This window comes from Virgibacillus sp. MG-45 (assembly GCF_036409425.1).
In the GTDB taxonomy this organism is placed as follows: Bacteria; Bacillota; Bacilli; order Bacillales; family Amphibacillaceae; genus LDC-1.
In genome coordinates this window covers 230,687-272,089 of the sequence record NZ_JAXOFU010000003.1, presented here as the reverse complement: position 1 = coordinate 272,089, position 41,403 = coordinate 230,687, and the positions used below count along the sequence as shown (strand labels likewise).

The 41,403-nt window shown below is 38.3% G+C and carries 41 protein-coding genes and 1 tRNA gene; 1 reads left to right on the top strand and 41 read right to left on the bottom strand.

The genetic code is table 11. The annotated features are described in order from the left end of the window. Nucleotides 1-514: 514 nt before the first annotated feature. The 17 genes from lysS to SPK86_RS05345 form a co-directional block, all read right to left on the bottom strand. Entirely contained in the window at nucleotides 515-2,002 is a 1,488-nt protein-coding gene (gene lysS, locus SPK86_RS05425; protein ID WP_330948808.1) for a lysine--tRNA ligase, read from the bottom strand. 233 nt (nucleotides 2,003-2,235) lie between these two features. Further along, entirely contained in the window at nucleotides 2,236-3,225 is a 990-nt protein-coding gene (dusB, locus tag SPK86_RS05420; RefSeq protein ID WP_284140743.1) for a tRNA dihydrouridine synthase DusB, read from the bottom strand. A gap of 2 nt (nucleotides 3,226-3,227) precedes the next feature. Then, on the bottom strand, nucleotides 3,228-3,449 hold the full coding sequence (locus SPK86_RS05415; RefSeq protein ID WP_330948807.1) for a helix-turn-helix transcriptional regulator: 222 nt from the start codon (nucleotides 3,447-3,449) through the stop codon (nucleotides 3,228-3,230). Then, a complete protein-coding gene (gene folK, locus SPK86_RS05410; RefSeq protein WP_284140741.1) occupies nucleotides 3,419-3,925 on the bottom strand; it encodes a 2-amino-4-hydroxy-6-hydroxymethyldihydropteridine diphosphokinase in 507 nt (168 codons plus the stop codon). The genes SPK86_RS05415 and folK overlap by 31 nt, the downstream gene beginning before the upstream one ends. Beyond that, the gene (gene folB / locus SPK86_RS05405) at nucleotides 3,918-4,286 is read right to left on the bottom strand and encodes a dihydroneopterin aldolase (RefSeq protein WP_330948806.1); all 369 of its coding nucleotides are present in this window, start codon (nucleotides 4,284-4,286) and stop codon (nucleotides 3,918-3,920) included. Before folB ends, folK begins: the two co-directional genes overlap by 8 nt. After that, entirely contained in the window at nucleotides 4,279-5,109 is an 831-nt protein-coding gene (gene folP, locus SPK86_RS05400; protein ID WP_284140739.1) for a dihydropteroate synthase, read from the bottom strand. The genes folB and folP overlap by 8 nt, the downstream gene beginning before the upstream one ends. Nucleotides 5,110-5,285: 176 nt before the next feature. Next, the gene (cysK, locus tag SPK86_RS05395; protein ID WP_284140738.1) at nucleotides 5,286-6,212 is read right to left on the bottom strand and encodes a cysteine synthase A; all 927 of its coding nucleotides are present in this window, start codon (nucleotides 6,210-6,212) and stop codon (nucleotides 5,286-5,288) included. 96 nt (nucleotides 6,213-6,308) lie between these two features. After that, nucleotides 6,309-7,220 (bottom strand): peptidylprolyl isomerase, encoded by a 912-nt coding sequence (locus SPK86_RS05390; protein ID WP_284140737.1) that lies wholly within the window; start codon nucleotides 7,218-7,220, stop codon nucleotides 6,309-6,311. A 35-nt stretch (nucleotides 7,221-7,255) separates the two neighbouring features. Then, nucleotides 7,256-8,140 (bottom strand): Hsp33 family molecular chaperone HslO, encoded by an 885-nt coding sequence (gene hslO / locus SPK86_RS05385; protein WP_330948805.1) that lies wholly within the window; start codon nucleotides 8,138-8,140, stop codon nucleotides 7,256-7,258. A 50-nt stretch (nucleotides 8,141-8,190) separates the two neighbouring features. Then, nucleotides 8,191-8,958 carry a type III pantothenate kinase gene (locus SPK86_RS05380; RefSeq protein ID WP_330948814.1) on the bottom strand — a complete coding sequence of 256 codons (768 nt, stop codon included), beginning with the start codon at nucleotides 8,956-8,958 and terminating at the stop codon, nucleotides 8,191-8,193. Between the two features lie 164 nt (nucleotides 8,959-9,122). After that, nucleotides 9,123-11,174, bottom strand: coding sequence for an ATP-dependent zinc metalloprotease FtsH (gene ftsH, locus SPK86_RS05375; RefSeq protein WP_284140735.1), 2,052 nt, complete (start codon nucleotides 11,172-11,174; stop codon nucleotides 9,123-9,125). 131 nt (nucleotides 11,175-11,305) lie between these two features. Further along, nucleotides 11,306-11,854, bottom strand: a complete 549-nt coding sequence (gene hpt, locus SPK86_RS05370; RefSeq protein ID WP_284140756.1) for a hypoxanthine phosphoribosyltransferase — start codon at nucleotides 11,852-11,854, stop codon at nucleotides 11,306-11,308. 2 nt (nucleotides 11,855-11,856) lie between these two features. Beyond that, a complete protein-coding gene (tilS, locus tag SPK86_RS05365) occupies nucleotides 11,857-13,269 on the bottom strand; it encodes a tRNA lysidine(34) synthetase TilS (protein ID WP_330948804.1) in 1,413 nt (470 codons plus the stop codon). Between the two features lie 73 nt (nucleotides 13,270-13,342). Beyond that, nucleotides 13,343-14,260, bottom strand: coding sequence for a protein kinase domain-containing protein (locus tag SPK86_RS05360; RefSeq protein WP_330948803.1), 918 nt, complete (start codon nucleotides 14,258-14,260; stop codon nucleotides 13,343-13,345). Further along, the gene (locus tag SPK86_RS05355; RefSeq protein ID WP_284140754.1) at nucleotides 14,232-14,966 is read right to left on the bottom strand and encodes a VWA domain-containing protein; all 735 of its coding nucleotides are present in this window, start codon (nucleotides 14,964-14,966) and stop codon (nucleotides 14,232-14,234) included. Before SPK86_RS05355 ends, SPK86_RS05360 begins: the two co-directional genes overlap by 29 nt. A 128-nt stretch (nucleotides 14,967-15,094) precedes the next feature. Continuing rightward, entirely contained in the window at nucleotides 15,095-17,545 is a 2,451-nt protein-coding gene (spoIIE, locus tag SPK86_RS05350) for a stage II sporulation protein E (RefSeq protein WP_330948802.1), read from the bottom strand. 287 nt (nucleotides 17,546-17,832) lie between these two features. Then, nucleotides 17,833-18,285, bottom strand: a complete 453-nt coding sequence (locus tag SPK86_RS05345; protein WP_284140732.1) for a DinB family protein — start codon at nucleotides 18,283-18,285, stop codon at nucleotides 17,833-17,835. Nucleotides 18,286-18,432: 147 nt separating this feature from the next. Between SPK86_RS05345 and SPK86_RS05340 the strand changes: the two genes are divergently transcribed. Then, nucleotides 18,433-18,506 (top strand) — tRNA-Met (locus tag SPK86_RS05340). A gap of 164 nt (nucleotides 18,507-18,670) precedes the next feature. On the opposite strand, the gene SPK86_RS05335 is transcribed toward SPK86_RS05340, so the two are convergent. From SPK86_RS05335 to SPK86_RS05220, 24 genes are all read right to left on the bottom strand, one after another. Next, nucleotides 18,671-19,054 carry a S1 domain-containing RNA-binding protein gene (locus SPK86_RS05335; RefSeq protein ID WP_284140731.1) on the bottom strand — a complete coding sequence of 128 codons (384 nt, stop codon included), beginning with the start codon at nucleotides 19,052-19,054 and terminating at the stop codon, nucleotides 18,671-18,673. A 129-nt stretch (nucleotides 19,055-19,183) separates the two neighbouring features. Continuing rightward, the gene (locus SPK86_RS05330; RefSeq protein ID WP_330948801.1) at nucleotides 19,184-19,564 is read right to left on the bottom strand and encodes an FtsB family cell division protein; all 381 of its coding nucleotides are present in this window, start codon (nucleotides 19,562-19,564) and stop codon (nucleotides 19,184-19,186) included. 6 nt (nucleotides 19,565-19,570) lie between these two features. Further along, nucleotides 19,571-20,170, bottom strand: a complete 600-nt coding sequence (yabQ, locus tag SPK86_RS05325; protein ID WP_284140729.1) for a spore cortex biosynthesis protein YabQ — start codon at nucleotides 20,168-20,170, stop codon at nucleotides 19,571-19,573. Next, nucleotides 20,167-20,472 carry a sporulation protein YabP gene (gene yabP / locus SPK86_RS05320; RefSeq protein WP_284140753.1) on the bottom strand — a complete coding sequence of 102 codons (306 nt, stop codon included), beginning with the start codon at nucleotides 20,470-20,472 and terminating at the stop codon, nucleotides 20,167-20,169. Before yabP ends, yabQ begins: the two co-directional genes overlap by 4 nt. A 118-nt stretch (nucleotides 20,473-20,590) precedes the next feature. Beyond that, nucleotides 20,591-20,848 carry an RNA-binding S4 domain-containing protein gene (locus SPK86_RS05315; RefSeq protein ID WP_284140752.1) on the bottom strand — a complete coding sequence of 86 codons (258 nt, stop codon included), beginning with the start codon at nucleotides 20,846-20,848 and terminating at the stop codon, nucleotides 20,591-20,593. Further along, complete coding sequence (gene mazG / locus SPK86_RS05310) at nucleotides 20,848-22,299, bottom strand: nucleoside triphosphate pyrophosphohydrolase (protein ID WP_284140728.1); 1,452 nt, start codon at nucleotides 22,297-22,299, stop codon at nucleotides 20,848-20,850. The genes SPK86_RS05315 and mazG overlap by 1 nt, the downstream gene beginning before the upstream one ends. Beyond that, the gene (locus SPK86_RS05305) at nucleotides 22,292-23,896 is read right to left on the bottom strand and encodes a putative polysaccharide biosynthesis protein (protein ID WP_284140727.1); all 1,605 of its coding nucleotides are present in this window, start codon (nucleotides 23,894-23,896) and stop codon (nucleotides 22,292-22,294) included. The genes mazG and SPK86_RS05305 overlap by 8 nt, the downstream gene beginning before the upstream one ends. 173 nt (nucleotides 23,897-24,069) lie before the next feature. Then, nucleotides 24,070-24,606: a stage V sporulation protein T gene (gene spoVT / locus SPK86_RS05300; protein ID WP_284140726.1), complete on the bottom strand. Its 537-nt coding sequence runs from the start codon at nucleotides 24,604-24,606 to the stop codon at nucleotides 24,070-24,072. 201 nt (nucleotides 24,607-24,807) lie between these two features. Beyond that, complete coding sequence (mfd, locus tag SPK86_RS05295; RefSeq protein WP_284140725.1) at nucleotides 24,808-28,329, bottom strand: transcription-repair coupling factor; 3,522 nt, start codon at nucleotides 28,327-28,329, stop codon at nucleotides 24,808-24,810. A 225-nt stretch (nucleotides 28,330-28,554) separates the two neighbouring features. Beyond that, nucleotides 28,555-28,785: an anti-sigma-F factor Fin family protein gene (locus SPK86_RS05290; protein ID WP_284140724.1), complete on the bottom strand. Its 231-nt coding sequence runs from the start codon at nucleotides 28,783-28,785 to the stop codon at nucleotides 28,555-28,557. A 100-nt stretch (nucleotides 28,786-28,885) separates the two neighbouring features. Further along, nucleotides 28,886-29,446, bottom strand: coding sequence for an aminoacyl-tRNA hydrolase (pth, locus tag SPK86_RS05285; RefSeq protein WP_284140751.1), 561 nt, complete (start codon nucleotides 29,444-29,446; stop codon nucleotides 28,886-28,888). Nucleotides 29,447-29,568: 122 nt separating this feature from the next. Continuing rightward, entirely contained in the window at nucleotides 29,569-30,201 is a 633-nt protein-coding gene (locus SPK86_RS05280; protein ID WP_284140723.1) for a 50S ribosomal protein L25/general stress protein Ctc, read from the bottom strand. Between the two features lie 152 nt (nucleotides 30,202-30,353). Continuing rightward, complete coding sequence (locus tag SPK86_RS05275; protein WP_284140722.1) at nucleotides 30,354-31,307, bottom strand: ribose-phosphate diphosphokinase; 954 nt, start codon at nucleotides 31,305-31,307, stop codon at nucleotides 30,354-30,356. Nucleotides 31,308-31,323: 16 nt separating this feature from the next. Further along, nucleotides 31,324-32,703: a bifunctional UDP-N-acetylglucosamine diphosphorylase/glucosamine-1-phosphate N-acetyltransferase GlmU gene (gene glmU / locus SPK86_RS05270; RefSeq protein ID WP_284140721.1), complete on the bottom strand. Its 1,380-nt coding sequence runs from the start codon at nucleotides 32,701-32,703 to the stop codon at nucleotides 31,324-31,326. A gap of 371 nt (nucleotides 32,704-33,074) precedes the next feature. Then, nucleotides 33,075-33,365: a septation regulator SpoVG gene (gene spoVG, locus SPK86_RS05265; protein WP_284140720.1), complete on the bottom strand. Its 291-nt coding sequence runs from the start codon at nucleotides 33,363-33,365 to the stop codon at nucleotides 33,075-33,077. Nucleotides 33,366-33,704: 339 nt separating this feature from the next. Beyond that, entirely contained in the window at nucleotides 33,705-34,523 is an 819-nt protein-coding gene (gene purR / locus SPK86_RS05260; RefSeq protein ID WP_284140719.1) for a pur operon repressor, read from the bottom strand. Nucleotides 34,524-34,587: 64 nt separating this feature from the next. Then, nucleotides 34,588-35,448 carry a 4-(cytidine 5'-diphospho)-2-C-methyl-D-erythritol kinase gene (gene ispE / locus SPK86_RS05255; RefSeq protein ID WP_284140718.1) on the bottom strand — a complete coding sequence of 287 codons (861 nt, stop codon included), beginning with the start codon at nucleotides 35,446-35,448 and terminating at the stop codon, nucleotides 34,588-34,590. A gap of 135 nt (nucleotides 35,449-35,583) precedes the next feature. Continuing rightward, complete coding sequence (locus tag SPK86_RS05250; protein ID WP_284140717.1) at nucleotides 35,584-35,742, bottom strand: small, acid-soluble spore protein, alpha/beta type; 159 nt, start codon at nucleotides 35,740-35,742, stop codon at nucleotides 35,584-35,586. Between the two features lie 222 nt (nucleotides 35,743-35,964). Beyond that, nucleotides 35,965-36,228, bottom strand: a complete 264-nt coding sequence (gene veg / locus SPK86_RS05245; protein WP_284140716.1) for a biofilm formation stimulator Veg — start codon at nucleotides 36,226-36,228, stop codon at nucleotides 35,965-35,967. A 316-nt stretch (nucleotides 36,229-36,544) separates the two neighbouring features. Beyond that, nucleotides 36,545-37,444: a sporulation peptidase YabG gene (yabG, locus tag SPK86_RS05240; RefSeq protein ID WP_284140715.1), complete on the bottom strand. Its 900-nt coding sequence runs from the start codon at nucleotides 37,442-37,444 to the stop codon at nucleotides 36,545-36,547. A 146-nt stretch (nucleotides 37,445-37,590) separates the two neighbouring features. Next, entirely contained in the window at nucleotides 37,591-38,472 is an 882-nt protein-coding gene (gene rsmA, locus SPK86_RS05235; protein ID WP_284140714.1) for a 16S rRNA (adenine(1518)-N(6)/adenine(1519)-N(6))-dimethyltransferase RsmA, read from the bottom strand. Next, complete coding sequence (gene rnmV / locus SPK86_RS05230; protein ID WP_284140713.1) at nucleotides 38,465-39,037, bottom strand: ribonuclease M5; 573 nt, start codon at nucleotides 39,035-39,037, stop codon at nucleotides 38,465-38,467. The genes rsmA and rnmV overlap by 8 nt, the downstream gene beginning before the upstream one ends. An 84-nt stretch (nucleotides 39,038-39,121) precedes the next feature. Beyond that, complete coding sequence (locus SPK86_RS05225; protein WP_284140712.1) at nucleotides 39,122-40,321, bottom strand: G5 and 3D domain-containing protein; 1,200 nt, start codon at nucleotides 40,319-40,321, stop codon at nucleotides 39,122-39,124. 246 nt (nucleotides 40,322-40,567) lie between these two features. After that, nucleotides 40,568-41,338, bottom strand: a complete 771-nt coding sequence (locus SPK86_RS05220; protein ID WP_284140711.1) for a TatD family hydrolase — start codon at nucleotides 41,336-41,338, stop codon at nucleotides 40,568-40,570. Nucleotides 41,339-41,403: the final 65 nt, after the last annotated feature.

Genomic DNA, 41,403 nt, shown 5'->3' with positions numbered 1-41,403 from the left:
AAAAACGAGGTCCGTTTTTCTTGACATACTGGTCGTTTTGTTCAGTTTTCAAAGAGCAAAAAATAATTCGCCGTTCAAATTGGCGACTTGATTATCATACCATGCACACTCTTTAATGTCAATAACTTTTTTGTTATTTCTTTTTCGTTTTTTATAAAGAATTGCGCTTGTCACCAACCTGTGTTGCTAATTTGGCGACTTTTTAAATATACCATGTTTGCTATGGTGTGTCAACAAAATTTTTAGTTGCATTTCACGGGAAAGATTCTTTCATTCATACTTTCTTCGTGAAGCAACGTTATTAAATTTACCATGATTATTCCCTTAAATCAAGATGAAAAACCAAGAAAAAATGTGGTAAAAAATTCCTTACATTTATTTATCCGAATCAAACCCTTATCAAACACTATTAGTAGTAGTTAAATTCTAATTCTGACCAGGTGTAGTGTAAAGGATAGAAAAAGACACCCTAGCTCAGCCGTGAGCCTGGGTGTCCAATATACTTCAATATTCATTATTTATTACGCATTTGCGGGAACAATAGCACATCGCGAATGGATGGAGAATCTGTTAAGAGCATGACCAGACGGTCTATGCCAATTCCTAATCCACCAGTTGGAGGCATTCCATATTCCAGTGCCTCTAAAAAGTCTTCATCCATTAAATGAGCTTCATCATTTCCTTGTGCTCTTTCGTTCACTTGTGCTTCAAACCGTTCGCGCTGATCAATCGGATCATTCAACTCACTGAATGCATTGGCGTGTTCACGACCAACAATAAACAATTCAAAGCGGTCGGTAAAGCGCTCATCCTCTTTGTTCTTTTTCGCCAACGGAGAAATTTCTACTGGATGGCCGTAAATAAATGTAGGCTGTATTAATTTCTCTTCTACTTTCTGTTCAAAAAATTCGTTTACAATATGGCCGTATGTCATTGCATCCGTTATTTCTACATGGTGCTCTTTCGCTAGCTGTTTCGCTTCTTCATCACTCATATGATTCCAGAAGTCTACACCAGTATGCTCCTTCACAGCTTCAACCATATGCACTCGCTTCCACTTCGGTTCAAGATTAATTTCTTGTCCCTCATACATAATCGTAGTTTTTCCTAATACCTGTTTTGCAATATGAGCAATCATATTTTCTGTTAAAGCCATAATATCACGATAATCAGCAAATGCTTCATATAATTCGATCATCGTAAATTCTGGATTATGACGTGTCGATACACCTTCATTACGAAATACTCTACCAATTTCATAAACCTTTTCCATACCACCCACAATAAGACGCTTTAAATGCAGTTCAATTGCAATGCGCATATATAATGGAATGTCTAATGCATTATGATGCGTTTCAAATGGACGAGCAGCTGCTCCACCTGGGATTCCATGCATCATCGGTGTTTCAACCTCTAAAAAGCCTTGTCCATTTAAATAGCTTCGCATCTCTTGAATAATCTTACTGCGAAGTACGAATGTTGCTTTACTATCCATGTTCGTAATTAGATCAAGATACCGCTGACGATAACGTTGTTCGATATCTTTTAAACCATGATATTTCTCTGGTAATGGGCGTAAAGCCTTCGTTAGTAATTGGAATTCCGTTGCTTTCACAGACAGCTCGCCTACATTTGTTTTAAACATAGCACCCGTAATCCCAACAATATCTCCTAAATCAACGGAATTAAAAATGCCATAGGCTTCTTCGCCAATTGCATCTTTACGAACATAAATTTGAATTTGTCCACTAGCATCCTGAATGTGAGCAAATCCAGCTTTCCCTTTACCACGCTTTGTCATAACCCGCCCAGCGATTGTCACAACAAAATCGGTGCTTTTTTCTTCTAGCTCTTCTTTCGAATATTTATCATAGCGTTGTTTTAAATCTTCCGCTAAATCTGTACGCTCAAATTTTCCGCCAAATGGGTCGATACCTCGGGTGCGGAGATCCTCCATTTTTTCATAGCGAACACGCATATGTTCATTTAATTCTTCCGACATGTATATCACTCCAATTATTCCTTTATATGTATGGTTAACAGTAACGATCCTTATTAACCACTAGTATATATAAGATTGCATTTGTTTTCATCCATTATTATCTATACGGGCATGATTTGCACAATGTTAAAAACAATAAAGTTACCATATTAGATTCTAGTACGACGTTACCAACCAATTTTGCAAAAGGAGAATCCGCCAGATTATCAACCTGACGGATGCTTATTCATTTGTTAAGACGCTTTATGCTCTCCTTCAAGCTTGGCCACATAAGCATACAAGACTTCCACTACTGCTTCTCTAGATTCCGTTTCATTTATTTGTCTGCGAACCTGTCCGTTTCCGTTTAATCCTTTTAAATACCAAGCTGCATGCTTGCGCATTTCCATAACCGCAACTTTTTCTCCCTTTAGTTGAATCAGTCGATCCATATGAAGGATACAAACATCAATTTTCTCCTTTGGTGTCGGATCTTTAATCAATTCACCTGTTTCTAAATACTTCACGGTTTGATAAATAATCCACGGGTTTCCAAGTGCTGCACGACCTATCATGACTGCATCTACACCCGTTTCATCAAGACGTTTTTTAGCAATCTGCGGACTATCAACATCTCCATTCCCAATTACAGGAATAGATACGACTTGCTTTACCTGTTTAATAATCTCCCAATCTGCAACGCCTTCATACAATTGCTTTCTTGTCCGCCCATGAATTGCCAGTGCTTTTGCTCCAGCTGCTTCAATAGCCTTTGCATTATCAACCGCATAGATATGCTCCTCGTCCCAGCCACTACGCATCTTTACGGTTACGGGCTTTTCGACAGAACTGACTACAGCTGAAACCATTTCATAAATTTTATCAGGGTCTAGCAACCAACGCGCACCTGCATCACATTTAGTAATTTTTGGAACAGGGCACCCCATATTTATATCAATAATACTTGCATTCGTATTTTGATCAACAAATTGTGCCGCTTCGACTAATGTCTCTTTTTCACCACCAAAAATTTGCAAGCTCATCGGCATTTCCTGTTCATCAATAAATAGCATGTTCATTGTTTGTTTGTTTTTATTGACTATGCCTTTATCGCTTACCATTTCTGCCGTTACTAGTCCAGCTCCAAACTCCTTCACCGTTAGACGGAAAGCATAATTGGATACGCCAGCCATCGGTGCAAGCACGACACGATTCGGAATCGTTATATTCCCAATCTTAAACAAGATCAGTCCTCCTTCTCACCTTGTTGCATGATCATTTCTTCCTTCTCTATTTCAAGCTTTGCTGCTATTTCATCAAGCAATGATTCAGGAGGCTTGCGAACACCACGTTCTGCAGCACCAAGTACTGTTAATGGTACACCAATTTCTTTGGCAAATTGAGCCTGTGTATATCCTTTTAACTTCCGATATCCTTTTATTCTCCTGCCAACTCGTCTTGTGTCCATTTTTTTACGCCTTTCTTATCGCTTTCTGGAAGCTCCGCCAGCAAAGTCTTTACAAACGTTTCCCCTATTACAAGCTCAGGTACAAGCTCGAGTAATGGGATTAGCACGAATGCTCGCTCCATCATTCTTGGATGAGGAACAATCAATCGCTCCGTTTTTATATTTTCGTTATTATAATACAAAATGTCAAGGTCTATTGTTCTAGGACCAAAGCGAATCTCTCGTTTTCTGCCTAGTTCATTTTCAATTGTTTGACAGACATCCAGTAGTTCTATTGCTGATAAAGTTGTTTCCACAGCAATAACTTTGTTTAAAAAATCTGCTTGTTCCTTATAACCAACCGGTTCCGTTTCATAAATCAAGGACTCTTTACAAACGGATATTTGACGATGTGCTGCTAATCGTTCCATTGCTTCTGATAAATAACGAAAACGTGGTTCAATATTTGTACCTAATGCTATAAATGCTTTATTCATGATCTTTCTCCCGTAATATTTCTACTGATACCGCTTCATAATGACCAGGAATTGGCGGATCAGGCTTTTTCACACGTACAAGACATGCGTCCAATAAATCAAACGTGGCGAGTAATTTAGTCGCTATCAAGTCAGCTACCGCTTCGATTAAATTTTTAGCCTCTCCTTCGACGATCTCTTTTACCAATTCATAAACCTGTCCATAATGAATGGAATCATGCATGTTATCCGTTTTTCCAGCTCTACTTAAATCTGTAAACAATTCCACATCTACCTGAAATCGCTGACCTAGCTTATTTTCTTCTGGAAATAAGCCATGGTATCCGTAAAATTGCATATTTGTTAAAACAATCTTATCCATCAGCCCTTGCTCCTTCTCTTACCATTGCATCCATTACTTTAGCCATCTCCACATTTACTTTTACATTGTGCACGCGAATCATTTGCACGCCTTTAATAATTCCCATACAGGTTGTTGCACCTGTACCTAGATCCCTTTCTTTGGGGTCTGCATTCAATATATTTCCTATAAAAGTTTTGCGAGAGGTACCAAGCAGCACAGGATATCCCATTTCTACAAATTGTTCTAAATGATTCATTACAGTTAAATTATGCTGTGCGGTTTTCGCAAATCCAATACCTGGATCCAGAATAATATGCTCCTCTGGCACTCCTGCTTGTTTAGCAATTTCAATGCTTTCCTTTAAATCCTGTTTCATATCATCAACAAGCGAATGGTATGCTTTATTATTTCTGTTATGCATTAAAATGATGGGTACATCATAATCTGCTGCAACCTTCGCTATCTCAGGCTCTTTTTTAGCTCCCCATACATCATTAATAATTTCTGCACCAGCTTCAACCGCCTGCCTTGCTGTCTCTGCCTTATACGTATCAATTGAAATTGGAATAGACACCTTTTCCTTAATCGCTTTAATAATTGGAACAACACGCGCTATTTCTTCTTCCTCAGACACGGGGGCATGTCCTGGTCTTGTTGATTCACCACCCACATCAATGATATCTGCACCTTCTTTTTCCAAGCGGACTGCTTGGGCTACCGCATCGTCAACAGTTACATACGACCCACCGTCTGAAAAAGAATCCGGTGTAACATTTACAATTCCCATAATATGTGTTCGCTTTGATAAATCAAAGGTTTTTTTCTTTGTTACTAGCTTCATCGTACGCCAACCTTCCTAAACAATTATCTTGCTCTATCGTATCATATGCGAAAATTGATGTCGCCTATTTATTGATTCTACAAAATAAAACCAACACTGATAGCACGCGATTTACAACACACTTCATAGCAAAAAGAACAGCATGGTTTTCCCATGCCGTCCTTTGCCTTTAATTGTTATTTTTCTTCGTCAAATTGATACAATGGTGTTGACAGGTAACGCTCACCATTATCAGGTAAGATAGCAAGAACTTTTTTTCCTTTTCCAAGCTCTTTTGCTACCTTTCTTGCTGCTGCGATGGCCGCTCCAGCAGATATACCACCAAGAATACCATTTGTTTTCGCTACTTCCTTTGAAGTTGCAAATGCTTCCTCATTCGAGACTTTAATGACATGATCATAAACATCTGTATTTAATATTTTGGGAACAAATCCCGCACCAAGTCCTTGTATTTTATGTGGTCCTGCAGTTCCACCAGAAAGTACAGCTGAATCCTCTGGTTCTACTGCATAAATCGAAATGTCTTTAAACGCATCTCGCAATACCTTTCCAGCACCTGTAATGGTACCTCCTGTTCCAATGCCCGCAACAAACGCATCCAGTCCGTCCTTCATTTGTTCAACAATTTCTTTTCCAGTTGTCCGTTCATGTACGGTAGGATTTGCTTTATTATTAAATTGCTGTGGCATAAAATAGCCGTTTGCTTCTTTTAACGCTTCCGCCTTTTTAATGGCACCTTTCATACCTTCTGCACCAGGTGTTAACACAAGCTCTGCCCCATACGCGCGCAATATATTTCTCCGCTCCTGACTCATTGTATCAGGCATAACAACAACTAACTTATAGCCTTTAGCAGCTGCAACCATCGCAAGTCCAATTCCAGTATTTCCGCTTGTAGGTTCAATAATCGTATCTCCATCTGATAATTGACCTTCTTCTTCAGCAGCTTCAATCATCGCTAATGCGATTCGATCCTTTACAGAGCTTCCCGGATTCATGAACTCTAACTTTACAAAAATATCAGCAGCATCATCTTGCTCTTTTTTCAATTGTACAATCGGCGTTTGCCCAATTAATTGACTGATGTTATTCGCAACTCGCATTAATATTCCTCCTTAATTCATAGTAAACTTATAGGATTTATATATAATGTATGTTTTCTTCTACAAAATGTCAACAATACTGCTTTTTTAGGCTTGTTATTTTTCATTATATATCCAGTCTACCTTTAGCTCTTTCCACAACGGATCAGCCGTCAATGATTGCTCCATTTTTTCTAATGCTAATTCTGACTTAATATATGGTTTTAGTTCTTCATAAGAAAATTGGATTTCGGGTATGAAACGATGTAAGTAAATAATAGCTGCTCCATTCCCTACTGCAAAAGGCTCACTATACGTATGCTGTTTCATGTTTAAAGCTTGGTCATAATAACCATCCGGTAAAAATTGACTTGTTTCCGTGAAATAACCGAGGTAACCTCCGTCTTTTTTTGACTCTTCATCTGTCGTATATTCTCTTGCAAGTAAAGCGAATGACGCCCCCTCATCCAACTCTCTTTTTACTTTCTTTGCTGTCTCCATATCGTTAACAACAATATGCGAAAGCTGAATCGATGTACTAAAATCATATTGCTTATGATAGCCATCAAAATACGCTTTTAGTTCTTCCTCTGGTATACGAACATCTTCTGTTAAGAGCGCTTCAAGCTGATACCGATAAACAATATCGCTTTTCCACTTCGTTATTTGCTTTTCCATTTCTTTTTTTGAACGTATTCCTTGCATGGAAGTAAGATAAGCTATTTCTCGTTCAATAACTTTATCATGAACCTTTATATCTTTTTTATGTGCTAGCTGACTGACTACTTCACGATCAATCATGCCCTTTAGCTGTCTTTCCCCATGCGTATTTCGCATTGCCTGCATCCATTCATCAAAGCTTATTTCTTCTTTGCCAATAGTTGCTACCGCTTTTTTTCGGTCAACTTCCTTCTCGCCATCGCCAATATCTACAACTTGCTGTTCTCCATCTCTCGACCATAATAGTAAAGTTGCTACATTTGTAATAAGAAGCACAACTATAATCGATAACAAAAATCTTCTCGTCATACCTTACTCCCTTTCCTCATTCAGCAATTGGTACGCTATACATTTTCGTTTTTTTCAATTAATGCTTTTAATTGCTCCTCATCAAAATGATACGTTTCATTACAGAAATGGCAAACCGCTTCTGCCCCGTGATCCTCATCAATCATTTGTTGGATTTCATCCGTTCCAAGCCCAATAATTGCCTTTTCAAACCGTTCCTTCGAGCATTTACATCGGAATGTAATTGGCATTTTTTCATGGAACTTAATTTGTTCCTCTTCAAATAGTCGTTGTAAAATCTGTTCTGGATTATTGCCTTCTTCGATCAATGCTGAAATACTCGGGAATGATTGAATTCTTTTTTCTAAATTTGTAATTAACTCGTCGTCCGCCCCAGGCATAATTTGTATAATAAATCCACCTGCAGCTAATACCGAGTGATCCGGATTAATTAATACCCCAGCACCAACAGCAGATGGAACCTGTTCAGATACAGCAAAATAATACGTAAAATCCTCACTTATCTCTCCAGATACGATTGGACTATTTCCAGTGAAGTAGTCTCGTAATCCTAAATCTTTCACAACACTAAGACTTCCTTCTGTTCCTACCGCTCTTGCTACATCCAGCTTTCCTGCTGCATTCGTTTCAAAATCAACATGTGGTTGCGAAACATAACCGCGAACCTCTCCTTTTGCATTTCCATCTGCAACAATTGCGCCGATTGGTCCCGTTCCTTCAATTTTCGTAGTGATTGTGTCATCACCCTTCATCATTGCTCCCATTAAAGCTGTAATTGTAAGAGTCCGACCCATAGCCGCTGTTGCTGTCGCCCACGTATCTTGACGCTTTCTTGCCTCTTCTACCGTATTTGTTGAAGTAATCGCATATGCTCTTACTTTTCCTTCATAAATGGTTGCTTTTACTAAATAATCTTCCATGAGGTTGATTCTCCCTTGCATTCAGTTTATTAAATATTCTAATTCAAACACTAATTATTGCTATGATAAATCTCATATAAGCCTTTTAATGTTAGATGTGGGTCGACAATATCAATTGTTTCCGAGCCATCCGCGATTAATGTCGCAAGCCCACCAGTAGCAATCACTTTTGGATCTTGACTTATTGTTTGCTTCATTCGGTTTACAATCCCGTCAACTTGGCTTACAGCACCATAAAAAACGCCAGACTTCATTGCTTCTACCGTAGAAGAACCAATGACATTTGCAGGAGCTTCAATTTCAATCTTCGGAAGCTTTGCAGCCTTTTGATATAACGCATCCATAGAAATATTTATTCCCGGGGAAATAATTCCCCCACAATACTCACGGTTTTCATTAACAAAACAATATGTCGTCGCAGTACCAAAATCAATAATAATTAAAGGAGCACCATATTCTTTTATTGCCCCTACCGCATTTACAATACGATCTGCACCAATTTCCTGTGGGTTTGGATAGCTCATTTTTAAATGAGAACGAACTGTTTCCTTCCCTACCACAAGGGGATCAATATGAAAGTAATCTCTACACATTTTTTCCAATGCAAACATAATAGGCGGTACAACAGAAGAAATAATAACGCCATTAATTGCTGCAAAGTCTAAGCCCCTATGATTAAACAGCGATTTTATTAGCATACCAAACTCATCTGCCGTTTTATATCGATCTGTTTTTATACGCCATTCATACTTTAGGTTATGTTTTTCAAATACGCCAAGGACTGTATTTGTATTTCCTACATCTAATACAAAAAGCATACTCACATCATACCTTCCTGCTTGTGTCATCAATCATTGCTTTCTATAAATATACCATAAATAATTTTCAATCCGAAAATGTCCCAACTCGTGTAATGGTTATTTTATTTATTGACCCATTAAAAAGGCAGTCTCCACTTTGAGAGACCGCCTTATACATACTTTTAATTTTTCTTATTTTCATCTGAAGAATCGGATTCATCGTTTACAGCATCTTCAGCTGTATCTTCTTCATTCCTTTTCTCCTTGAGCTTTTCATTCGCTCTTTCCTTCGCTTCTTCAAAAGACTCCGGTGACTCTAACGATTCATCGTCCTTTGACTTAATCGTTACTTTTACATCGCTCGCTGGTGCTGGCTTATCCCCCTGCTTTTCTTCCTCGGCTTCTTCAGGCTCAGGAAGCACCCCATCCTCGAACAAGGATTTAATTTGCTTTGCATCCAACGTTTCTACATCAAGAAGCGTTTGTGCAACCAATTCAAGCTTATCCTTATTCTCGGTAAGAATCTTTTTCGCTCTGTCATAGCAATGATTAATAAAGTTTTGCATTTCCTTATCAATCTCAAACGCAATGGTATCACTGTAGTTTTGTTCATTTTGAATATCTCTACCCAAAAATACTTCTCCACCACCACTAGAAAATTGCAATGGACCAATTTTTTCACTCATGCCATATTCAGTAATCATTTTTCGTGCAATGTTTGTTGCACGCTGGAAGTCATTGGAGGCACCAGTACTTACCTCTCCAAAGATAATTTCCTCCGCTACACGACCACCTAACAAGCCGGTAATCTTGTCAAACAACTCTGGTTTTGTCATGAAGTATCTGTCTTCTCTTGGAAGCATTACTGCATAACCACCAGCCTGACCACGAGGTACGATAGTAACCTTGTGCACCATATCTGCATCATCAAGCACCATACCAATAATGGTATGCCCACTTTCATGATATGCAACAATATTACGTTCCTTTTCTGAGATTACTCTACTCTTCTTCGCAGGACCTGCAATTACACGATCAATTGCTTCATCTACATCAAGCATGTCGATCTGTTTTTTATCTTGACGAGCTGCTACAAGGGCAGCCTCATTCAATAGATTTTCTAAATCTGCACCGGAAAAACCTGGTGTCCGTAAAGCAATTACATGTAAATCAACCGTCTCATCGAGCGGCTTGTTTTTCGCATGAACCTTTAATACTGCTTCACGTCCTTTAACATCTGGTCGATCGACGGTAATTTGACGGTCAAAACGGCCTGGACGTAAAAGTGCAGGATCAAGAATATCCGGACGGTTTGTCGCTGCAATGATAATGATTCCTTCATTTGCACCAAAGCCATCCATTTCAACGAGCAATTGGTTCAACGTTTGTTCTCTTTCATCGTGACCACCGCCAAGACCGGCACCACGTTGACGTCCAACTGCATCAATCTCATCAATAAATATAATACACGGTGCGTTCTTTTTCGCGTTTTCAAATAAATCACGAACACGGGATGCACCGACCCCAACAAACATCTCCACAAAGTCAGATCCACTTATAGAGAAGAATGGCGTTCCAGCCTCTCCTGCTACTGCGCGGGCAAGTAATGTTTTACCTGTTCCAGGAGGTCCTACTAAAAGCACTCCTTTAGGTATTCGAGCACCTAACTCGGAAAACTTGCGAGGATCCTTAAGGAATTCTACGACTTCCACTAATTCCTGTTTTTCCTCATCTGCACCAGCTACATCTTTAAAACGGACTTTCTTCTTTTCTTCACTGTACATCTTCGCCTTACTCTTTCCAAAATTCATTACACGGCCACCGCCGCCACCTTGAGCTTGACTAAGAATAAAGAAGAAGAATAATCCGAGTATGAGAAACGGAATCATGCCAGTTAGAAAAGTTACCCATCCACTTGGTTGCTCTGCTTCTTTAACCTTTAGCACGCTTTGTTCCGTTGCTCTTTCTGTTATATCTTTAACGATATCGGGATTATCTGGTACTTGAGCAATAAACTGCTTATCTTCTTTTTCCAGTACCCCTGTTATGCGCATTATGCCATGTGCTGGCTGCAACGTCATTTCTTTAATCTCATCGTTATTCAACGCTTGCATAAATTCTCTTACATTAAATTCTTTAGCTTGTTCGTTCTGTCCATTAAATACTCCAATGACTCCAATTACAACGAGCAATAAGAGCAAATAAAAGAACGTATTCCGAAATATGCGATTCATTGCCTACCTCCTCCCAAACGGGAAAAACTATATTAAATAGTACCATAGTAAAAAGTTGCATGACAACTAATTTTACTTATGAAACGTAAAATAATCTTAATCATTTCGAGGGATCGATTTTACGTACTAGATTATTCTTCGCCACCGTATATTTTGGGCTTTAGTACACCGATGTATGGAAGATTGCGGTATTTTTCGTCATAATCAAGTCCATATCCAACAACAAACTCATTCGGAACCTCAAATCCAACTAAATCTGCTTTAATCTTTGCACTTCTTCCTGATGGCTTATCGAGTAGCGTTACAATCTTAATGGACTTTGCTTTACGATATTTAAATAAATCAACTAAATAACTAAGTGTTAGTCCACTATCAATAATATCTTCAATGATTAGTAAATCTCTGCCTTCAACCTTGGTATCTAGGTCTTTTACAATTTTCACTTCACCTGAAGATTGCATGTTTTTACCACCGTAACTGGAAACATCCATGAAATCCATTTCTAAATGCGTTTCTACATTACGAAGCAAGTCAGACATAAATGGCATTGCTCCTTTTAAAACGCCAATCGCTAAAGGGAACTTCCCATTATATTCTTCGGTAAGCTTTTCGCCAAGCTCCTTACACTTTGCTGCAATTTCTTCTTCTGTAATTAATACCTTCTCCATATCATTATGCACGTTCATTGTCCCTCCTGGTTGCTATCTTTTTCATAAAATAATGTAATAAATGAGGTATTCTCTCGCTTACTTAAAGGGGCTTGACCCTTTTTCAAACCAATAAGCCATAATATATTCCCATCATGATCGGTTACGATCGGCCACCTATCCCGCTTCGACATCGGAACCTTAGCATCGATAAAGATATCCTTAATTTTCTTCGTTCCTCTAAGTCCATCCCAGCTCATTCGATCACCAGACTGACGTGTTCTTATATGTAATGGCAAAGAAACACTTTCAACCAGACAATGATATGTATGCGCATCCTGTTTTTCTGGATGCTTCGTAAGCGTAGCCGTTAATGTAGAGTTATCCGGCAAGACAACCTTCCCTGGAACTTCCAACAAATGATGAAAAAATGGAGTTGCTTGAGGATGCTGTTGTTCAAAATAAAACATCACGGTGTGATAAGACCTTTCCACCTTTAAATGATGAGGAAAATCGATTTGCACATGACCATCCGTGCTTTTTAGCAAGGAGAAAAACTGTTCCTCATGTACATATGATAAATTCTTCGGTAACACTTGGTATAGATAGTTTAATATTAGATGATAGGCTCTCCTTTGTAAAGCAGTTGGACACGATTGAAATGCACTAATTTCTAGGTGCGCTGTTTTTGCATCTTTGTTGAGCTTTACCGTACGCTCAAATAGTTTTTTAGCCTCCTGTTGCAAGTACGATTCGTCCTCTGCTAATGTTTCACTCAATCGTTGTACAGTAGTATGTATATTACTATTTTTTTCTTTTAGTAATGGCAGCATGTTTTTTCTAAAAAAGTTTCGTGTATAATCCATATGTTCATTGGATGGATCGATACGATATGCCACGTTATGCAGCGCACAATATTGCTCGATTTCCTTTTTCGTTACTGCTAGTAATGGACGAATAATATATCCCCCTGCAAATTCACGTTTGAATGGGATGCCTTGCAAAAACCGGGCATCAGATATACGAGCAAACCGCATCAAGAGCGTCTCGATTTGATCATCTCCATGGTGGCCTAACGCCAAATAATCCGCATCATATTTCTCCATCATTTTTTCGAAAAAGAAGTAACGTAGCTTTCTTGCAGCCACCTGTGTTCCTAGCTGTTCTGCTTGTTTATAGGATGGAACATTTATCGAAGTAGATTCAAACGATATGTTCCATTTCTCACATATCGTTTCAACGAAGCGTACATCGGCTTTACTTTCATCTCCACGCAGCTGATGATCAACCGCGATTGCAATAAGGGTTAAATTCCACGCTTCACGCTTCGAATGAAGGAAATGTAATAACGCGATCGAATCCGGTCCCCCTGAAACACCAACAAGCACCGTAGACCCTTCTTTAAGTAGATCGTGGTCCCTAATAAAAGCAGTTACTTTCTGTTCCATTTAACGCCATCTCCAGCCATTAGTTATGTTCCTTAAGTGTAACATACTCCTGTTGGTATTGTCCGTATTTCCATTATAGTAATAGCGAAATAAAATAATACCCTCCAGCCACAAAAAGAATACCAACGGACTCCATCAAAAATGGCTTTTGATTTGTTATTTCCTGATGATTCTTCTCTGCTTGATAAAGGACCGTTTGGATTGCTTGCTTCATTTGAGCACTTGTTTCATATTTTCCGGTTATCGCCTTTTTTAAACAAATGCTGTAAGGGGTTAGCGTTTTTATGGCATCGATTTTTTTAAAGATGGTCGTCGTTTGCGAAGTGTTTTCACGATGAAATTTATGTGGATAATAAATGCTCAAAATAACCATAACAAAAGCAAACAAATCATAGCTCGGTTCTGCCCGTCTTGAACCAAGCCCCCAATAGCCTCGATCATAAAACTCTGTGTATTCCTTAATTGCTCTACCAATTAGCGTTGTTCCACCAACATCAATCCATCTGATTCGAGTTGGAGAAGCGGTGATTAAAAGATTTTCGAGCTTTAAATCACCAAATACCCAACCAGACTTATGTAGCTTTTCAAGATCATCGAGCAATTGTAGCATAAATACACCGATCCACTCATTACCGTTCTGCTGAATAAAAGGGCGAACCGCTTCTCCTTTTATATATTCCATCACATAGAATGTATATTTCTGTCCAATCGGATTTATCCAATCATCAACATCTAGTAAAGAAGGTCCAAGACGATTTCCTTGGACCTTTCCTAATGATTTAAGTACATTTACTTCCGTAGTCATGGAAGCACTCTTATCACTAATCTTTAAAGCAGCATAAGATCCTTTTGTTTCGCACAAGTAGACCGTTCCAATTGCACCACTTCCGAGCTTTTTTTTAATCACATACGTATGATTATGCCATTTCCCTGTAATTTTCATCCCTGGTTTAATAAGAAAATCATGCTTCCTCGATATCTTGTTCATCATTTTTCCTAAGGCTCCTTCGTAAGCTCTTCTTGCTAAACTGATACATTGCTTCTCGAATAGCCGGTCCGGTCGGCGTTATTCCACCACTAGAAAGCTTCGGAAATACAGTAGATACCGAATCAAGCTTTGGTGACCAATCATACACCTTTTCTATATCCTTTCGTTTCCCTGGGAAGCTATAGATACAAAAGCGATTGCGTCCTATCCGTGAATTTAAGCTAATAGATAAGTCGATCAACGCTTCTTTTACCGTTGGCAATTTATCATTCATACTAGCGCTCGTATCAATTAAAACAAGCACTTCTAAATCACACGTTTCACCAAGGTCTTCCACAACTTCCATAATTTCTCCACGTTTTTCTGGGGCCAAATCATCCATCGTTTCATTTGATCCAAGAATTTGTTTGAGTTCAAGGTTCACAAACCCTTGCAACGTCTGTGTCATTGCTTGCTTTGTTACAGTTTGCACCGTTTGCGATAAAGTTGCTTTATACACGAGCTGGCTTACCCCGCCACCAGATAACGCAATATCTTCTACCTCTTGGAGTCCCTCTGGTTGCTCTGTTTGATCATCGTCTAAAATACCAATTACATTCACAACAATTCCTTGCTCATATGCAAGTGCTGCTGTGGCTGCTGGATCTTCACCTTTATTGGAACAGCCATCTGTTATAAGCAAAATTTGTTTTAGCGTCCCCTTTTTCACCATTTACACCTCCAACTTTTTCCATTATCATCATCACCAAATCCGTATAAGATTATACTAGTGACTCGATAATTCTCCATGCTAATGCATAGTTACCGCCGAGGTTGAAGGGAAAAAGGGCGATGCATTTATAAAGCTGCTCCTTTAAAAATAGGAACAGGGGACCATTCAGGCGTGTTTTTTTCCACTTTTGCTACAAGCACCGTCATATCATCTTCAATCGCTCCAGATCTTGTTCGAACGACCTCCTCTAATAATAAATCCGCGATTTCCTGTGGTTGATCGGTCTTTAGCTCACGTATTTTTCGTTTTAACCAAATATCCGTGTTTTCTACATGCTTTGGCCCATCAAAAATTCCATCACTCATCATGATTAGTACATCCCCAGATAACAGCTGTTCGCTTACAATATCAACATCAAATTCAGGAATAATTCCCATTGGTAAATTGTTTGCTTCTATTTTTATAATTTCATCGCCACGCTTTATGAAACTCGGTGTCGAGCCAATCTTTAAAAATCTTACATATGCATTGTGTAAATTTATGATTGCCAAATCAAGCGTTGCAAACATTTCATCTGTCGTTCGCAATGAGAGAATCGAATTAATCGTTTTAATGGCGACTTTCTCTGGAATACCTGTTTGCAGTATTTGCTTGAGCAATCGAAGTGTTTCACTACTTTCTTCTTTAGCTCTTCTCCCATTTCCCATTCCATCACTTATCGCCATCGCATACTTTCCTGCGCCCAGCTCAATCGTTGTATAGCTATCACCAGACACAACGCCTCCACCTTTTGCAGCGTTAGCAACACCTGCTTCTACGACAAACTCTTTAGCAGAACCGAATTGGAGAAAAGAATAACCGTTAGGAAATGGAGAGATTTCCTCTCGTTTTACCACAATCATCTCATTAAGAATTTCCGACAACATTGGTGCGATGAGCTTTGGTCCTTCCCCACAATAATCATAAAACGATACAGACATCTCAATATCTACATTGCCCTTCTCTAGCTTATATATTTCTAGCTTTTCAAGTTCAATCCCAAGATGCTTTAGTGCATGAATAATTTGCATCTCCTGTTTTTCATGATGCTCTCGTTCCTTTAAAATTTCGATGGCAAAGTCATCCATCACCTCAGAAACACCTTTTAACTGTTCGGCAACAAGCCGTTTACTCTCCAGCACTTGCTGCTTTAACTTTCGGTGGGCTTCGAAATACGATACTTCTTCCTCCATTGCCTCCATAACTTTTTTCGATTTCACACAATGGTTTTCAAATTCATGTACTAGCCTTCGATTAATTTGAGAATCTTCAACGAGATTTACTTTCATGCTTTCCATTAGATGATAGGTTTTATCAAACTGCTGTTGCCAACAGCGTTCTTTCATAAAACATGATTGGCACGTCTTTTCTGTTATTTGGCTTAAAAAATAATCTGTTTCTCTTTTTTCTTCCAAATCAACTTGTAACGGATGGTCTTCCGTAATAAAGCTTTTTGATAATGCCTCAAAGACATCGGAAAACTGCTCTACCCGCTTTGCAGTAACATCACGAACTTTCTGTAAGTATTGTTCTTGCTGATGGGAATATTCCTCCGTTCCAGGAATATATCTTGATATTTTTTTTATCCAGCTTGCTGGCGTTACGATAAATAGCATAACCGCAAAAAGAGATTCCATAAGAGACGGAAGAAGATTTGCCGCATCTCCATAAATGCCAACAAGAAACGTTCCAACGAGTAACCCCATTGCTACGCCCGGTTTCTTTCCTTCCTTCAGCAAACCGCCCAGCAAACCTGAAAAAGCTAGTAAACTCATTTGATATAAATTAGCAACATTCGCTAAAGATAAAATAAGCCCAGCCACAACACCTACGGTTGAACCGATGGCAGCTCCTCCAACAAAAGCGAGAAGCAACACAAAATAGCGAGAAAATATTTGTTCAATAGAAGCCCCGTACAATTGCCAACCAATCATACCAGTTAAGATCGAGGCTAGCAGAATAATCATGCATACAATCTCTTCGTTTTTTAAAGTAGGTTTATATCTTTTTGGTGATAAAAGGGGAACACTTTGCATAAAGATTAGTACAAGGATAGTACCGAGTACTCCTTCCACAAGGAGGAACATCCATTCATAAGACGATAAAGTTCCAGTAAACGAATACATAAACAAACGTGTCGTTACGGTAGAAATAAAAACAAACAAAGGCAATAATAACTGCTGTCTTCCAGCATGCTTAAACAAAGCTGCTAAAAGCAAAAACGAAAGCATGGATACACCTGTAAAGACAGCTTGTGGCACAGAATACGTGAATGCTCCGATAAGCATCGCAATCGTTGCCTTTGCCGCTTTTTCGCGATGTATAAACCATAATGTCGCCAAAAACGCGACCGTAAATGGAGAAACGGTAGATAATATAACAGCTCGTCCTAATAAGAAGCCCACAAAATAGTATAGCCAACCTTGTTCTAATAATATTTTCATCGCCTTTGTCAGGAACCTATACCTCATCCTTTCTAGGCTGGTCTTGTCTCGGTCTAAAGCTTTTGTTTCCAATCCTGATATAGAATCCATCATATAAAGCCCTCCTCTTTAAACCTCATTAAAGCACATAGGAAATGCTTTTTTTGTCAAAAGAAGAGAGCTTGTTCAAGAAATCGTTCGACTCGTTTCTAAAGAGACAAGCTTTTTTCTACATGCGATTTTCTGTAAGCTGCGCTTTGCATAATTGTTGTTACGTACCCATTTAAACGACACAGGTATGTTTTGCGTGTGAAATGATGCAGTTAAACTAAATTAGGCATCTGGAATAATTTGACGAAAATATCATTTAACCACGAAAAAACAAATCGTATGTCAGCCATTTATATGAAACGTTTAAGAGTTTTTATTGTAGCAGCATGTAATCCCTCATGGTAGATCGTTCTGATTAGCACCTGCTCTATTGTATATATACCCATTTCTGTCGGCTCAAAGGGCTCATTTAACCGATGACTATATCGAGCAAGTATGTCATTCGGCTGTTCAACTAACAATTGCTTTAACTCGGACATGGTTGGTGTACTGTTTGTAAAATCTGCAGGACTTGTTCCAAAACCGAACCACTTATTAAAATGATCCAGTCCTTCCTTTTTTTCCCTCGTTACTGCTTGAATCCATAAATATTGATCCAAATAAATGTGCCCTAAATTCCAGCGAATATTATTATGGAACCCGTTCGGAATAATGTTTGCTTCTACTTCAGTCACATCATGCGTGATTTCTAGCGTTTCTTTTCGATACGTTTTTACTTGGTTAAATAAGATATCTTTGTCCACCGACTGTTCCCTCCATTAAAATCCAATTTTATTCTCTATTTATCATTCCATACGTAATGCATATTTCCTGCTTTCACTCGCATTTTAACGAAATTCTATTGACACAATAGACAGGCTGTTGTATTATATCTTTTGTTGACTTTATTTGGCGGCGTAGCTCAGCTGGCGAGAGCGTACGGTTCATACCCGTGAGGTCGTGGGTTCGATCCCCTCCGCCGCTATCATAAAACCAAAAGGCTCTTCATATGTATGTTACATATGAAGAGCCTTTTTTCTATCAAAGATTAACTTACAAAAAGAAAGCAAAAAGCAGTTACCGTCCATTACAGTAACTGCTTTCATTTCGTTTATATGATAGAGCACTCATCTCGATAGACAGCAACTGCTATCCTCTTTTAGCACCACGACCCCCGCGTCTGGATTCCGTGTGCTTCTTCAAAGAGGCTAAACGGTCTTCAGAATCTTTAAGGAATCGACTCATCTTCGATTCAAACGATTCTGTGCGTTCTCTCGTATTTCTTTGGCGAACTGGTTTTTCCTTAGCTTTTTTAATGGATAAGCCAATTTTGCCATCCTTCTCAACATTAATGACCTTTACTTCAACTTCATCTCCAACAGTGAGATGCTCATTAATGTCTTTTACGTAATTTTCGGCAACCTCACTAATGTGCACGAGCCCTGTTACTCCTTTTTCCAATTCAACAAAAGCCCCAAAATTAGTAATACCGGTTACCTTTCCCTGCAGCTTGCTGCCTACTTCAATTGACATTAAAAAATGCTCCTCCTTAATATTTTGAAATAGCTATATTAATGGCTGTTCAAAAATGCCAGCATTGGATACTTGACGTATTTTGAACATCCTTTACTACCATAGTATATCCAACAGGGTGAAAATGTGTCAATAAGACGGATCTTTGTCCGGATTATTAAAGATTATTTCACCTTTTTTAGAGAAAAAATAATTCGTGCGAGCAATTTCTAAAATGTATTCATCATCATTTAGTAGCTCAATTTCTTCCTTTAAATTGCTTTCTTCCTTTTTCAAGGTAGCAAGCTCTAGTTCAAGCTGCTCATATTGCTTTATTTTTTCTTCCTTTAAAGCGCGTTGCTTAAAATGATATGTAGTCATGCTCCCAATCGCTAACATTACAATAACGGAAAATAAAACAAGGCGGCGAACTAAGCGTTGCTTTTTTCGCTTTTGTCTTTCTACATGTGCATTGTATTGATTCATATAGCTAGAATCGATTTGTGCGACTGTTTTTTTTCTACTAGACACGAACTACTACCTCCTCTTTGCAACGAAAAAACGCTTTATTTTACTATATATATTCTTTATTTTACTATAAAATCCTTTATTTTTGTGGAAAATATTTATAATTCTATCTGGTAACACTCGGTAAAACTGTTTCAATACCCATATTACAGGAAAAACGAGGAGCTTTGCAATGAAAAGCAAAGTAGCTGCAAGTAGATTTAAAAAGAAAACAAGCACACGAATGATCAATTGAATAATAAATTTAATTGGATTAACAATAATCGTCTTGATCAAGGATGAGAAAAAATGATAGATGCTTGTGGTGATATGAATTATCTTTTCTAGTAATGCTTTGTATATCTTTGCCGCGATTGCCTGATAGGTTGCAAAACCAAGTAAGCACGCGACAAAGATATACACGCGTAATTCACCGGCATTTACTAGAAACAATACATAGAACAGCGTAAACATCTGGGTTGTCCAAAAGCACACCTCTAAAAAGTACAAAAGAAACGTATTGCTTTTCCAGTGTACACGAAAGCGTAAAAACGTATCGCGAATTAGTCCAAGGTAAAATCCACTTATAATCATGGATATCATCGCAGTGAACTGCACACTTAACGTCATCGGAATAGCTTGCTAAATATTCCTTTAGCTTTCTCCTGGTGCTGATCGTCCATATAGGAGATTTCATAGATTTTCCCTTTGATTGAGACAATTCCTTCACCTACATCTAAATTTTTTAGTTGTAGATTGTGTCCACGAACGATTAAATAGCCCATAACCGTCTCTAAAAGAAACTCCTCATTATCAAAACTATCAACCTCTCGGACTCCGGTTATCTCTAGTAGCTTCCTATTGTTAATTTTTAACTGATGATCTTTTTCTGTATGTCGTGTTGTCGATTCATTATGGTTATAAAAATTCATATTATTCATATTTTCCGTCCTCCCTTATCATTATTACTGTATGAAAGGGAGGACAAGTATAGAACTATGCAAACCTACTTTTTTAATGCAGTAATATACGAATGAAAAACAATTATGGCTAGTCCTTTCTTTCTTCCTTTAATATTTTATATAATGTTTCCGCTTCTTCTTTTCGTACGGTTTCTCTTAAAGCTGTTATTTCTATCGTTACAAGCTTTTGTCCAAATTGAATGACGAGCTCGTCTCCAACGGAAACAACCGAGGATGCCTTTGCTTGATTTCCATTAATCGTTATCCGACCTTGATCAGCAACCTCCTTTGCTAACGTACGACGTTTAATTAATCTAGATACTTTTAAAAATTTATCTAAACGCATCATAATCCCTCTCTTTCTTTTGCTTGTTCCCAGTAAGCATCCATTTCTTCAAGCGTAGCTTCTTCTGGCTTCTTCCCTAATGCTTCCAGCTGTTGTTCGATATAACCAAACCGTGAAATAAATTTTTGATTCGCTCTATTCAAAGCCACTTCCGGATTAATGCCATAATATCTTGTTAAGTTAGCAAGAACAAACAGCACATCACCAAATTCCTTTTCCACTTCAACCAGGTCTTCTTCTTTTATCGCTTGCTTCACTTCAAATAGCTCTTCCTGAAGCTTGTCCCATATTTCACCAGCTTGCTCCCAAGTGAATCCGACCTTTGCAGCCTTTTGTTGTAGCTTAAATGCCTTAGCCAAGGCAGGTAAATGAGAGGGTATTCCCGAAAGCACCGTTTTACGTGTGTCACCTTTTTCTTCTTTTTTTAACTGCTCCCAGTTTTTGTACACTTCGTTAACAGATCCGACAGAAAGGTCGCCAAATACATGTGGATGTCGGTAAATCATTTTATTCGTAATCGAAGCAATAACATCGTCAATCGTAAAATAGCCATCATCAGTACCAATCTGACTATGAAGCATTACTTGTAAAAGCATATCACCAAGCTCTTCCACGATGCCTTCATCATCCATTTCATCAATGGCATCGATTAATTCATACACCTCTTCAATCGCATAGGTTCGTAATGATTCGTGTGTTTGCTCTTTATCCCACGGACAACCGTTTGGACCTCGTAATTCAGCGATTACTTCTTTTAGCCGATCAAACGTATGATGAAGCATTTCCTTTTCAGCTGGCGGAACATATACACTAACTAAGTTGCTCTGTTTAAAAGCATGGTCTAATTTTTCCAATGGAACAACGGTTATTTGTTCTTGCCTACTTCCAGCTGCCTCGACAATCGTTACCTCATAATGAGGTGGCAAATCTTCAAGTAGCGTTAGTTTCAATTCAGAAGCAATCCATTGATCGTACACCTGACAAAACACTAAATGCTGACGATAATTAAGCTCACTTCGTTGAAATGTAGCAGCATCTACAAATTGAAAGCCTTCAATCGGATCAATGCGAAGCGAGGAAAATAAGGCATCTAAATAGCTTTGACCCCCTAAAATTTCAATGTCAACTTCCTGTTGCTGTAAAAGAAGCTGTATCGACCGTTCGGCTAACATCGGATGTCCTGGAACAGCATAAATCACATTTTCCTCCGATGCCTTTTCTAAAAGTACGGCAGCAATCCTTTCATAAACTTGCTCGAATGCTGTTTCGGATGCATATATCTCATCAAATGATTTAAATGAAACACCTTCCTCCTGTAAAGCTTGTACAACAGGATGTTCCGTCGTCCGAACATAAACCATTTGCTCTGCTTTTGTTAATTTACGATATAATCCGATCGATAATTGATCTAAATCACCGGCTCCAAGACCGATCACTTCAATTTTATTCATGCTTCTTATTTCCCTCCTTAGTTAATTGAATAAAGAAAGATGCAAATGGCAGCATAGCCAGTTCTTTCTGTGTAAATACATTTCCGCGAATAAGAAGTAGCATATAAATGCCCCCTCCTGTAAGAGAAATAAAGGTAACGATTAAAAGCAGTGTTGTTCTTGCAACTTCATCCGGGTTTGGCAAAAGCCAATTCCAGCTAGCAACATACAGCATCATGCTTAGCGTTGCTCTAATAAAGGCTGGCCATTTAATTTTTCGTAGCAATGAAAGTGTCGGAATATATCGTTTTAACGAATATAGTACTAATATGCAAAATAGCAACAAGCTTAAAATAGTAGCGATTGAACCTCCAAGCAAGCCCCAAAAAGGCACAAGCAAAAGGTTCAAACCCCATTTCAACAAAAAAGCAAGCCCAATAAAAACTGCCGTTCGTTTAATCATTCCTAACCCTTGTAAAACAGATGCAACGGTAATAGACAATGCACTTAAAACGATGGCAAGCATTAATAGTTGTAACACGGTAGTCCCACTACTATCCTGATAAAGCAAAATATTAGCTGCTGGGAAAATCATAATTAATCCTACCGTAGCTCCAATCGCTAAATAAAAACCAATGACAAGTCCGCTTTCAATTTGCATGCAAAGGGAGCGAAATTGCTGCTTTAAATTACGTTTCGAAACAGCTGGCATAAATGCAAGCGCAAAAGAAGATCCTAATACGGTTCCAAGCTGGATTAGTGGTTGCCCCCTATCGAAGATTCCTTTTGCTACCATCGCTTCCTCTTTCGTTAATCCGTAATTTAGTAAAGCTGGAACTAATGAAATCGTATCCGCAAATTGTATTATCAATAAAACCATATGTGTAATAGATGCAACGACACCAAGTATTATCAGCTTTCGCAAAAAACGAAACCACGGCACAGAAGTTTTGCTAGCCTTATGCAATAGCGGAGGCCGATACTTACGCATAAAAAAAATTAATACGATGCAAGCAGCAATTGATCCGCTTATCGAGGCGATGCCAGCTACTTTTCCGATACTGTAAATGTCAATTTCTTGTTTACTAATGATAACAGCACCGGCAATGATAATTAGAACCCGAACAAATTGTTCCATGACTTGCGAGTAAGCAGTCGGCTTCATCTGGTGGTTTGCTTGAAACACACCACGCAAAAAAGCAGTAAAAGGGATAAAAAGAAAAATAAAAGCAACCGTCTGATAAACCGATACTAGTCGGTCATCGCCAATAAATTGAGCCAGTGGATGTGCATTTAGCTGGAGACCGAGGAACAACGCAACATTCACGACAGCAACTATAACAAATATAGGAAAATAGAAATTTCGAAAAGATATTGGATACTGCTCTGCCTCAAAGTCTGTCTTCAGCTTAGAAATCGCTGCTGGAAATCCATACAATGCAAGTACCAAAGCAATACCAAGAATCGGGTATACTTGCTGATAAACATAAAATCCAAAATCCCCCGTTAAATTTTGTAAAGGGACGCGGTATCCTGCACTTAGAATTTTACTAGCTATTCCGGCTAAGGTTAAAAGCAATGCCCCTTTAAGTAGTCTATTTGTTTCGTTCGGCTCCATAATATTCGCCTTTCCACTTTTCTTAAAATATGCTCATATTATAGCACACCCTTAAAAATGGGAAAGCAGCAATCCTTCCTAGCCTTCTCGTTTGCATTCTCTGTAAAAAAATAAAAAGACAAAAACCGTCTGCAATTTTTTGCATCGGTTTTTGTCCTATCTCATTGCTCTGACTATTCCATTTGCTTGGCAAGAAAGCTTGCAGCCGTTTCTACTACTTTTTTCTCTGCGTCCTGTAATTTCTCACCTTCACGTGAAAACATCATGACACAACCGATTGGATCTCCATTCGCAATAATTGGACTTATTGTGTAAGAATGAAGCTCTTCCGTTTGTCCTTGAATAATTTCAATACTTTCTGGTTCATTTTCCGCTACATTCGATCGGTTTTCGATAATTTTTTCGATATGAGATCCAATAGGCTTGTTTAAATAATCCTTCTTAGATTCTCCTGCTACTGCTATAACTTCGTCTCGATCACATATTAAGGTTGGAAAGTGAAGTGAATCAAATAATGCTTCTGCATATTCCTTTGCAAAATTACCTAGCTCATTAATCGGTGAATATTTTTTTAGGATTACTTCACCTTCACGATCGATAAAAATTTCTAATGGATCACCTTCACGAATGCGCAATGTCCTTCTTATTTCCTTTGGAATGACTACCCTTCCTAAATCATCAATACGTCGTACTATTCCTGTTGCTTTCATTTCATGAAGCCTCTCTTTCTTATGCTGAAATTTTCTTGGTGTTCTATGTTGTGCACATTACAACCGTTCTTTACTATTTATTACATCCGCTATACCTACACAACTTCCGGCTTATCTATTCTTATCCGACAAAAATACCTGTTGTGTTTTTTTAGTATTAGGTAGAAATGGAAGAAGTATTCACTAAAAGGAAAATAGTCCTTATTCCCTGTCTACTTTCGCTAATTTTTCCATAAAGTTCTGGACGGTATCATACCGCTGGAATGCGTTATTACGGGAGGTCTGGTAAACAATTTTTAATTTACTATGCTCTGTTCCCAATTGAATACTTCGTCCATATTCATTTGCAATTTCAAATAGCTTTGCTCCATCTACCCGCTGACTTCTATCTTCGGAAAGGAGCAATTCAATTTTTCCATTCTTTTCCGTAATGGATTCAACATGCTCTCTTTTAGCAATTACTTTTAGCCTTGTAACGGTTAAAAGATTCTCTACTTCCTCTGGATAGTCACCGAATCGATCAATTAATTCTTCTTGCAGTTCTTCCAGATCTTCTAGCGTTGAAGACCCTTGAAACGCTTTATACATATCAATCTTTTGCTTTCCATCCTGAATATACGTATCCGGAAGATATGCATCGATATTTAACAGAAGTTCTGGTTCAACAACCTCTACTTCTTCTATATCTTTCCCTAATTTTCGGGCATCGATTGCATCCTTTAACATCTGTGAATACATATCGAAACCAACTGAATCAATAAACCCATGCTGCTGAGAACCGAGTAAATTTCCTGCTCCCCGAATAGATAAGTCACGCATCGCAATTTTAAATCCTGAGCCTAGCTCTGTAAATTCCTTTATCGCTTGCAGTCTTTTTTCGGCAATTTCTGTTAACACTTTGTCCTTTTGATACGTAAAGTACGCATACGCCACCCTGTTTGAACGCCCTACTCTTCCTCTTAGCTGGTATAACTGACTTAAACCCATGCGATCAGCATCATAAACGATTAATGTATTGACATTAGGGATGTCTACTCCGGTTTCAATAATCGTCGTACTTACAAGAACATCAAATTCTCCTTCTAGAAAACTAAACATGACACTTTCCAATTCGGTTTCATTCATCTTACCATGGGCAACAGCTATCTTTGCATCATCAACAAGCATGCCTATATCACGTGCAATTTTATCAATATTCTCTACCCGATTATAGAGGAAAAACACTTGCCCGCCTCTTGCCATCTCGCGTTCGATCGCTTCTCGAATTAAAATCGGATTGTATTCCAATACATAGGTTTGAATAGGAAAACGATTTTCTGGTGGTGTTTCAATAACAGATAAATCACGGACTCCAAGCATGGACATATGCAACGTTCTAGGGATCGGCGTTGCAGTTAGTGTAAGTACATCGATATTTGTCTTTAGTTGCTTAATCTTCTCTTTATGCTTTACACCAAAGCGTTGTTCTTCATCTACAATTAAAAGTCCTAAATCACGGTATTGAACATCCTTCGATAATATGCGATGCGTGCCAATAACAACATCTACGGTTCCTCTTCTGAGTCCATCTATTGTATCCTTTTGTTGTTTTCTTGTACGAAATCTACTCAATAAGCCGATATTAATGGCATGGTCTTGAAATCGTTCACGGAATGTTTCATAATGCTGCTGAGCTAGAATGGTGGTCGGAACTAAAACAGCTACCTGTTTGCCGTCAGCAACAGCCTTGAATGCAGCTCTTATCGCTACCTCTGTTTTTCCATAGCCAACATCTCCGCATAGTAACCGATCCATTGGACGGGCTCTTTCCATATCCTGTTTAATTTCCTCAATACATCGAAGCTGATCCTCAGTCTCTTGGTAAGGAAAAGCCGCATCAAATTCGCGTTGCATTTCCGTATCTTTATTAAAAGCATAGCCTTTTTGTGCTTCTCTTTCTGCATACAGTTTAATTAATTCATCCGCAATATCCTCAACCGATGATTGAACCTTCCGCTTAACCTTTGTCCATTCACTACCACCTAGCTTATATAGCTTCGGCTCTTTTCCTTCTGAACCAACGAACTTTTGCACAAGTTCAATTTGTTCGATCGGGACAAATAGCTTATCATCACCAGAATATTTAATTAATAAATAGTCCTTATGCTTTCCAGCAACTTCTAAAGTCTCAATTCCAGAATACTTTCCAATTCCGTGATTTGCATGGACAACATAGTCGCCAACCTTTAATTCCTGATAGCTTTTTATTCTCTCCGCATTGGATATCTTTTGCCTTTTCCTTGATCGCTTATTTCGCTTTTTGAACAATTCATTTTCCGTAATAATCACGAGCTTATGCATTGGCATTTCAATACCATTACTAATATTCCCCACTATGATAGTAGGCTTCTCTAAGGGAAACGCCAATTCTGTTGCAAGGACTGCTTCCATATCATAATCTAAGAAAATAGATTGAATCTTTTCTGCGCGTTGCTCATTTGGTGCAATCACAACGACAGAATAATTCGCTTTCTCCCAGCGATTTAATTCATTTTTTAACAAATGCATTTGTCCATGGAATTCCTGCATTGCTCTTGATGACAAATTAATAATATTTTGTGGCTGTGTATTAGGAATGTGCCGTAAAAATACGGACATATAAATACGCGGATGATCTATTTTAGACCATGTAGTTATCCAATCAAAGGAAAAACTACTGTCCTTTACCATTTTGCCTGACTCCAACAAGCTGCTATACCATTCTGCTTCTTCTGTATCAAGCGTAGTCGCGGTTTCTTGAATTCTGCTCATTTCATCTAGCAATACAATGCCATTTGCAGGCAAATAATCTAACAAACTAGCAGGACGCTCATATAGAAAACCAATATATTTATTCAACTCTTGAAAATGCTCTAGGCTTTTTAATCGTTCGATATCATAGGAAATTGTCTCAGCTAAAGTTTCCTTCACTTCACTTGCTTCCATCGTTTTTAACGTTTTTGCTAACGCTTGCTCTAAGCGCTGTGCACCCGATAGAAGGTCTTGCTCTGATAAAAGCAGCTCTGTTGCCGGTCCAATTAGAACCTCTCGCTTTTTATCTAGTGAACGCTGCGTATCTGCATCAAAATAACGAATCGAGTCTACCTCATCATCAAACAACTCAATTCGTAATGGGTGCTCCTCTGTTACAGGATAAATGTCAATGATTCCCCCACGCCTACTAAATTCTCCCGGCGTATTTACCATGGACGCATGAACATAACCCATGTCTACGAAAGAAGTTAGACATGCTTCTAAATCAATTTCTTCTCCATCCTTAATGTGAATCTGATATTTCTCCCAATAGGCTTTCGGCGGAAGCATACGCTTTAAGGCTGCAACAGGAGCGATTAATATACCGCTTTTTCTCATACTCCATTCTTTTAGCGCTTCAATCCGTTGGCTTCTTAATTCAGGACTAGCTACTGAAATTTCGGAAGCAATTAGTTCATTGACAGGGTACAAATACACGTTATCTTCTCCAACGAGAGAAGTAAGGTCCTCATATAATTGTTGCGCCTGTGTTAATTGATATGTTACAAGCAGAATAGGTCGATGATTCGATTTGTGCAAGATGGATACGAGCAAGCTTCGAGCTGGACCAGCCAATCCTGCCACCAATTGCTCCTGCAAACCATTTGTAACACCTTGTAGAATGGATTGAATATCTTCTTTTGATTGTAAATATTGATTAATACCTTTCATAGAAAAATCCCCCAATAAGAAATAAACGGCTGCCAATCGTCCATTGTTAACGAATACGAAAATATACAGACCGCTAGCTAGCATAGTACCCATCTGCGACGAATATGGTTTTTAATGAAACGTGTTTCGAGTCATTTATTCCGATACTTTGATACATGCTACGCTTGTTAAATAAAGCGCAAAAATGCTTTGGTTACCATTCACCAAAGCTGTTTGTATCTCATTTTATTGTATAAAATAATCCAATTCATGATATTGTGGATGCTGTCCTAACGTTTCTTGACAGCTTTCACAAATAGTTTGAATCGAAATATCTCCATTCGAATGATAATGTATCATTTCTTTTTTTTCCTCTATCGTCAAGTAATCCCAACCTAGTAAAGATGTATCTACATACTGTTCAGCTAACTTCCCGACTGTGTCTTGGCAATGTCTGCACGTATAAATAATAGCCATAATGCTGCCTCCTCGCATAAACCTCTCTATAGTCAAGTTTATCCGAAAAGAAACATTTTATACGAACTGTCATCTAGCTTATTCTATATGTATGCAGACTTTATTTGTTAAATTCATTCATCACTTCAAGAAATGGACGCTCCATCCATGATTCACAAGCATCTGCAGCAAGCTGAATACTCGCTTCTACTTCATCCTGTTCTGCTTTAGTGAATTTACCCAGTACATAATCGACAACAGGAATCGGTGTTGTTGGTCGGCCAATACCAATTCGAATACGATTAAATTCTTTCGTACCTAGGTGATCGATGGTCGATCGGATACCATTATGTCCGCCATGTCCACCCTTTTGCCGTAATCGTATTTTCCCAGGTGGCAAATCAAGATCATCATAAATAACGACCACATCCTGTGGGGCTATTCCGAAATAATCTGATAACGGACGAATGGAAGCACCAGATAGGTTCATATATGTTTCAGGTTTAAGTAAGATAACCTTTTCATCTAGCAATTGCTCCATCGCAAATTTCCCACTAAATTTCTCTTTGTTTAAGCTCCATTGATGCCGTTTAAGAAGTTCATCTACTACCATAAAACCAATATTATGTCTTGTCGCTTCATATTTTCTACCTGGATTTCCTAATCCCACAATACACTTCATGCGCATGTCTTCCCTTTTATCAAAATTATGGCTAATCATAATACAACAAGCCCTCCTATTAAGAACGTTCCATTCTTCTCTTTCTTAAAGGAGGGAAATGTTGTTATATTAAGTGTAACCGTTTATTCGTTTTTATTTTCCTGTTTTGTGCCAACGAGCTCTGGTTCCGCATTTTCCTCTTCAGTACCTGCAACATCAGCTTCTGTTGTAGGCGCCGTAATCGTGACAATCGTTGTATCTTCATCCTCTAAAAATTCATATTTATCCGAGGCTGTTAGATCTGCAATCGTAATTACATCACCTATTTTCAATGATGATACATCAACTTTTATTTCTTCTGGAATATCGGCAGGTTTTGCACGTACGAGCAACTCAAATAACGGTTGCTGCAATACGCCTCCTTCTTTTGCTCCAATTGCTTCCCCATCAATACGGATCGGAACTTCAACATCCATCGCTTCCTTCATGTCAACAATATAAAAATCAACATGAATGAGTAAATCTTTAAGCGGATCTGCTTGATAATCATGAAGCATTACATCAAATGATTTATCATTATCAATCTGCAACGAGAAGATAGCATTTCTTCCTTCATTTCGTACAAGCTTAACTAATTCAATCTCGTCTACAGCAACAGAACTTGTTTCCTTTCCTTTTCCGTATAATACGCCAGGTACTTTTCCTTCTGCACGTAGCTTTCTTGTTGCAGAACCTGTATGGTCGTCTCTTCTTACTGCTTTCAATGTTAGTGCCATGTAAATCATCCTCCATTATTTTGAACTTGGAATTCCAAGTCGTATTATTAATTTCGTAATTCATACATGAAACGTGCTACAGCAAAATGGTTCAATACAGTAATTTCCCTATGTTAGCAACTTTAAAACATGAAAAAAGGCTTTCTTCAATCTTAATCAAACAAAATGCTGACCGACTGTAACTCATGCACACGAATAATTGCTTCTCCAATTAATGGCGCAACAGATAAAGGTGTAATTTTATCGATCATTTTTTCTTCAGGTAATGGAATCGTATTTGTAATTACCAATTCCTTTATCTTTGAATTATCAATACGTTCAATGGCTGGTCCAGATAATACAGGATGGGTGCAACAAGCATATACCTCTTTGGCACCGTTTTCGATTAATGCATTGGCAGCAAGGGTAATCGTACCTGCTGTATCAATGATATCATCGATTAGGATTGCTGTCTTCCCTTCGATATTACCAACGATATTCATTACTTCTGCCACATTTGGACGCGGTCTTCTTTTGTCAATGATTCCAATTGGAGCCTTTAGGCGGTCCGCCATTTTTCTTGCTCGGGTAACTCCCCCATGGTCTGGTGATACAACAACAATATCTTCAAGATTTTTTGCCTCAAAGTAATCAGATAAAATTGGCACTCCTTGCAAGTGATCAATCGGAACATCAAAGAACCCTTGAATTTGCGGTGCATGCAAATCAAGTGTTATCACTCGTGTAGCCCCTGCAGTTTCCAATAAATTCGCAACGAGCTTCGCCGTAATTGGTTCTCTAGAACGCGCTTTACGATCCTGTCTTGCATAGCCATAATACGGCATGACAATATTAATAGATCTAGCTGAAGCACGTTTTAGCGCATCAATCATAATCAAGAGCTCCATCAGATGCTCATTTACTGGAGAGCTTGTTGATTGAACAACATAGACATCACAGCCACGAATGCTTTCTTCAATATTAATTTGAATTTCTCCATCACTGAATCGAGAAACGGTACACTTGCCAATAGGTGTACCAATGTGATTTGCAATGTCTTCTGCCAATTTATAATTTGAGTTTAGTGTAAATACTTTCAAAGATTTATCTTTGTAAGTAGATGCCATGAGAATATACCCTCCGTTAGTCTTTTTTTCGTTTGTTTAATTTGGATGCGTAGCCTTCTTTATTTGTTTGCTTTTCCCGAGCAATTGATAAAGCATCGTCTGGAACATCCCTCGTAATTGTAGATCCTGCCGCAACGTACGATCCTTTTCCTATCGTAACTGGTGCAATTAAATTCGAATTACATCCAATAAATGCATCATCTTCAATTGTCGTCAAAAATTTATTTTTCCCATCATAGTTTACTGTTATTGTACCACAACCAACATTTACATTCCTTCCTACTTGCGCATCGCCAATGTAGCTAAGATGAGAAACCTTGCTATTATCACCAAGCTCGGCTTTTTTAATCTCGACAAAGTTTCCAATTTTTGCTTCATTACCAATCATTGCTTCTGGACGAATGTGTGCAAAAGGTCCAATTTTTACTCTTTCGCCGATCTTACTATCCGTAGCAACACTTTGTTTTAAAACCGTACCTTCTCCAATATCGCAGTTGGTAATTTCACTGTGTGGCCCTATTTCAACATGGCTTTTAATAACAGTAGAACCTTTAATAATACTTCCTGGATAAATAACCACATCTTGTTCAATGATGACTTCTGGAGCGATATACGTATGATCTGGATCCATGATCGTAACCCCGTTACGCATATGGTTTTCGTTAATTCGGCGTTTCATCGTTAATTCCGCTTTGGAAAGACTAACACGATCATTTACACCAATTGTCTCGTCAAAGTTTGGTGAGAGGTAAGCACTTACTTTTTCAGATTTATTTTTCAGAATCTCAATGACATCAGGTAAATAATATTCCCCTTGTGAATTATCATTGGACACTTCTTGTAAAGCTTGAAAAAGAGCTTGATTATCAAAACAATATGTACCTGTATTGATTTCATCCACTTGCTTTTCTTTCTCATTCGCATCCTTATGCTCAACAATTCGTTTCACTTCGTTGTTCTCATCACGAATGACTCTTCCATAGCCTGTCGGATCAGGTGCTTTCGATGTCAATATCGTTGCCTTTGCGCCCTCTCTTTCATGGTGTTCAAAAAGTTTGTTGAACGTTTCACTTGTTATTAATGGGGTATCACCGCATACAACAAGTGTGGTACCATGCTTACCCTTGAGCAATTGTTCCGCCTGTATAACTGCATGACCAGTACCTAGCTGCTCCTCTTGCAATACAAACGCACTATCATCACCAACAATTTCTTTCACTTTTTCAGCGCCAAAGCCAACAACTGTTACAATCTCGTTTATATTTACTTTTTTTATTTGATCAATGACATGCTGTACCATTGGTCGACCGAGAACGGGATGTAGTACTTTATAAAGCTTGGATTTCATTCGAGTACCTTGCCCAGCTGCAAGTATGACTGCATAACGTTTCGCCATAGGGAAACCTCCATTCCTAAGGGTGTCCATACTTCTTTTTATCCATTTAGACTATATCTTAAAAAGCCGCTCATTTCAACATAAACAGGCTATGGGCTGATGGTTTCTTGCTTGTAAATGTTTGGAAAAAAGATTACGTAGACGTTATTTTTAGGTATTAAGATAGGAGGATTTATTTTGAGAGGAAACAATTCCTAGTGCAAATATCATATATTTTCTACTAGCTCGTATTAAATACAGCATGGTGCTATTATGAGTCAATCAGCTCACTTTTACATCTTAAAATAGGGGATAAGTGAATACTCTTTATACAGAAATAAAAAAAGAAGGCTAATCCGTAAGATTAGTCCTCTTGTTGTATAATCGTTTATTTATGAAGCCCCAGCTTCTTCGTACTCAACTTCCTCTTCACCCGCACGGTGATATTCTTCTAATACAGCGTCTTGAATTTTTCCACGCGTACTAGAATTAATCGGATGTGCAATATCTCGGAACTCTCCATCTGGAGTCCGCTTTGATGGCATAGCTACAAATAAACCATTGTTCCCGTCGATCACACGGATATCATGCACAACGAATTCCTGATCCAGTGTAATGGATGCAATAGCGCGCATTCTTCCTTCCGTACTGACACGACGTAGTCTAACGTCAGTTACTTCCATGCTGATTCACCACCTTTTCAAAAAGAACTTACATACAATTATTCAACAAAATTACAATAATTCCTGCTTAATTTTAAAAAAAGTTTTATTTTTACAAAAAGATAAGCATAAATCCCTGTAATAGAACCTTTTTCATAGATCAAAATAATGAGAAATCATTCGATTTTTTATTATTAAATCTTAATTTATCCATTCGAATAATTTTTTCAGGGTATTTTAGACTATTTGGTAGGTATACTTGATTAACTATTTGGATAGGTCACATTTTCATAACAAAACCGAGCCGTTTTACGTTAAATAAAAAAATCTCTCCATAATGGAAAGATTTTTAATCATTTATTAATTTAATATTGAATAGTTGCCTGGAAGCACTTGGATTTCCTGACGCTTTGCATCCACATTAGATATTCGAACAAGGGAAATATAATCTTCTACTACACGGTCCTCTTCCTCATCATCCGCTTCTGCTAGTACCCCAATTCCATGCACACGAGCATTAAATTCTTTGAGCAGACTTATCATGCCATTAATCGTGCCACCAGCCTTCATAAAATCATCAATAATACAAACTTTAGCTCCTTCTTTTAAACCACGTTTAGGAAGTACCATTGTTTGAATTTTTCTCGATGAACCGGACACGTAATTAATACTGACAGAGGATCCTTCCGTAACTTTCGGATCCCTTCTGACAATGACAACTGGAACGTTCAAAAATGATGCAACCGCATAGGCAAGTGGAATACCCTTTGTTGCTACTGTCATTACTACATCAATATTGCGATGAATGAATTTAGAAGCAAAAACTCTACCGATTTCACGCACTGTCTTCGGCTCACCAAGTAGATCACTCATATATAGATAGCCACCAGGGAGAATGCGACTAGGGTCCTCTAATTGCTCACAAAGCGTTTTAATAAATTGCTTTCCGTTTTTTTCTGATCCCTCCGGTACATAGCGAACACCGCCACCAGCACCTGCTGCTCGATGTAAATAACCGAGTCCTTCGTCTTGAAAAACCGTATCAATAATATCTAAATCCTCGCTAATCGAAGCTTTCCCTACATTATACTGCTTAGCATGGTAGGTTAAGCTTCGATGATCCTCAGGATTTTCTATAAAATAATTTGTTAACGACACTAATCGATTGCTTCTTTTCATTTTTCCACCTCGAAAACCGAATAATCGCACTAAATATACCACTAATATATGTCTTTGGGCAAGGTTAACCTAATATGCGAACTAAATAAACTTCTGAACAAAAGCCCCGCATGCCATTATATATTCTTTGAGCCTTACTTTCCTGGGCTACGAGACCATAAATAGTAGGACCACTTCCACTCATTAGCACACCATCTGCACCAGCATGCTCCATTTTTTCCTTCACCCGTTTTACTTGTGGGTGTAATTCCATTGTATATGGTTCAAGCACATTACCTAGACTGTTACATAACCTGGAGAAATCATTCATTTGTAATGCCTCGATAACCTTCTCTGTAACAGGGTGCATAAGATTATCCATTTTTATTTGTTGAAAAATTGTTTTCGTTGATACGCCTATATCTGGTTTAGCCAATACAACCCAACATGATGGTGGAGAAGGAAGCTGTGAAATTTTCTCTCCTCGCCCCGTTGCTATTCCTGTATTTCCATACACACAAAACGGAATATCTGTACCGATTGTCGCCCCTAGTGCGGCAAGTTCCGATAGCGGTAAATTTAAGTCAAAAAGCCTGTTCATTCCTCTAAGTACAGCAGCGGCATCCGTACTGCCACCACCAAGTCCAGCACTTACAGGGATGTTTTTTTCGATTTTAATGTGAATTCCTTCTGAAATGCGATACGTTTGTTTAAACAGCTCAGCAGCTTTATAAGCTAAATTACGTTCGTCATTTGGTACATATCTACTCCAAAGCGATACATCAATGCGATTCTCTTCTAATATTGTTAGCTCTATTCGGTCCGATAAATCAATTGTTGTCATCACCATTTCTACATTATGATAACCATCCTCGCGTTTTCCTAATACATCCAAAGATAAGTTGATTTTAGCCGGTGCCTTTTCTAAGAGAGCCATATCCGTCACCTACTTATTCCAAGTACACAAATTGTAACACATATGACCTGTCCAAGCGACTAGCACAAGCAAAAAACTTACCATATTTTTCTTATTATTGGAAAAGACATGAAGCAGAATCTATATAAAAAAGGCAAATCCTTCTTAGGATTTGCCTTGTCGCATACTCTCTTCTGCTATTTCTAGCGCCCTTTTCACGAGGTTTCCGGCATCCCTTGCCTTTATACCTCCCCAGCCTTCCTTTTGTACCGTGTCGTAAAACCCTAACTCTTTTGCAATTTCTTCCTTCATTTGCTCTGACATGGTTCCACGTCTAGCCAGAAAGAACAGCTCCCTTCCCGTAAAGAAATCTTACGACAAGCTTAGCTTATGTTTATTTTCATTTGCTACACCCGTTATATGTATGTAAAGCAGGAAATTTATGATTTGATTTCCTTCGTCTCACAGAACAAAAAAGGACGGAGGTATAATTTCCAAAATGAAATAAAAGAATATATTAAAAAGAGTAGTAAACAGTTTCGTTCACTACTCTGCGATAACTTGTTGAGTTCGTTCTTCCATGAAGCTTAATTCTACCGTCTCGGTTAAAACATCTGCATAGCTGTATGAAACACGTTCGAATGCATTTTCCTCTTGGTCTAATTCTACAATAAATACGGAAGGATAGGTTTCTGCTAAAACACCAGATCGTTCAATTGTCTTCCTTCTACCGCCATTCGCTTTTAAACGCAGCCGTTTCCCGATTTGACCTTCAAGACCTTGCTTAATTTCGATTAATGTTTTCGCCACTATACTCCACCTCACTGAATTAATCATAACATAAGCTTGTTTTTTAGTCAAACAAAATATAATATTATAACAAGATATTAATTTTAATGTCAATGACTAAATTTTCCTTTTCGCAATTATTGTTTGCAAATGTTAACAAAATATGTACTTTCAGGTCGAATTTCTTTTTCATACTGAAAAAAGATACGTGGCAGCCCACCTGCTGGTAAGCTGCTCTGTCTCTTTTAATACGATTTCCGACCGCATTCTTCAAAAAACAAATGAAGATGCTGTACATATTGTCTCAGTCGAAAAGTGTCGAGCGATTTTTTTCATATTATTCCACGATGACGTTTGATTCTCCTTCTTCTAAAGTTTCCTCTAAATATGGCATTCCTGTACGTAATAAACCTCTTGTTTCTACGCCACCCATTCCTTTTTCACCTGTTAATGTATTTCTTAATGCATCCCATACATGAACTTTTTCCATGAACGGGGTGTAAGCGATCTTTGCAGCAATATAAACAGGATCAAGTGCATGAATATTGATTCGTGATGGAGAGCTTGCAAAATTAGCACCTGCACGAATAAGTGACTCGAAATGAGATTGGCAAGCACCTGCAAAAATCACCAGCTGGTCAAGGTGTGGCGTCATTTTTCTCGCTTCTCGTACCGTTTCAACAAAATACTTTGAATGGCGATAAGCACGTAAATCACTTTTAGCTCCTTTGTTTTTAGAAAAAGAATCATGTCCTGTAATGACGATAATATCTGGCTGAATTTTTTCCAATAAAGGGCCTATTTGAAAAGGCATTTCTCGCTCATTCATATGAATACCATGAACTTGAAGTCCCACTCGTTGATATAGTGCAATGCATTTCTTTAAGTAGCTTGGATCTCCATCAATGTGAAGTACACGAGCAGGGAGCTGAAAAAATTGCGTATGATCATAGCCGTCTGTTGATTGATAATCCCGTTTTTCCTTCATTAGTTGATAGTCCTGGCGAAATAACCGATATGAAAATTCTTCCTGCTGCTTCCGCTTTTTTTTCCTTTTTTCTAGTTCTCTATTCTTTACATGAACAAGGTCACTTATCGGTGCATCAGCGACAAGACGAATATCTTCTCCATGCAGTATCGCTTTTTCTTTTATGATCGATTCCACGCGAAATAGCAGATCATTGTTATACGATTGACGTGTTACTAAATCACCTATTGTATAAGATTCTGTTTGCATACATCCACCTCACAGCCTTTGTAAGAGTAAAAAGGCGCTTCTACCCATACGATATGCTTTCGCCTATACATATGTGTCTAATGGATGATAAACCGCCTTAAAAGGCATAAAAAAACACCTGAGGCAGGTGTTTTTTTACTCCGTATTTATTTCTCATGTACTTTTTTATAAAACGCATTAGCTAAAGCGGCGAATTCTTCGATTTGTAATGTTTCTCCACGCCTTGATCCATCTACGTTGACCAACTCTAATATAGGTTCAATCTCACGCTTATCGAAGGTTTCTTTAAAGAAGCTCATCAAATTATTGCGGAGCGTCTTTCGCCGTTGTGCAAAGCACGCTTGAACAATTTGAAAAAAGTAATCTTCATTTTCAACATAAACTGGGGGATTTTTACGAACCGTAAGTCGTAAAATACCTGAATCTACATTAGGCTGTGGCATAAAGACCGTTTTCGGTACATGCATGACCACTTCAGCCTCTGTATAATACTGAACAGCTATCGTTAATGACCCATAGCTTTTCGTGTTTGGCTGTGCTGCCATACGTTCAGCGACTTCCTTTTGAATCATTACCGTAAAGCTTTCGACTGGAAGCTTATCACGAAGAAGCTTCATTAAAATCGGTGTTGTAATATAATATGGTAAATTAGCGACAACATGAATAGGTTGCTCTGGTTGAAAGTATTCTTTGATCATTTGACCGACATCTGCTTCTAAAATATCTTGGTGCACAATTTGGATATTGTCATAATTCTTTAACGTATCCTGTAATATCGGTACAAGTCGTTGGTCAATTTCAAAGGCTAGCACGTTTTTAGCATGAATCGCTAATTGTTCGGTCAATGCGCCGATACCCGGACCAATTTCAATTGCACCCGCTTCTTTCGTGATTCCTGCGTGCCTAATAATATTTTCTAAAACATTCACATCAACTAAAAAGTTTTGGCCTAGACTTTTTTTAAATGTGAATCGGTATGTTTGTAATATTTCTTTTGTACGTGATGGTGTAGCAATATATTTATTCATGTGCGTTCTTTTCCTCCTGAAGCAGTTGACTAATTGCTTGTTCAAGCTGTTCCTTTGATATTTGGAACATCGAAAGGCGCTTTAGCAGTTGTTTTCCATTCGTATGTCCGATTTGAAGTAATTCACCTAGTCTTTCTCTTTTTTTTGCAGCTCCTGCGCCACCGATCAAACCATATGCAATCAGTTCCTCCTGTTTAATATAAACAGGCTCCATATCGGTTAATTCATACACAGCAGCCAATGCTTCACGAATGGAATCAAGTGATGCATGCTCAATTCCTAGGCTTTTATTATGGGGATGCTTTGCTCGCGCCTTTTCCTTCGTTAAAAAAGCATGCTTACAGCCTGGAATCGCTTGGTCAATAACGTGTCGAATTCGCTCTCCGGGATAATCAGGGTCGGTAAAAATAATAACACCACGTTTATCTTTTGCGTGTTGTATTTGTTTTAGTATCTTTTTATTAATAGCCGATCCATTTGTTTCAATCGTATCGGCTTCTACCGCCTGCTTTACTTTTACCGTATCATCTTTTCCTTCTACGACAATTATTTCCTTAATCCTCAAGCAAATTCCTCTTTTCTTATTCATTTACACGTAAATAATAATGCTCTTACCACTATATCATGGTAAGAGCATCTATTTCATATGTTAATTTAAAATTTTAATTTTAACCTTTCGCACTCCCCAGCTATACGCTTGGGATTTGGTTGCTACATGGACATCAATTCGTTTACCAACGATAGAACCGCCTGTATCGCCAGCGATCGCTTCTCCATAGCCTTCTACCCATACTCTTTTTCCTAAAGGAATAACACTCGGATCAACCGCAATCACTTTCATATTTGGATTTGCCTTTAAGTTAAGTCCTGTTGTTGTATAGCCTGAGCATCCACTACATTTCGCGGTAAAGGCGCTAGCAGTAACATAAAATGTTTTTCCACCACCTGAAGAATCACTAGATAAAGTAGTTAAATTCGGCTTTGGCTCCTTTGTACCAACCGCAACAACGCGATTTTTACTTTCGGATTTTACTTGTTTTTCAAGTAGCTTTCTTCCAACTTCTTTACCATTTTCCTTCGTAACTTCAAATTTCTTCAGAAGTTCGCCTTCTTCACCTTTGGAAAGGATACGTGTTTTTCCTTTTTCCAATGAACTATCCTTCTTTTTCTCTGTTTCGTATGGGATGGCTTCCGTTTCTTCTACTGTTTCCTTTGTGACACGAACAATGTTAACCGTCGTATCCTTTTGAACTTTTTTATCAAGCGCTACGTTAATTTTATCATTGCTGTCTGCATTGTATGTAATATTATGATTATCTAATAATTGCTTGATACTTCCACCTGTTGCCCATACTTGCTTTTCTTTTCCACCATCGTTAATTGTTACCTGAAATGCTTTCGTTACATTGATTTCCATGCCATTTTTAAGTGCGGCCTCTTTTTCATGAGAAACAGCATCATGCGTTGAAATAGTAAGATTATTTTCTTGGAAGAAATCCTCAATAGAATCCGCCAACGTATAATATTCCTCTTTGTTTCCATCGATCGTTAGAATGACTTTGTTCGCTTTGTCATAATCGATCTTCATGCCATCTTTTATAATAGCATCCATGCTATGTGATAGGGCATCATATTCACCTATTGTAATTCCTACTTCTTTCAGTAGATCTTCTACTGTCTCCGCATGTGTTTGGACAGTTTGCTCTTCCCCATTATCCGCAAAGACGACTTCTGTTTTTGTCATCTCATAAAAGACAACGGTTGTAAAGGCAACCAGTGCCATCACACCAATACTTGAAATAACCAGCTTCAGCTTTGAGGCCGGCAATAGCTTTGAAAGAATTCGCATGCTTCTTGCCTCCTTAATCGATTTCGATTATATAAACACTATTATGCAAAGTCAAAGGTATTACGTTTACGGTTGTATTACAGTTTGTTTACAAATTGTTATAATCCGGTATTTTTATTAGCACAAAAGCTGTGAAACCATTATGAATATTAGGCTGGCAGACAATGGAAAAAGACTGGAACTTTTACGGACCAGTCTTTCCAAATTTCATAATTTTTATAAGTTTTATACAAAAATAGTCAATTGCTAGCGATTGATTCGAAACAACGTACAAGCATTTTCAGTTGTTATTTTGCCAATTTCTTCAAGTTTCATCCCGCGTAGTGCTGCTATTTTTTCTGCTACGAGTCGAACGTAAGCAGGCTCATTTCGCTTCCCACGGTTTGGATGTGGTGCTAAAAATGGTGCATCGGTTTCAATAAGTAGTCGATTTAATGGAACATGCACTGCCACTTCTTTCGGAAGAGGTGCATTTTTAAATGTCACTGGACCGCCTAATGAAATATAGAAGTTCATATCAAGACATGCTTGTACATAGTCAACAGCGTCATTATAACAGTGCATAATTCCGCCAACTGTTGCAGCATTTTCTGCTTGCAGAATCTCAATAATATCTTCTGTTGCCTCCCGATTATGAATAATAATTGGCATGTTCACTTTTTTGGCTAACTGTATTTGCTTGCGAAAAACTTGCTTTTGAATATCCTTCGGGGACTTGTCCCAATGATAGTCTAACCCCATCTCTCCAAGCGCTACGACCTTTGGATGAGCAGTTAGCTCTTCTAGCCAAACTAAGTCTTCATCCGTCATATCGATTGCATCAACAGGATGCCATCCGACAGCAGCGTATATCGCATCATGCTGCTCGGCGATTTCAATAGCTAGCGGAATCGTTTCTCGATCAAACCCTACCACTGCCATGCGCGTAACTCCTGCAGCAAATGCCCGTTTAATCACTTCATCTCTATCTTCCTTAAATTGCTCCGCATTTAAATGCACATGCGTATCAAATAACATTTCAAACACCTCATTTTTGATTGTGTGTTTCCTATCTAAAACTATCAGAAGAAAAGGTCAAACTC

Bases quoted from the DNA above. Each gene is read 5' to 3' on its own strand.
- SPK86_RS05360 (WP_330948803.1), bottom strand. From the start codon at position 14,260: ATGATGAACAAGATATCGAGGAAGCATGATTTTCTTATTAAACCAGGG.
- SPK86_RS05315 (WP_284140752.1), bottom strand. From the start codon at position 20,848: ATGCGTTTAGATAAATTTTTAAAAGTATCTAGATTAATTAAACGTCGT.
- yabP (WP_284140753.1), bottom strand. From the start codon at position 20,472: ATGAATTTTTATAACCATAATGAATCGACAACACGACATACAGAAAAA.
- SPK86_RS05220 (WP_284140711.1), bottom strand. From the start codon at position 41,338: ATGTTATTTGATACGCATGTGCATTTAAATGCGGAGCAATTTAAGGAA.
- mfd (WP_284140725.1), bottom strand. From the start codon at position 28,329: ATGAAAGGTATTAATCAATATTTACAATCAAAAGAAGATATTCAATCC.
- folP (WP_284140739.1), bottom strand. From the start codon at position 5,109: ATGAAGCTAGTAACAAAGAAAAAAACCTTTGATTTATCAAAGCGAACA.
- yabG (WP_284140715.1), bottom strand. From the start codon at position 37,444: ATGCAAACAGAATCTTATACAATAGGTGATTTAGTAACACGTCAATCG.
- tilS (WP_330948804.1), bottom strand. From the start codon at position 13,269: ATGGAACAGAAAGTAACTGCTTTTATTAGGGACCACGATCTACTTAAA.
- hslO (WP_330948805.1), bottom strand. From the start codon at position 8,140: ATGGAAGATTATTTAGTAAAAGCAACCATTTATGAAGGAAAAGTAAGA.
- rsmA (WP_284140714.1), bottom strand. From the start codon at position 38,472: ATGAATAAATATATTGCTACACCATCACGTACAAAAGAAATATTACAA.
- SPK86_RS05250 (WP_284140717.1), bottom strand. From the start codon at position 35,742: ATGTCAGAGCAAATGAAGGAAGAAATTGCAAAAGAGTTAGGGTTTTAC.
- purR (WP_284140719.1), bottom strand. From the start codon at position 34,523: ATGAAAAGAAGCAATCGATTAGTGTCGTTAACAAATTATTTTATAGAA.
- folK (WP_284140741.1), bottom strand. From the start codon at position 3,925: ATGAATAAAGCATTTATAGCATTAGGTACAAATATTGAACCACGTTTT.
- spoVT (WP_284140726.1), bottom strand. From the start codon at position 24,606: ATGAAAGCAACAGGAATAGTACGACGTATTGATGATTTAGGAAGGGTA.
- glmU (WP_284140721.1), bottom strand. From the start codon at position 32,703: ATGGCGAAACGTTATGCAGTCATACTTGCAGCTGGGCAAGGTACTCGA.
- folB (WP_330948806.1), bottom strand. From the start codon at position 4,286: ATGGATAAGATTGTTTTAACAAATATGCAATTTTACGGATACCATGGC.
- mazG (WP_284140728.1), bottom strand. From the start codon at position 22,299: ATGAATAAAATTGAAGTGATCGGTCTTGGAGCCGGTGATTTAGATCAA.
- SPK86_RS05225 (WP_284140712.1), bottom strand. From the start codon at position 40,321: ATGCGAATTCTTTCAAAGCTATTGCCGGCCTCAAAGCTGAAGCTGGTT.
- SPK86_RS05380 (WP_330948814.1), bottom strand. From the start codon at position 8,958: ATGCTTTTTGTATTAGATGTAGGAAATACAAATACAGTCCTTGGCGTA.
- SPK86_RS05415 (WP_330948807.1), bottom strand. From the start codon at position 3,449: ATGGACACAAGACGAGTTGGCAGGAGAATAAAAGGATATCGGAAGTTA.
- SPK86_RS05305 (WP_284140727.1), bottom strand. From the start codon at position 23,896: ATGGAGCCGAACGAAACAAATAGACTACTTAAAGGGGCATTGCTTTTA.
- SPK86_RS05290 (WP_284140724.1), bottom strand. From the start codon at position 28,785: ATGGCTATTATTTATACGTGCAGACATTGCCAAGACACAGTCGGGAAG.
- spoVG (WP_284140720.1), bottom strand. From the start codon at position 33,365: ATGGAAGTAACTGACGTTAGACTACGTCGTGTCAGTACGGAAGGAAGA.
- ftsH (WP_284140735.1), bottom strand. From the start codon at position 11,174: ATGAATCGCATATTTCGGAATACGTTCTTTTATTTGCTCTTATTGCTC.
- pth (WP_284140751.1), bottom strand. From the start codon at position 29,446: ATGAAGTGTATTGTGGGATTAGGAAATCCAGGTAGAAAATATGAAGCG.
- SPK86_RS05280 (WP_284140723.1), bottom strand. From the start codon at position 30,201: ATGGCACTAACATTGAAAGCAGTAAGAAGAGACGACCATACAGGTTCT.
- spoIIE (WP_330948802.1), bottom strand. From the start codon at position 17,545: ATGATGGATTCTATATCAGGATTGGAAACAAAAGCTTTAGACCGAGAC.
- yabQ (WP_284140729.1), bottom strand. From the start codon at position 20,170: ATGACGTTAAGTGTGCAGTTCACTGCGATGATATCCATGATTATAAGT.
- lysS (WP_330948808.1), bottom strand. From the start codon at position 2,002: ATGTCGGAAGAATTAAATGAACATATGCGTGTTCGCTATGAAAAAATG.
- cysK (WP_284140738.1), bottom strand. From the start codon at position 6,212: ATGCGAGTTGCGAATAACATCAGTCAATTAATTGGGCAAACGCCGATT.
- SPK86_RS05335 (WP_284140731.1), bottom strand. From the start codon at position 19,054: ATGTCAATTGAAGTAGGCAGCAAGCTGCAGGGAAAGGTAACCGGTATT.
- SPK86_RS05275 (WP_284140722.1), bottom strand. From the start codon at position 31,307: ATGGCATCTACTTACAAAGATAAATCTTTGAAAGTATTTACACTAAAC.
- SPK86_RS05390 (WP_284140737.1), bottom strand. From the start codon at position 7,220: ATGACGAGAAGATTTTTGTTATCGATTATAGTTGTGCTTCTTATTACA.